This is a genomic window from Bordetella sp. (assembly GCF_057362025.1).
On the sequence record NZ_JBMQQZ010000101.1, the window covers coordinates 1 to 55,765 of the forward strand.

A 55,765-nucleotide genomic window follows, 5' to 3' on the forward strand; every position below is an offset into this window, starting at 1 on the left:
GCAGTGTATGACCTGGGCGGCGGTACTTTCGATATCTCCATTATCGAAATCGCGGACGTCGACGGCGAAAAGCAGTTCGAAGTGCTGTCCACCAACGGCGATACCTTCCTGGGCGGCGAAGACTTCGACCAGCGGATCATCGACTACATCATCGGCGAGTTCAAGAAAGAGCAGGGCGTCGATCTGTCGAAGGACGTGCTGGCGCTGCAACGCCTGAAAGAAGCGGCCGAAAAGGCCAAGATCGAGCTGTCTTCCAGCCAGCAGACCGAAATCAACCTGCCGTACATCACGGCCGATGCTTCCGGTCCCAAGCACCTGAACCTGAAGATCACGCGCGCCAAGCTGGAAGCGCTGGTCGAGGACCTGATCGAGCGCACCATCGAACCGTGCCGCGTCGCGATCAAGGATGCCGGCGTCAAGGTGTCGGAGATCCACGACGTGATCCTGGTCGGCGGCATGACGCGCATGCCCAAGGTGCAGGAGAAGGTCAAGGAATTCTTCGGCCGCGAACCGCGCAAGGACGTGAATCCGGACGAAGCCGTGGCCGCGGGCGCCGCGATCCAGGGCTCCGTGCTGTCGGGCGACCGCAAGGACGTGTTGCTGCTGGACGTGACGCCGCTGTCCCTGGGTATCGAAACCCTGGGCGGCGTGATGACCAAGATGATCCAGAAGAACACGACCATACCCACCCGGTTCTCGCAGACGTTCTCCACGGCCGATGACAATCAGCCGGCGGTGACCATCAAGGTCTTCCAGGGCGAACGCGAGATTGCCGCGGGCAACAAGGCGCTGGGCGAGTTCAACCTGGAAGGCATTCCGCCGTCGCCGCGCGGCGTGCCGCAGATCGAAGTAACGTTCGATATCGACGCCAACGGTATCCTGCACGTGTCCGCCAAGGACAAGGGCACGGGCAAGGAAAACAAGATCACCATCAAGGCGAACTCGGGTCTGTCGGAAGAAGAGATCCAGCGCATGGTGAAGGATGCCGAAGCCAACGCCGACGAGGATCATCGCCTGGCCGAACTGGCGCAGACGCGCAATCAGGCGGACGCGCTGGTGCACGCCACCCGCAAGTCGCTGACCGAGTATGGCGATAAGCTCGAGGCTGCCGAAAAGGAAAGCATCGAGGCCGCGATCAAGGACCTGGAAGCCACCCTGAAGGATGGCGACAAGGAGACGATCGATGCCAAGGTGCAGGCGCTGTCCACGGCGTCGCAGAAGCTGGGCGAGAAAATGTACGCCGATATGCAGGCGCAGCAGGCCGCGCAGCAGCAAACGGCGGCGGACAACGCCAAGCCGGCGGACGACAATGTGGTCGATGCCGACTTCAAGGAAGTGAAGCGCGACCAGTGATGAACCGCCGCGCGGTATGACGGTGAACACGCCCGGGCCCGGATGATTTCCGTGCCCGGGCGCGGTCGTATGTAAACAGGGTTTTGGTCGGCGCGGGCAGGTCCCGGCGTATGCGGCGGCGCCCTCGCAAGAAGAAAAGCCTCTGGAAGATCATGGCAAAACGTGACTATTACGAAATCCTGGGTGTTGCCAAAAACGCCTCGGACGATGACATCAAGAAGGCATATCGCAAGCTGGCGATGAAATACCATCCGGACCGCAATCCGGATAACAAGGATGCCGAGGAAAAGTTCAAGGAAGCCAAGGAGGCCTACGAGGTCCTGACCGACGAGCAGAAGCGCGCCGCGTACGACCGGTACGGCCATGCGGGCGTGGATCCCAACGCTGCCGGCGGTATGGGGGCCGGCATGGGCGGCGGCTTTGCCGATGCCTTCGGGGATATCTTCGGCGAGATCTTCGGCGGCGCGGCGCGCCGTGGCGGCGGTCCGCAGGTGTACCGGGGCGCCGACCTGAAGTACGCGCTGGAGATCACCCTGGAACAGGCGGCCAACGGTTTCGATACCGAAATCCGCGTGCCCAGCTGGGAAAACTGCGAGGTTTGCCACGGCTCCGGCGCCAAACCCGGCACCACGCCCAAGACCTGCCGCACCTGCGGCGGTTCGGGTGCGGTACGCATGCAGCAAGGCTTTTTCAGCGTCCAGCAAACCTGCCCGACCTGCCATGGCAGCGGCAAGGAAATCACCGATCCCTGCACCAACTGCGATGGCGTGGGCCGTATCCGCCGCAACAAGACGCTGCAGGTGAAGATACCTGCCGGGATCGACGACGGCATGCGGATCCGCTCGGCCGGCAACGGCGAGCCGGGATTGAACGGCGGCCCGCCGGGCGATCTTTATGTGGAAATCCACATCAAGCCGCACAAGATATTCCAGCGCGACAACGACGACCTGCACTGCGAGCTGACGATCCCGTTCACCACGGCGGCGCTGGGCGGCGACCTGCAGGTGCCCACGCTGGGGGGCAAGGCTGAGATCACTATCCCGGAAGGCACGCAGTCGGGCAAGACCTTCCGCCTGCGCGGCAAGGGGATACGCGGTGTGCGGGGCAGCTATCCGGGCGACCTTTACTGCCACGTGGTGGTAGAGACGCCGGTACGCCTGAGCGAAGAGCAGAAGAGCATCCTGCGGCAGTTCGAGGCATCGCTGAACGATGGCGGCGACAGGCATTCGCCGCAAAGCAAATCCTGGACGGATCGCGTGAAGGAATTCTTCAGCTGATCATGCGCGCGGTTGCGCCGGTTGCCGACGTGCCGCGTGCGCGGGCCTGAAAAAAAGCCCGGGTTCCTTCAAAGGAGCCCGGGCTTTTGCTTTATGGCGGGGCGGTGTGACCCGGACCTGCTTCAGTCCACCTTGGCGCCGACTTCCTTCACGACCTTGCCGTACTTGGGGATATCGGCACTGATCTGGGCCAGCATTTGTTCCGGTGTAACGTTGACCGGCTCGGCGCCCAGGGTCGCGTAGACCGTCTTCACTTCGTCGCTGTTGGCGGCTTCGTTGAAGGCGGCGTTCAGGCGCTTGACGACGGCCGGCGGCAGGTTGGCCGGGCCGAGCACGCCGTTGTACAGGATCACTTCGGCGGCCGGCACGCCGGCTTCCGCGATGGTGGGCACGTCAGGCGCGGCAGCAATGCGCTTGGGCGTGCTGACCGCCAGTGCGCGCAGCTTGCCGGCTTTCACCTGGGAGATGGCTGGCGGCATGCTACTCCATGCGTAGGCCACGTCGCCCGACAACAGGGCCTGGATGATGGGGGCACTGCCCTTGTAAGGGATATGGACGGCCTGCACATTGGCCGCGCGGTCCATCATTTCACTGGCAAGGTGGATGATGGTTCCGTTGCCCGACGACCCGTAGGCGTAGGTGCCCGGCTTGGATGCCAGCATGGCGATCAGGCCCTTTACGTCTTTGGCGGGCGAGTCCGCCTTGACCACCAGCATCAGCGGGGAGCTCGAAACCAGCGAAATGGGCGTGAAGCTCTTGACGGTGTCGAAGGGCAGCTTGGGATACAGGCTGGCATTGATGGCGTGCGTCGTCGTGTCCTGCAGCAGCAGCGTGTAGCCATCGGGAGCCGAGCGCGCCACGGTGTCGGCCGCGATCGTGGTACCCGCGCCCGGCCGGTTTTCCACGACGATGTTCTGCTTCAGGATCGAGCTGGCCTTGGAGGCGACCGTGCGCGCGATGACATCCGAAATGCCGCCGGGAGGAAAGCCCACGAGGAGGCGAATCGGCCGGTTGGGAAAGTCGTCGGCCTGGGCCCGGGCGCCGGTGCTGGCGGATAGGGCGAAGAGGCAGGCGAAGACGGTCAATAGACTGCGAGTACGCATAGAAACTCCGAACGGATTTGAATAATCAGGGCGGTAACGCGGCTGGCTCGATGTGCCGCGCGATGACTGCGGACGCTTGCGTCCTTTGTTTTCCCCCACCGCCCGAACCCCTTGATTTGTTCGGCCCCGCCCATGCCGCGCGGGCATGGGCCGGTGTCCGGTTGCCACTTATTCTGTCGAGGACCGGTTCAGGCCTGGGCCTGGTACCAGTCCAGTATTTGCGCCCCGGTCATGAACTTCACGCGATCATGGCCCGCGACGTACGCCAATGCTTCCTCGAAATATTTGATCCGGTGCGGCACGCCGCTCAGGAAGGGGTGGACGGCGATGCCCATGACCCGCACCTGGTCCGCGCCTTCCTGGTAAAGGCGGTCGAAGGTGTCCTTGACGCGAATCAGCAATTCGTCGGAAGAGTGGTGCTGCACGGCCACTACGGGAATGTCGTTCAGCTCCAGGGCGTAAGGCATCGCCACCATATCGCCGGTGGCCGTGCGTACCTTGCAGGGCTGGTCGTCCAGGCACCAGTCCCCGATGTAGCGGATGCCCGCTTCGTGCAGGTAGTCGACGGTTTCCAGTGTCTGCGTCAGTCCCGGGCCAAGCCAGCCCACCGGTTTCTTGCCGGTGAACTGTTCGATGGTGTCCACCGTGCGCTTGATCATCGCGCGCTGGTCATCCACCTGGTGCGTCGGCATCTGGATAAAGCCATGGCCCATGAACTCCCAGCCGGACTTGTGGGCTTCCTCCGCGACACGCGGATAGTTCAGGCAGACACTACCGTTGATGGACAGTGTCGGCACGATGCCCAGCTTGTCCAGCGCGGCTTTCAGCCGCCAGAAACCGACACGCATGCCGTATTCATGCCACGCCCAGTTGGCGATATCGGGCAGCGCCGTGACGCCCGTGGGCGGCGGCAGTACCTGCCGGGGCATGTAGCGGTCGATCTGCCAGTCCTCGACGTTGACGATGGGCCAGACGATCACGCGCGCCCCGTCGGGCGGGGTCAGCTTGCGGCGATCGATGATCGCCGAATAATCGATGCGTTCCTTGGGTATCATGAATAGTCCATATAATGGATGTTTGACCCGGGCATTCCGCCTCTGTATTGTTCAGGGCAATGTATTTAGCGGTGAAATGCCTGTCAACGATCCTCAATAAAGTATCCATAATCTGGAAATTACTGTCGTGGTTAACCCTGAGTCCGTTGTCGAACCGGATGCCGGCGATATTCTTGCCCCAGGTGTTGCCGCCGGCCCCGCGCCCGGCGGCACGCAAGCCATCCGCCGTGTCGTCGGTGTCCTGAAAACGCTGGCGCAGCACCAGGAAACCGGCCTGCGCTTCGTCGATGTGGCGCGCCTGTGCGGGCTGGAAGCCCCCACCGCTCACCGCATGCTGAAGGCCCTGGTGGCAGAGGGCATGGTGTCGCGGGATGCCCGCGGGCGCCGCTATCGGCTGGGTACCCTGGTCTTCGAGCTGGGGCTGGTGGCTGCCCCGCAATTCAACTTGCGCGAACTCTGCGCCGCTTCGCTCCAACGCCTGGCCGAGGCGACCGGCGATACCGCCTTCCTGTTTATCCGGCGCGGCAACGATGCCGTATGCATCAGCCGCGTACAGGGTCATTTCCCCATCCAGACGCCTGTGGTTACCGTGGGCAGCCGGCAGCCGCTGGGTGTGAACGCAGGGGGATTGGCCATCCTGCTGGCCCTGGCGCCCGGCGAGGTCGACCGTGTGGTCGAGGCCATCCGGCCGCGCATCGGCGCCTATGGCGAACTGGACGAACGCGACCTGAAAGAGGCGATCGCAGCCGGCCGCGCGCAGGGCTATGCCGCGATCGGCGAAAAGGCCGTGCCCGGCGTAACGGCGATCGGATTGGCGGTACGCAACCCCTTTGGCGCCCCCGTGGCCGCCCTGGCGATCGCGGCGATTTCCAGCCGCATGACGCCGGCGCGGCAGGCTGCCCTCTACCCATTGCTGCGCAACGAAGTGAATGTAATCGGAACCCTCTTGTATCGGTGACTCCATGACAGAAGCAAAAACAGCGCCGGCGCCCGCCGGCGAACGACCGGCGACTTTTGATCCGGCCAATCCCGGCGGTGCCTTCGCGCCGGAAGGCAGGTTCGAGCTGGCGGGCGCGGCCGACGGTCCGCTCGCCCGGTTGCGCGTCGGCGTGAAGGACATGATCGACGTCGAAGGCCGCATCACCGGTGCCGGCAATCCGGATTGGCTCGCCACGCATGACGCCGCGACCCGGCATGCGCCCGTGGTGGCGCAATTGCTGGCCGCCGGTGCGGATGTGGTCGGCAAGACCATGACGGACGAACTGGCCTATAGCCTGAATGGCGAGAACTTCCATTACGGCACGCCGGTGAACCCGGTCAGCCCCACGCGTATTCCCGGCGGCTCGTCCTGCGGGTCGGCGGTGGCGGCGGCCAGCGGCTTGTGCGATATCGGGCTGGGTACGGACACCGCCGGTTCCATCCGCCTGCCGGCGACCTTCTGCGGGGCCTGGGGCCTGCGCCCCACGCATGGGGCCGTGTCGAGCGAGGGTGTGGTACCGCTGGCGCCCAGTTACGACGTGGTCGGCTGGATTGCGCGCGATGCCGCTACGCTGGCGCGCGTCGGGCAAACCGTGCTGCCCGTGGCGGCCGCCGGCCAGGGCGGCCTGCCCGGACGGCTGCTGGTGGCCGACGATGCCTGGGCGCTGGCGTCCGAGGACGTGCGGCAGGGCCTGGCCAAGCCCCGGGAGAGCATGATGGAGAAGTTCGGGGTCGTGGAACACGTCACTCTCGCGGCCGAAGGATTGCTGGCGTGGCAGCAGGTCTTCCGGGTGATACAGGGACGCGAGGTCTGGGCCGCGCACGGCGAATGGATCACACGCCATGCGCCGCGTTTCGGTCCGGATATCGGCGAGCGCTTCCAGTGGGCCTCGACGATCACGGCCGACGAGGCGCATGCCGCCACCGCGCAGCGCCGGCGGATCGCCGCGCATCTGGACGACTTGCTGGGCGACGCGGTGCTTTGCCTGCCGACCGTTTCTTTCGTTGCGCCGGTCAAGGGTTCCCCCACGGCCGCGGAGGACCGTACACGCGCCCTGTGCCTGCTTTGCATCGCCAGCCTGGCGGGCTTGCCGCAACTGACCATGCCCGTGATTGTAGGGAACCAGTATGCCGTGGGTCTGTCATTGATCGGAGCGCGCGGGCGCGACCGTGCGCTGCTCGACTGCGCAATGCGTATCTCATCGTAGATCTGGCGATACACTGCCTGTCGCTGCACGTCCCTGCGCGGTCCTGCCGGCGGCCATCCTGATGCGTCGGCCGGTGCCGCGCCCCGCCATTTACAGGAGCCACCGATGTCCGACACGCTTTCCGCAGCTTCCCACGGTCCGGCCCGGTACAGCCGGCCCGCGATCATTCTGCACTGGCTGATTTTTCTCGTGGTCGCGCTGGCGCTGTTCGCCATCGAAATCAGAGGCCCGCGCGGCAGCGATTCGCGGGCCTTCTGGACCGGTATCCACATGTGGGCTGGCGTGACGGTGCTATGCCTGACGGTGGCGCGGCTGGTGTGGCGACTGGTCCATGGCGCGCCCGCGGCCGAACAAGGCGGCGGCTGGCTGCAAACCTGTGCGCGCTCGCTGCACTGGCTTTTCTATCTCCTGCTGATCGCGCAGCCCTTGCTGGGTATCCTGATGATCAATTCCGATGGCCATCCCGTACAGCTGATGGGCACGGGGATCTCCATTTCGCTCATCGGAGAAAACGGTCTTGCCGATAACCTGGAGGACATCCATGAATTCGTGGGAAACGCGCTGTACTACCTGATCGGACTGCACGCGCTTGCGGCGCTGTGGCATCAGTACGTCCTGAAGGACGGCACCCTGCGCAAGATGCTGTGGCGTTAAGGCTCGAAGGGCTGGACGGCGCTTGCCCGCCGCCCGGCCCCGCGCGTGGCCGTGCCAAGTCCGTCCATGCGATACAACCCATGCCACCCGCAGGTCGTGGCGGCTTCCCGTCGCGTCAGCCTCGCACGTAGTAGATACGCATCGCCTGCTGCTTTTGCGCCGAGTCCATCACTTTGATGGTGACGCCGCGCGCGATGAATCCGTCGGGCAATTGCAGCGTGCCGCTAAGGTTATCGAAGCGGTCCATGTCGACGGGTAAGGCATCCGGCGTGATGGTGCCGCTGCGTCCGTTCGGATAACGGCCTTCGATGGCGAACTCCATGGTGCCCTTGAACGGTACACCGGCGGTGTCCTTGTCGCGCATGACCAGCACCTGGTAAGTAAGTTGCCCGGGCTGGCGCGACAGCGTTGCCGACCGTATGCCGATGGGGCCCCCGCGGGGATCCGGCGGGACGGCGTCCTGGAACAGCGCGAGATCCTTGTTCAAGCCCTGGATCTGCTGGCGCGCCTGCGCCAAATCCGCCGTCAGCTTGTCGTGCGTGGCGCGCGCGGCGTCACGCTGCTGGGTGAGTTCTTCGACCTGGCCTTGCAGGCGCTGGCGGTCGACATTGGCGGCGCTGAGCTCGCCATGCAACTGTTCGGATTGCTCGACCGTAAGCCGCTGCGGGCCGTAGTTGGTTTGCAGGAACAATACGCCGCCGGCGCCCAGCACAATACCGGCCAGCATGAGAACCAGCCAGCGCGGCATGCGCCGCGAACGTTTTCCGGGTTGATAAACCGAAGGTTTGAAAACCGCGCGCTGCGACCGTCCGAACATCCCATCCATCCAAAAAAGAAAACGCCCCTATGCTGCACCGGCAAGTCCGCCGGCTGCTCCACGGGCCTTTTTGCCTTGGAGCGGCCCTGGACGAGAAAACAAGCCTTGCCTGGCGTCCCGCCGCCGGGGCTGGCGGTCTGGTAACGGCGCGGTTCGCATGCGTACCGTGCCTGTCGACCGGGCCGCCCGCAGGGCGTGCCGATCGATGAAAGCCTGAAAGGATAACCCGCCAGGCCATGGCTTAGCTATTTCGACAAGCCTGGTTGCCTACCTTGATATTGTGAAATATCCCGTCAGGCCCTGTCGCCGCTCCGCAAGCTGGCATCCAGGTCGGCCAGGCGCCGCGGTGTGCCGACATCCACCCAGCGACCCGGGTGGCGGCAACCGCGCACCGCGTGCCGCGCGATGGCCTGCGCCAGCAAGGGTCCCAGGCGCGCGGGGGAGCCCGGCGTGATGCCGGCAAACAGGGCCGGGTGGTAAATGCCGATACCCGAGAACGTTAGTCGTTGCCCTTCCGTGGGATGCAGGGTGCCGTCCGGCCTGGCCAGGAAGTCGCCGGCAGGGTGGTGTTCGGGGTTATCGACCATCAGCAACCACGCCAGCGTCGCGACGCCATCGATGTCCCGCCCCAGCGCGGATGCCTGGGCCGGGTCCCAATCGCACCAGACATCGCCGTTGATCACCAGAAAAGGCGACTCGCCGAGCAGCGGCAGGGCCAGGGCGATGCCGCCGGCCGTCTCCAGCGCCGTACCTTCGCGGGAATACGCCAGCCGGGCACCGTAGGCGGAGCCGTCGCCCAGCGCCGCTTCCAGCCGATCCCCCAGCCAGGCGTGGTTGATGACGATGTCTTTCAGGCCGGCCGCGACCAGTCGTTCGATATGCCAGGCGATCAGCGGCTTGCCGCCGGCCTGCAGCAGCGGCTTGGGGAGGGTGTCGGTCAATGGCCGCATGCGCTCGCCACGGCCCGCCGCCAGGATCATGGCGCGCATCAGAAGGTGTATCCCACCGTGGGCTGGCGGTCGTCCAGTTTATCGAGCAGGCGCAGTAGCGGCGCGAACGCGCCATAGCGGCCCGCCACCTGACGGACGTAGGTGTTGACGCGGGGTATATGCGCCAGGTAGCCGGCTTTGCCGTCGCGGTGGTGCAGGCGCGCGAATACGCCCAGAATGCGCAGATTGCGCTGCAGCCCCATCCACTCGTAAGCGCGGTGGAAATCGGCGAAATCCGCCGCTACCGGCAAGCCCGCCGCGCGCGCCATTTCCCAGTATCGGATGGCCCAGTCCAGTTGCTGCGGCTCTTCCCAGGTGGTGCGGGCGTCGGTCACCAGCGAAGCCAGGTCATAGGTGATGGGGCCGGCCAGCGCATCCTGGAAATCGATAATGCCGGGGTTGGGCCCGTAGCGGTCGCCATCGGTTGCCATCAGGTTGGGCGAGTGGAAGTCCCGATGCACCAGCACGGACGGTTGCGTGCCGTTGGCGGTGGATAGCAGCGAGAAGACGTTCTGCAATGCCTCTTGCGATGCGGAGTCCAGCGTGATGCCGTGATGCCGCGCGACGTACCAGGTGGGGAACAGTTCCAGTTCCGTCATGAGCCGGCCGCTGTCGTAATGCGCGAGGCCGCGGACGGATGCCTGCTGCATGCGTACCAGCGCGGCCAGGGCTTGCCGATACAGCGTTTGCAGCGTCGCGTCGTCCAGCCCTTCCTGGATGCGCTGGTAGTACGTGCACGGACCGAGGTCGGACAGCAGCAGGAAGCCCTGTGCCTGGTCCTGGGCCAGGATGGCGGGCACATTCAACCCGGCATCGCGCAGCAGGCCGGCGACGTGCAGGAACGGGCCGGTATCCTCGTGGCCCGGCGGCGCATCCATCGCGATGACGGACCCGGCGCCGGCATCCAGCCGGAAGTAACGGCGAAAACTGGCGTCGCTGGAGGCGGGACGCAAGGTATCGTGTCGCAGGGCCAGGGATGCGGGCAGGCCGCGCAGCCAATGGCGCAGCGCGTCCAGGCGGGAATCGGCGGAGGTGGGCAAGGAAACGACCTGTAGGCGGAAAGTGGCGATTTTCGGGGGGCGGGCGTCCGGTTATACGGCGAGATCGCGCATGCCGGCAAACCCGCGGCTGCGCTGACGCTCAGCTTATCTATAATACCGGCTCTTCGCGGGTTTCACGGGATGGGCGTAGCCCGCCGTTCCAGCCGCATTGCCCTTTTTTCAGGTCTCCTCGTACGTGCGCATCGTCCGGTCGTTGATCCTATTCCTTGCTGGCGCGGTCTCTGTCGCCCAGGCCCAAGTCGCAACGGATACGTCAGCGAATTCGAAGTCGTCGGCGCCGTCTGTTTCCCAAAGCGGATCGCCGGATGTCGAGGTCCTGGGGCTGCGCTCGTCGCCCGGGCTGCGCGTGCACCGGCTGGCCAGCGACCAGGCGCCTGCCTACCTGGAAGCGGACACCATGGACGGCGACCCGGACTCCAATGTGACGCTGACGGGCAGCGCCCAGGTTCGCCGCATCGATTCCGTGCTGAAGGGCGACCAGATCACCTATCGCCGCGCATCCGGTGAAATCGATTCACAGGGCAGCGCGCGGCTGATGCGGGACGGCACGCTGGTGACCGCGCCGGCGATGAAGTACAACATCGACGCCGACAGCGGCCAGTTGAGTTCGCCCGAATTCTGGCTGGGCGCCACGGGTGGCTTCGCCAAGGCAGACCACGCGGACATCTTCAGCCGTTCCACGATGCGCCTGCAGAACACCACTTACACCGGTTGCGCCTGCGCGGAACCCTCGTGGTACATCAAGTCCAAATCGGTCGACCTGGACTTCGACGAGAACGAAGGCGTGGCTCGCGACGGCGTGCTGTATTTCAAGGACGTGCCCATCCTGGCGTCGCCTTATATGACCTTCCCGGTCAAGAAGGAACGCAAATCCGGCTTCCTGCTGCCGACCTACGGCTCCACCAGCCGCAGCGGCTTCGAGATCGAGGCCCCGTATTACTTCAACCTGGCGCCGAACTACGATGCCACCTTGTATCCGCGGCTGCTATCCAAGCGCGGGCTGCAACTGGGTGGGGAGTTCCGTTATCTGGGCTCTTCGTATTCCGGCATGCTGATGGGTACGTACCTGCCCAGCGATAACCTGACCGGCGAAAAGCGGTGGATGTACAGCACCCGGCATGCGCAGAACCTCGGGGATGGTTTCTATACGAGCTGGAATATCACCGGCGTTTCGGATAACGACTACTACCGTGATTTTTCGACCATCGGCTTGAACGATGCCTCGACGACGTATCTGCCGCGGCAGGGCATGGTCGGCTGGAGGAACCAGTACTGGCAGACCTATGCGCAGGTGTACAAGTACCAGACCCTCCAGGATGTGGATGCTCTCATCGTCCCACCCTATGACAAGGTCCCGGAGTTGTACTTGCGAGGCCAGCGCTACAATTTTCACGGCTTCGACGCGGAATTCACCAGTACGGCGACCCGGTTCGAGCGTACCCTGGTGGGGCCCGCCGATAACCTGCAAGGCGCCATCAACGGCCATTACGGCCCCAATGGCGATCGCCTCGAAATGTACCCCACGCTGTCGTTCCCCATTGTGCGCCCCGGCTGGTACATCACGCCCAAGATCGGCTACAACTACACGCAATACCAGAGTACGAACTGGTACGGCGGCGACTGGAACAACCTGGGCACGACCAACTACCCCAGCAGCATGTCGCGCGGCTTGCCGATTTTTTCGGTGGACAGCGGCATGACCTTCGAACGCGATACCACGCTGTTCGGCAAGGATTCCATACAGACCCTGGAGCCGCGCCTCTACTATCTGCGCGTGCCGTATCGCGATCAATCGAAACTGCCGAATTACGATACCGCCCTGGCCGACTTCAGCTTCGCCCAGGCATTCGAGGAAAACATCTACACCGGCGGTTGGGACCGTATCGCCAATGCGAACCAGTTGACGGCCGCGCTGACCACGCGCTGGCTCGATGCCAGCACCGGCTTCGAGCGCCTGTCGGCCTCCGTGGGGCAGCAGCTCTACTTCGAAGACCAACGCGTCACGTTGCCCAACGAGACGCCGCGGACCAATGTCCGGTCCAATTTCCTTGCCGAAACCACCGCCGCGCTGACGGACACCTTGAGCACCACGCTCAGTGCGCAATACGATCCGTACAACAGCCGGTTCCAGCAAGGCCTTGTGTCGGCGCGCTGGGCTCCGCAGCGGTTGACCTCTGTTTCCGTGTCTTACCGCTACCAGCGCGATCCCCCGACGGTCAGCACGGGTGCCCAGCAATCGTACGTCCAAGGGCAAAACCAGATCAGCCTGGCTTTCCAATGGCCGTTCACCGAGCGGATATACGGGTTGGGCCGGGTCGATTATTCCTTGCATACCGGCCCGATCACGGACTCCAATGGCGTGCCGACGCAGGATTCCCGCCGTGTTACCCAAGCCATCGCCGGTGTAGAGTACAAAGGCGACTGCTGCTGGACGGGCCGGGTGGTGTTCCAGCGCTATTCCGTGGCGGCCGACGAGGTCAATACCGCGGTATTTTTCCAGCTGGAGTTGACCGGCCTGGGCGCGCTGGGCACCGACCCCTTGAAACTGATGCGTCGCAGCATACCCGGCTACGAGTCGGTCAACCCGCCGCCGCAGCCTGGAACGACTTTCGAAAGGTATGAATGATGCGTAGTGTGTTTTTGCCGGCCAGCCTTGCGCGCGGCGTCCTGATGCTGGTTGCCTGCGTCGCGCTGCCCATGGCGGCGGTCGCGCAATCGCAAGCCCCGTCCCATGGACGACCCGCCGTGCAAAACCGCAAACCGGCTGCCAAGCCGGCCGCGCCCACGCCCACGCCGGCGGACACCTCCGCTCCGTCGTCGGCCCCGCAAGGCGACCAGTTCGCCGACGGTATCGCGGCGGTTGTGAACAAAGACGTCATCACGATGCGGGAAGTCAACGAGGGTGTGAAGACCGCCACCCAGGAATTGAGCCGCCAGAATATCCAGTTGCCCGATGTGAAGGTCCTGCAGCGCCAGGTGCTCCAGCGCCTGATCATGGAAGATCTGCAGCGCCAGGAAGCCAAGCGCCTGAACATCCGTATCGACGACGCGCAAGTGGATCAGGCGATCGGCACCGTGGCCCAGCGCAACAAGATGTCGACGGACCAACTGCGCCAGGCCATCGAAAAGCAGGGGATTACCTGGCAGGCGTATCGCAAGAACATCCGCGGCGAAGTACTGGCGGATCGCCTGCGCCAGCGTACGGTCGATGCCAGCCTGGTGATTTCCGACGCGGACGTCGATGCCTTCCTCAAGGAGCAGCAGCGCCGCCAGGGCGCACGGGGCGCGGCGCCCGCCGGGCCGGGACCGGCCGCCGCGGCCGCGCCGCAGGCGCAGGTGGCGGCCGGTCCGGAAATCGTCGGTCTGGCGCAGATCCTGGTGCGCGTGCCGGAAAGCGCGTCGCGCGAACAGATGGCCGTGCTGCGCAAGAAAGCAGAGGACATCCTGGCGCGCCTGAAGAGCGGCGGCGACTTCGCCAGCATCGCGGCAGCCAGCTCCGACGGTCCGGAAGCCTTGCAGGGCGGTGCGATGGGCGACCGGCCGCTGGAAGGCTGGCCCGATCTGTTCGTCAATGCCATTGCCAACCTGAAGAAGGGCGACGTATCGGGCATTATCCAGAGCGGTAACGGCTTCCATATCCTGAAGGTACTGGACCGGCGCAGTGCCGGCGCGCCCGCGCCGGCGCGCAATCCGGCGCAGACGCCGGCCTCGGCGCCCGCCGCGCCGCTGCCCAACCCCAGTTCGGACGGCGCCGTCCCGCTGCCGCAAGGGCCCGTGCAGGTCACCCAGACGCATGCGCGGCATATCCTGATCAAGACCTCCGCCGTCATGACCGACGACGAGGCGCGCCAGCGCCTGGAGCTGCTGCGCCAGCGTATCGTCGAAGGCCACGAGGATTTCGCCGCCCTGGCCAGGCAGAATTCGCAGGATGCCACGGCGCCGCAAGGCGGCGATCTGGGCTGGCTCAATCCCGGCGAGACCGTTCCGGAATTCGAACAGGCCATGAATGCCTTGCAGCCCGGCCAGGTCAGCGAGCCCATCCATAGCCGCTTCGGATGGCACCTCATCCAGGTGCTGGAGCGTCGGCAAAAAGACGTCAAGGACGAAGTCGAGCGCCTGCAGGCCCGCCGCGTGTTGTTCGAACGGCGTTCGGAACTGGCCTTCGACGATTACCTGGAACAACTGCGCGACCAGGCTTATATCGATAACCGGCTGGAGAAGCGGGACCTGCAGGCCAGCCAGGACAGCGGTACGCGATAAGCCTGCCTTCGTTTCATCGACACATGCCCCAGCATCAGGCGCGTAAACGGTTCGGACAGCATTTCCTGGTCGACGAGGGCGTCATCGACGCCATCGTCCGCGCCATAGGGCCCGCTCCGGACGATTGCATGATCGAAATCGGCCCCGGCCTGTCGGCGCTGACGCGCCCCCTGCTGGCCCGCGTGCGGCGCTTGAACGTCGTCGAAATCGACCGGGACCTGGCCGAACGCCTGCGTCGCGATCATGCGCCCGACCGTCTGGCGGTCGTCGAGGCGGATGCACTGACGGTGGATTTTTCGCAGTTCGGCAACGACCTGCGTATTGTCGGTAATCTGCCGTACAACATTTCCAGCCCCATTCTGTTCCATCTGATGACGGTCAGCGAGCGGGTACGAGACCAGCATTTCATGCTGCAGCGGGAAGTCATCGATCGCATGGCGGCGCAGCCGTCATCGTCCGACTATGGGCGGCTGTCGGTGATGCTGCAGTCCCGCTATCGCATCGAAAAGCTTTTCGACGTTCCGCCGGACGCCTTCGACCCGCCGCCGCGGGTTGTCTCCGCGGTCGTGCGCATGATGCCGTTGCCGGCGGACCGCATCCGGCCGCGCAGCGAAGCGGCGCTGGAGCAGGTCGTGGCGCGCGCATTCGCGCAGCGGCGCAAAATGCTGCGCCGGGCTCTGGCGGAATGGGCACCGCACGTGCCTTGGGACGACCTGGGCATCGCGCCCACCGCGCGCGCCGAAGAAGTTCCCGTGGAAAAATTCATCGCCCTGGCGGACGTCTTGCTCAGTGCGGGGCTGGTCGGGCCCGACCGGCCGCATAGCGCGGAACTGGACGCCTGACCCAACCTGGGCGCTCAGGCGCCGCGCCAGCGCGCGCTGCGCATCGCCAAGCCGGGGGACAAGGGCAGCCCTTTACCGCTGGCGTCCCGCAAGGAACAAACGCGTGGCGTCGCGTGCGCGGTCGGTCAGCAGTTCCGCGGCCTGCGCGCAAGCCTGCGCCAGCGTCATCGGCCCGGCGGCCAGGCTGTACGCCGCCGTGATGCCCGCTTCGTAGAGCTTGTCGTAACCCGGTCCCAGCGAGCCGGCCAGGGCCACCACCGGCACGCCGGCCTGTTTCGCGATACGCGCCACGCCGGCCGGCGTCTTTCCGTGCAGGGTCTGTTCGTCCATGCGTCCTTCACCGGTAAATGCGAGCGTCGCGCCACGCATGGCCTCGGCCAATCCACCGAGCTCGGCGACCACCTCGACGCCGGGGCGGAATGCCGCGTTCAGGAATGCGTGAGCGGCAAAGCCGAGACCGCCGGCGGCGCCGGCGCCGGGCCGGTCGCGTTCGTCGCGCCCGAGCGTTCGTGCGCACAGGTCAGCGTAGTGACCCAGTGCCAGATCCAGCTGTCGCACCTGTTCCGGCGTCGCGCCCTTCTGCGGGCCGAAGACCGCCGATGCGCCATGCGGTCCGCACAAAGGATTGTCGACGTCCGAAGCCACTTCGATGCGAACGGTCTTCAGCCTGGGATCCAGCGCATCGGTTTCGATGCGCGTCGCCCGCGCCAGGGCCGCACCGCCATCGCCGATGAGTCCGCCCTCGCCATCCCGTATCCGCAAGCCCAGCGCGGATAGCATGCCGGCGCCGCCGTCATTGGTGGCCGAACCGCCCAGGCCGAGAATGATGCGGCGCGCGCCGGCATCCAATGCCGCGCGAATCAATTCGCCCACCCCGCGGCTCGTCGCGCGCAGCGGATCGCGGCGGTCGGCGGGTACCTGTTCGAGGCCGGCGGCTGCCGCCATTTCGATGACCGCCGTATCGTTGCCTAGCCAGCCCCAGGCCGCCGGAGCGATGGCGCCCAGCGCATCCGTAACGTCCGTCGAACGCCACTGGCCGCCTGCCGCGGCCAGGACCGCCGCCACGGTGCCTTCGCCGCCGTCGGCCATGGGAATGGTGACGATCTGCGCATCGGGACACGCGGCACGAACGCCGCGCGCGATGGCGAGCGCGGCGTCGGGAGCGGAAAGGCTTTCCTTGAAGGAGTCGGGCGCGATGACGATTTTCACGGTCGGGTCTCGTTGCTTGCTTGCATCGTTGTGTGGCCGGAAGCGCGGCCGGAAGGCGCTCATGATAACGCTGCGGCCATGTGTGCATGACCGCGGCGCGCTCGCAGGCGTACCATAGGACGCTTGCTCAACTTCCAGAGGAATCCCGTCATGGCAGTGCTGCGTCGCACCAAAATTGTCGCTACCCTCGGTCCCGCGACCACGTCGCCAGAGAAGATCGAGGCCCTCGTACGCGCGGGCATGGACGTGGCGCGACTCAATTTTTCGCACGGCGATCCGAACGATCACCGGCAGCGCGCGCAGATGGTGCGCGAAGCGGCGTCCAGGCAGGGACGCTTCGTGGCTTTAATGGGCGATCTTCAGGGGCCCAAGATACGCATCGCCCGGTTCGCCGACGGCAAGGTGACCCTGAAGGTCGGCGCGACGTTCACCCTGTCCAACAGCTATCCCTATGACGAGGGAACGACGGAGATCGTCGGCATCGACTATCCGGAGCTGGTGCAGGATTGCCGTCCGGGCGACGAATTGCTGCTCGACGATGGGCGCGTGGTGCTGCGCGTCGACAGCATTGCACTCGATGCCGTGCAGACCACCGTGATGGTCGGTGGCACCCTGTCGAACAATAAAGGTATCAACCGTCGCGGCGGTGGCTTGTCGGCTCCCAGCCTGACGGACAAGGATCGTGCCGACATCAAAGTCGCGGCCGAACTGCAGCTGGACTATGTGGCGGTGTCGTTTCCCCGCCATGGTTCGGATATCGATGAAGCCCGCGCACTGGTGCGCGCCGCCGGCAGCCAGGCCTGGATCATCGCGAAGATCGAAAGGGCCGAAGCCGTGGTGGACGACGAGGCGCTCGACGCGCTGATACGGGCCAGCGACGGGGTCATGGTCGCGCGCGGCGACCTGGGGGTGGAGGTCGGCGATGCCGAACTGGCCGGCATCCAGAAACGCATCATTCAGCACGCGCGCACCTTGAACAAGATGGTGATCACCGCGACGCAAATGATGGAGTCGATGATCTCCAGTCCGCTGCCCACGCGGGCCGAGGTATCGGACGTGGCCAACGCGGTGCTGGACTACACCGACGCGGTGATGTTGTCCGCGGAAAGCGCTTCCGGCCAGTATCCCGTCGAAGCGGTGGAGGCCATGGCCCGCGTTTGCCTGGGGGCGGAAAAGCATCCCACGTCCACGCATTCGCATCATCGCCTGGGCGAAACCTTCTCCCGCTGCGACGAAACCATCGCGCTGGCCGCCATGTATGCCGCCAATCACTTCCCGGGTATCAAGGCCGTCATCTCGATGACCGAAAGCGGGCATACCCCACTGATCATGTCGCGCATCCGTTCCGGCGTGCCCATCTATTGCTACAGCCCGCACCCCGTCACGCAGAACCGTGCCGCGCTTTTCCGCGGCGTGTACACGGTGCCCTTCGATCCGTCATCCTTTGATCCGTCGGAATTGAGCAACGCCGCGATTGCCGAACTGAAGCAGCGCGGGCGCGTCGAGCCGGGCGATTGGGTCATCCTTACCAAAGGGGATTTCTATCGGGACAGCGGCGGCACCAATGGCATGAAGCTGCTGCAGGTGGAATAGCCGCCAGGCTCGCTAACCGAAAAACCAGTAGCAGACCCCGATGGAGGCCAGCACGCCCGCCAGGTCGGCCAGCAGCGCGCAGCCCACGGCATGGCGGGCGCGGCGCACGCCTACCGCGCCGAAGTACACCGCCAGCACATAAAAGGTGGTTTCCGTGCTGCCTTGCATGGTCGCGGCCAGCAGGCCGGGAAAGCTGTCCACGCCGAAGTGCGACATAGTCTCGATCATCATCGCGCGCGCCGCGCTGCCGGAAAATGGCTTGACCAGTGCCGTGGGAAGGGCATCGACGAAGCGGGTGTCCCATCCCGCCGCGTGCGACAGCCAGCGGATACCGTCCAGCGCGGCATCCAGTGCGCCGGACGCCCGCAGCACGCCGACGGCACACAGCATCGCCACCAGGTAGGGGAGCAGGTCGCGTGCAATGTCGAAACCCTGGCGCGCGCCCTCGATAAAGCTCTCGTACACGGGTACTTTTTTCCAGGCACCCAGCGCGAGGAAGGCGATGACGATACCGAACAACGCCAGATTGCCCAGCAGCGAAGACAGGGCAGCGAGGGCAGCGGCCGACAGGGTTGCGAGCAGAGCGACAAAGCCGCCAAACAACAGCAGCCCCGAGAACAGCCATGCCAACACGACAGGGTCGGCAAGGCGCAGCCGCTGACACCAGGCAACCGCCAGCAAGCCGGTCAACGACGACACGCAGGTTGCCAGCAGAATCGGCAGGAACACCAGCGTGGGATCGGAGGCGCCTTGCTGGACGCGGTACATGAAGATGGTGATCGGCAGCACGGTCAGCGAAGACGCATTCAGCACCAGGAATAGAATCTGGGCATTGGTGGCGGTGTCTGGCCGGGGATTCAGCGATTGCAGTTCGCGCATGGCGCGCAGGCCGATGGGCGTCGCGGTGTTATCCAGTCCCAACGCGTTCGCCGCGAAATTCAGGGTGATCAGCCCGATCGCGGGATGGCCGCGCGGCACTTCGGGCATGAGCCTGGAAAAAAGCGGCCCCAACAGCCAGCCCAAGGCCCGCACGATTCCGGCCTGTTCGGCAATGCGCAGCAGCCCCAGCCACAAGGTCAGCGTGCCGAACAGCAGCACCATGACTTCGACCGACAGGCGCGCCATGTCGAACAGCGCGGCCACCATGGAGGAAAAGACCTCGGCATGGCCGCCGACCAGCCAACGCAAGACGCCTGTCAGGGCACTAATCAGGAAAAAAGCCAGCCATACGTGATTGAGCATCGCGTGGCGCGCCCCTTGTCGAAGGTGAGTCGGCAAATCGCGGAGCATCGACTTTAACCGACTCCAACCGCGGGATCGCCCTTTCAATCGTCGCTTTTCGGGTCCAAAGCCGGAAACAGCACTTCGATGAAACCAAGCTTGGTCAGGTCGGTCATGCGGGTGGGGTAGAGGCGGCCGATCAGATGATCGCATTCGTGCTGCACGACGCGGGCGTGAAAACCCCTGGCTTCGCGTTCGATCATCTTCCCCGTGGGATCGTAGCCGGTATAGCGGATATGCGTATGGCGCGGCACCAGTCCGCGCAGGCCGGGCACTGACAGGCAGCCTTCCCAGCCATCTTCCTTGTCGTCGGACAGCGGGGTAATGATGGGGTTGCAGAGGACAGTTTGCGGAACCGGTTCCGCATCCGGATAGCGTTCGTTGCGCTCAAAACCGAAGATCACCACCTGCAGGTCCACGCCGATTTGCGGGGCCGCCAGGCCGACGCCCTTGGCGTGTTTCATGGTATCGAACATGTCCTGTACGAGGGCATGCAGTTCCGGGGTGTCGAATTCGCGAACGGCGGCGGCCACGCGCAGCAGGCGCGGGTCTCCCATTTTGAGGATATCGTGGATCATGGCGTGGGCATCGAGAGGTCGAAATGGGCCGGGAAGGATTTCCGGGCGGAGCCCAGTAGGGCTGCGCGCATTCTAGGTCGCGCAGTCCGCCGGCTTTCACCGCCATCGGGAAACTCGGATCGATCTCCCGGGCGGTGCCGCCGCGGCGGGCGCGGAGGTCCTGCCGTGGCCAGCCCGTCCTAGTCGTTCTGCGAACCTTTCTGGATGAACTCTATCTTGTAGCCGTCCGGATCCTCGACGAAAGCGATCACCGTCGTGCCGTGTTTCATCGGTCCGGCCTCGCGCGTGACCTTGCCGCCACGTTCGCGCACGCGGTCACAGGCTTCGTAGGCGTTCGGTACATCGATGGCGATGTGCCCGTAGCCATTGCCCAGGTCATAGTGCTCGGTATCCCAGTTGTGGGTCAGTTCCAGCACCGCGCCATCCTTCTCGTCCTGGTAGCCGACGAAGGCCAGCGTGAACTTGCCTTCAGGATAGTCCTTGCGGCGCAGTAAACGCATGCCGAGCACGTTGGTATAGAAATCGATAGAGCGGTCCAGATTGCCGACACGGAGCATGGTGTGAAGCAGTCGCATGGTGGTTTCCTTTGGACTTGGCGGGAGGGGCCGGGCGCAGACGCCCGTTGAGTCTTCGGCATTGTAGAACTTGTCGGCATGGCGGTCCCCATGGTCCGCCCCCCTGTTGGAACCGTTCCCGCGGCCCCGGCACCCACCCGGCCGCATACGGCTGTATGCCGGCTATCAGCATTCGATAGCGGCTTCCGGTACAGCCTGGACGGAGACAGGAATGAACTTTTGCAAACGCGAGCTGGCGGCGATTGCATTGCTGGGTTGCGCGATGCCATTGAACGCCATGGCCGCCGATATGGAAGCGGTGTATCCGCAGCGCGAAATCACCTTGGTCATCGGGTATCCGCCTGGTGGCGGCGCCGAGGCTCTGGCGCGGTTACTGGCCAAGCATATGGCGGAGGAGTTGGGCAAGGGCGTCATCGTCGATTTCAGGCCTGGAGCAGCCGGAAATATTGGCGCCAGGGCGGTGGCCCGGGCTCCGGCGGATGGTTACACCATTTATCTTGGCGCGCGCCCGAACACGATCCATAAAGCAATGTATCCGAAGCTCGACTACGATTTTTCGCGAGAGTTGGCGCCCATAGGGCTGGCCGCGACGATGCCATACGTCATCGCTGTGGGCAAGGATGTACCTCTGGCCAGCGTCGATGACATTATTGCGCTCGCGAAAGCCTATCCCGGCGCACCGACCTGCGCGTCCACCGGTGTCGGCTCAAGCGACCATCTTCTCTGCGCAATGTTCCAGCAGGAAACCGCGACAGACATTGTGCATGTACCCTACCGAGGTGGACTGCAGGCGTTTACCGATGTCATCGGAGGCCGGGTCGACATGCGTTTTGCGCCGTTGCCGGCCGCCTTGCCCCATATCGTCGCGGGCAATCTACGCGCTATTGCGGTGATGTCACAGGTACGGGTCCCCAATTTGCCGCATACGCCGACCATCGCGGAGGCCGGATTTCCCAATCTCGCACTGGATGCCTGGTACGGCCTGATGGCGCCGACAGGAACGCCAACCCCCGTCATAGAGCGCTTGAACCGCTCCATTAACGCGGTTCTTGCCAGGCAGGACGTGCAGGAGGCGCTCATACAGCTTGCTTACGTCCCTCCGCCGCCCGATACACCGGAGGCCTTCGGTACCCTGATCGCGGAAGAAACCGACAGGTGGATGAAAGTCCTTCGCCAACGCAAGATCGTGGCGGATCCGGCGGCCGGGGCGGCCGTGCCGCCATCGCCCGTGCCCTGATGCAGCCGGACGCGGGGCTGTACGGCATCAGGCGGCCGGCAAGGCTAGGCCGCGATGGGCGCCAACGTCAACGCCTGCCGCATCGCGTCCACGGCACGGGACATATCGGCCGGCGTGATCGCACCTATGCAGCCCACCCGGAAAGTGGGGCGTTCGGTGTTGTGGAAATTGCTGATCACGAAGCCGCGTGCCTTCAGGGCATCGACGAAGCCTTGCAAGGTCCAACCCGGCGTCGTGGGCGCTTCCACATTGACGATGATGGGACCTTGCAGCTCGGGCGGGAGGTAAGGCGTCAGGCCCAGCGCCACCACGCCTTCATAAAGCACCCGCTGGTTCGCGGTGTAGCGCGCCAGCCGCGCGGCGCGGCCTTCCTGGCGGTAAAGATCCATGGCGACCGACAGCGCGGCCAATGTCGGTGCCGGAGGGGTAAAGCGCGCGCCGCCGTTGTTGGTCTTGCCGTGTTCGTGGATGTCGGCCAGATCCAGCGACCAACTGCCGGCGTTGCCGTGCGAAGCCTCCAGGCGATCGATGCGACAGACGGCGAAGGCGGCGCCTGGCGGTCCTTCCAGGCATTTGTTGGATGTCAGGATAACGGCATCTACCGCCGGCAGGGCGGAGACGTCCAGCGGCAGCGCGCCGAAGGCCGATACCGCGTCCACGATGACGCGCCGGCCCAGGTCTCCCGCAACCCGGGCCAGTGTCGGTACATCGTGGCAGATGCCGCTGCCGGTTTCGCTATACACCAATCCTACATGTGTGATGCGAGGATCGTCGCACAATGCCTCGGCGAGGCGGGCCGGCGCCACCCGCTCGCGTGTTCCCACCGGTATGGTGACGACCGCGCGGCCGGCTTCGCTGGCCAGGCGCTGCAAGCGGGCGGCGTAGGCGCCGGTCGCGGGAATCAGTATTTTGCCGGTAGGCGGCACGAAAGTGCGCGCGGCCGCTTCCAGCGCGAAATGGCCGCTGCCCGACAGCGGCAGTGCGACGTGTGTCTCCGGCGCTCCGCCGGCGGCTTCGCGGATATCGACACATAGCTTGCGCAAGATCGCGCGAAAATCGTTGTCCCAGGGCGCATAGTCCTGCGCCAGGGCCTTCTTGACGGCATCTGCCGTGGTAACGGGGCCTGGTATGAGCAGTAGCATGGTTGCCTTGCCGGTCAGAACTGCGGAAGCATGGCCGGGTCGTGGCGTTTCAGGACGTCGCGAGCCTGCTGGTATTCAGGCAGGATCTGCCCGACCTCGGTCCAGAAATTGGGGCTGTGGTTCATTTCGCGCAGGTGCGCCAACTCGTGTGCGATAACGTAATCGATGATGGCCGGCGCGAAATGGATCAATCGCCAGTTCAGCATGATGTTGCCATCGCTGGTGCACGACCCCCAGCGCGTAGCGGCCGAGGACAGACGCCAGCGGCGGATCTGCAGGCCGCTGGCTTGCAGGAAGTGCGCCAGCCGCGCACCGAACCAGATGCCCGCGCGCTGCTGCAGCCAGGCCTGCGCGGCATCGCGGATGCGCGAAGCCGCGGCATCGGCGGGCAATGCCAGGCGCAGCGCGTCGCCGTCACACGGCGCATCGGCGTCGCCCGCCAGCGTGGCGCGGCGCTCCCGCGAGCCGAGCTCCAGGACGATGCGTTTCCCCAGGTAAGGCAATTCGCCGCCGGCGCGCCATTGGGTTTGCGACAGCGCCAGTTGTTCGCGCCGCTTGTGCCAGTCACGCAGCTTGGCGAGTATCCAGCCGGCTTTTTCGACCACGGCCTCGTCGACCTGTCGCAGTGTGACCCAGGTCGGCGCAGTGACGCGCAGCCCGTCGTCGCTGATCACGAAGCCGATCGTGCGGCGCCTTGAACGCAGCAGGACGAAGCCGATTTCCTGCTGCGGCGTCGCGACGACGCGCCAGCGGGCATTCTGCGGCAGGCTGGGCGGGCAAGGCGTGGCCACGATGAAAGGGCTGGCGGAAGAAGGTTTGAGGTCGAAACGGTCGGCCGCCCCGCGCACTGCGGATGGTCCGGCGGCGTTAACCCCGTCAGCGCTTGCGCCACTACCAACGCGATTACCTGGGCCGACACCCGCATCGGGGCCAGCAACAGCATCGGGGTCGACAACAGCATCGTCGCCAGATCCAAGGCCGTTACCAGAGCCCAGCCCAGCATCTGCATAGCCGCCGTTCACATTCGTGCCGGTGCCTGGGGCGTCCTGGAAATCCGCATGGCGGCGCCCCGAAGCATCGGCGGGCTGCCGCAACGGCAGGGGCCTTTCGCTTGACGCAGCGCCAAGATCCAGGAGCAGAGAGTCGGAAGGCGACTCGGCAGCGGCGCCGCCCTTGTCGCCGGGCGGCGCATCGAACAGCAGTTCGAGCTGGTTATTCCGAGACATACCTTTCAGGGTTGAGGCGGCGCATTTCGCCTTCGATCCAGCCCTGGACTTCACGGTTCAGGGCTTCGGGAGACTTGCCTTTGGATTCTATCGCGGGGCCGATCGAAACGGTGATCAGGCCGGGGCGTTTGACGAAAGCGTTGCGCGGCCAACACTCTCCGGCATTGTGCGCGATGGGAATGACGACGCTGTCGGTGCGCGATGCCAACAGGGCGCCGCCCATCTTGAACCGCCCCGTCTTGCCGGGCGCGATGCGCGTGCCTTCCGGAAACAACAGAGGCCAGCGGCCTTCGTTGAGCCGGCGCTGACCCTGGCGCACGACCTGCTCGAAGGCGTCGCGGCCCTTGCTGCGGTCGATGGGGATCATGCGCAACAGCGCCAGTCCCCAGCCGAAGCACGGCACCCAATGCAGTTCGCGCTTGTAGACAAAGCACACTTCGCGCGGCATGTAGGCCGGGAAGTACAGCGTTTCCCAGGCGGACTGGTGCTTGGACAGCAGGATGGCCGGGCCGTCCGGCAGGTTCTCCCAGCCGCGGACTTCCCAACGGATGCCGCAGAAAAACCGCGCCCCCCAGACCGCCAGCCGCGGCCAACCCACCGTGAGGCGGTAGCGCCAATGCAGCGGCAAGGGTGCCCACAGCAGGCAGGCGAGCGCATAAGGGATGACCGTGACGCTGAGGAAGATCAGGTACAGCAGCGAGCGCAAAAAGGAAATGGCCCTCATGCGGTTTTTTCTTCCAGCAGCATGTCCACCACCGCGGCCAGGTCGTCGGCCACCTGTGTGCCCTCCGGCAACTGGCCGGAGGCCAGCGTCTTCAACCCGTTGCCGGTTTTCACCAGCCAGGGCGTGCAGCCCATGGCCGCGCAGGCCTGCAGGTCGCGCAGCGAATCGCCGACCGCCGGGACGCCGCTAAGGTCGACGTCATAGCGTGCCGCGATCTGTTCGTACATGCCGGGCAGCGGCTTGCGGCAGCGGCAGTTGTCTTCCGGCAGGTGCGGACACAGGAAGATGGCATCTATCGCGCCGCCAGCCTGGGCCAGTTCGCGGCGCATCTTTGCGTGGATGGCGGTGAGGGTGCTCATGTCGAACAGCCTGCGCCCCAGACCGGACTGGTTGGACGCCACCACGACGGTCCAGCCGGCCTGGTGCAGGCGTGCGATCGCCTGGATCGCGCCAGGCAGGGCGATCCATTCGTCGGGCGATTTGACGAAGGCGTCGCTGTCCTGATTGATGACGCCATCGCGGTCGAGAATGATGAGTTTCACTGGGCGAGCCGGGAAATGTCTGCGACCTTGTTCATCAAGCCATGGAGTTCGCCAAGCAGGGCCAGGCGGTTCGCGCGCACGGCCGGGTCGTCGGCCATGACCATGACGTCGGCGAAAAACGCGTCCACCGGTTCGCGCGCCTGGGCGAGTGTGCTAAGGCTGCCGGCGAAATCTCCTGCGTCGAACTGCGATTGCGCGCGGGGACTCAGGCGTTCGATCGCCTGGGCCAGCGCGAGTTCCGCGGGTTCCACCAGGCGCGCGGCGTCGATGGCACCGATATCGCTTTCGGCTTTCTTCAGCAGATTGCCCACGCGCTTGTTGGCGGCGGCCAGGCTGGCGGCCTCCGGTAGCGCGCCGAAGGCCGTGACGGCACGCACCCGGGCGGCGACCTGGTGCAGCGGCGGCGTCAGCGCGATCACGGCATCGACCGCGTTGCGGTCGAATTCCGCCGCCAGTTGGTTACGGTAGCGTTCGTAGATGAAGTCGCCGACTTCGCCCAGGACCTCGGCGGCGATCTTCTGGTCCGGCCCGAAGCTGTCCGCCGCCAGGCGCAGCACGCCCTGCACGGACAGCGGGCCGCTGTCGCTGGGCTTGAGCCAGCCGCCCGCGGCCAGTTGTTCGAAAGCGCTGATCAGGCCAAGGGCGGCGCGGCGCAGCCCATACGGGTCGCGTTCGCCCGTGGGAGCAAGTCCGATGCTCCAGATACCCACCAGCGTCTCGGCGCGTTCGGCGATGAACAGGGTCGCCATGGTCAGGCCGTCGCGGTCCACCGGGGCGTCCAGGCGGTTGCGATACTGTTCGCGCAGCGCGCGCACGACGTCCGGCGCCTCGCCGTCGGCTTCGGCATAGTAGGCACCCATTACGCCTTGCAATTCGGGGAATTCGCCGACCATCAGCGTGCCGAGGTCGGCCTTGGCCAGGAGGGCGGCGCGATCCGCCGCCTGCGGCGCCACGCCCAGGGCCTGCGCCACGCCGCGCGCCACTGCGCGCACGCGTTCCACGCGTTGCAGCTGGGTACCCAATTTGTTGTGATAGACGATGCTGCCCAACTGGTCCACGCGCGCGGCCAGCGGCGTCTTGCGGTCCGTTTCGAAGAAGAATTGCGCATCGGCCAGGCGCGGCCGCACCACGCGCTGGTTGCCTTCCACGATATTGACCGGATCGGCCACCTGCATATTGCTGACGATCAGGAAACGATGGGTCAGCTTGCCGGTGTCCGGCGCGAACAGCGGGAAATACTTCTGGTTCAGGCGCATGGTCAGGATCAGGCATTCCTGCGGCACCTGAAGGAAACGCGGTTCGAACTCGCCGACGTAGACCGTGGGGTGTTCGACCAGTGCCGTGACCTCGTCCAGCAGCGCCGGGACCTCCGGATCGTTGCCCAGCGTGGCGCCCAGGCGGCTGGCGTGCGCGTCGAGCTGCCGCGAGATTTCGTCGCGGCGCGCATCGAAACCGGCGATGACACGTCCCGTTTCGGCCAGTTGGCCGGCGTAGGCGTCGGCATCGCGCAGGGCGATCGGCCCTTCGCTCATGAAACGATGGCCCAGCGTGGCGCGGCCGGCGGACAGGCCCAGCGCGGCGATATCGACCACGTCCGGGCCGAACAGCGCCACCAGGCCGTGCGCGGGACGCACGAACTTCACGGTGGTCACGCCGTCCGCCAGCTGGTAACCCATCACCTTGGGAATCGGCAGTCCGGCGATGGCCGCGTCCAGCGCGTGCTGCAGGCCGTCGGCCAGGCGGGCGCCCGGCGCGGTGCCGCGCGCTACCAGGTAGTCCTGTTTGCCGTCGGACTCGCGTGCCAGCGTGGCCGCATCCACCGCATCCAGGCCCTTGGCGGCCAGCTTCTTGAGCAGGGCCGGGGTGGGCCGCCCGTCGGCGTCCAGGCCCACTTTCACGGGCATGAGCTTTTCGGCGTATTCCTGGTCCGGTGCCTGGGCCAGTACAGCCGACAGGTGCACGGCCAGGCGGCGCGGCGTGGCAAAGGGTTGCATGCGGCAATCGGCGGCCAGCAGGCCCCGTTGCGCCAGGCCCTGGCGGATGCCTTCCGCGAAAGCGTCGCCCAGCTTGCGCAGGGCCTTGGGCGGCAGTTCTTCGGTCAGCAGTTCGACCAGCAGCGGGCGGACGTCGCTCATTGCGCGGCCTCCGCGGCGGCGCGGCCGGCCAGCATGGGGAAGCCCAGCCGTTCGCGGGAGTCGTAATAGGCCTGGGCGATGGCTCGCGACAGGTTGCGGATGCGGCCGATGTAGGCGGCGCGCTCGGTCACGCTGATGGCGCCACGCGCGTCCAGCAGGTTGAAGGTATGCGCGGCCTTGAGCACCGCTTCATAGGCGGGCAGGGCCAGCGGGACTTCCATCAGGCGCTTGGCCTCGGATTCGTAATCGTTGAAATGCGCGAACAGCATGTCGGCCGAGGAGTATTCGAAGTTGTAGGTGGATTGCTCCACCTCGTTCTGGTGGAAGACGTCGCCGTACTTGACCGCGCGGCCGTCCGGTCCGACCGTCCATACCAGGTCGTAGACGCTCTGGACGTCCTGCAGGTACATGGCCAGGCGTTCCAGGCCGTAGGTGATCTCGCCGGTGGTGGGCGTGCAGTTCAGGCCCCCGACCTGTTGGAAGTACGTGAACTGGGTGACTTCCATCCCGTTCAGCCACACTTCCCAGCCCAGGCCCCAGGCGCCCAGCGTGGGGTTTTCCCAGTCGTCCTCGACGAAGCGGATATCGTGGCGCGTGGGGTCGATGCCCAGCGCCTTCAGGGAACCGATGTACAGGTCCAGTATTTCGGGGGGAGCCGGCTTCAGCACCACCTGGTACTGGTAATAGTGCTGCAGGCGATTGGGGTTTTCGCCGTAGCGGCCATCCTTGGGACGCCGCGACGGCTGCACGTAGGCCGCGCGCCAGGGTTCCGGCCCGATGGCGCGCAGAAAGGTGGCCGTATGGGAGGTCCCGGCGCCGACTTCCATGTCGTAGGGCTGCAGCAGCGTGCAACCCTGCTTATCCCAGTATTCCTGGAGTTTTAGGATGATTTGCTGAAAAGTGAGCATGGTGCTGGGGAAATCGCCGGGTCGGCCTGCCGATGGGAAACCCGGCATTTTACTGGAGGCGGCCCGCCTGCCGGAAAAACGCTGTCGCCGTTGGTCGTATCATTCCATTTCCGCGGCCAGCCGGCCCAGACCGCCCGCGCCGCCCCTAGGAAGGAGAACTACGCCATGGCCGATCTGATCAAGGTTGAACTGGTCGACGGTATTCAAACCATCACCATCAACCGTCCCGACGCCCGCAATGCCATCAACCTGGAAACCGCGCAGGCCATGGCCGCGGCGCTGGACGAGCTCGACAATAACCCGGCCGCGCGCATCGGCATCCTGACGGGCGCCAACCAGACGTTTTCCTCCGGCATGGATTTGAAGGCCTTCGCGCAGAGCGGCGAACGCCCCCTGATCCCCGGACGCGGCTTCGCCGGACTGAACGAGGCACCGCCGAAGAAGCCGCTGATCGCCGCCGTGGAAGGCTACGCCCTGGCGGGCGGTTTCGAGATCGCGCTGGCCTGCGACCTGATCGTCGCCGCCCGCAACGCAAGTTTCGGGCTGCCCGAAGTCAAGCGGGGGCTGGTGGCGGGGTCCGGCGGCATGCTGCGCCTGCCGCGTCGCCTGCCTTATCACATCGCCATGGAGGTCATCCTTACCGGCGACATGCTGAGTGCCGAGCGCGCCCATTCCTACGGCCTGGTCAATCGCCTGTCGGAGCCCGGCCAGGCGCTGGCCGAGGCCACCGCGCTGGCGCGCGCCATCGTCGAGAACGCCCCGCTGGCGGTGCAGACCGCCAAGAGCATCGTGTCCCAGGCCGTGGATTGGGACCAGGCCGGCATGTTCGACCGCCAGCGGCCCCTGATCGCGCACATCTTCACCTCGGCCGATGCCAAGGAAGGTTCGACCGCCTTCAAGGAAAAGCGCAAGCCCGTCTGGCAGGGAAAGTGAACCCCATCCGGCGTGCCGCGCCGACAAAGGCGGCGCGCCGTCCTATACTTCCGGCCGCGGTCCCGCCGGCCGCCACCGCCCACCCCCTTTACCGCTACCGTACGTCATGACCCTCATCAAGGAAGAAGACTTCATCCAGTCCATCGCGGATGGCATCCAGTTCATCAGCTATTACCACCCTGTGGACTACATCCGCCACCTGGCGCGCGCCTACGAGCGCGAGGAAAGCGCGGCGGCGCGCGACGCCATCGCGCAGATCCTGACCAACTCGCGCATGTGCGCCGAAGGCAAGCGGCCGCTGTGCCAGGACACCGGTATCGTCAACGTTTTCCTGAAAGTCGGCATGAACGTGCGCTTCGAGACGTCGCGCAGCCTGCAGGAGTTGTGCGATGAAGGCGTGCGGCGCGGTTACATGAACGCCGACAATCCCCTGCGCGCCTCCGTGCTGGCCGATCCGTTGTTCGCGCGCCGCAATACCAAGGACAACACGCCCTGTATCGTGAATGTCGAGCTGGTCCCGGGCGACAAGGTCGACGTGCAACTGGCCTCCAAGGGCGGCGGTTCGGAGAACAAATCCAAGTTCGCCATGCTGAACCCGAGCGATTCGCTGGTGGACTGGGTGCTGAAAACGGTGCCCACCATGGGCGCCGGCTGGTGTCCGCCCGGCATGCTGGGCATCGGCGTCGGCGGCACGGCCGAAAAAGCCATGCTGATGGCCAAGCAGTCGCTCATGGACGATATCGACATGTACGAACTGCTGCAGCGCGGCCCGCAGAACAAGCTGGAGGAACTGCGCATCGAGCTCTACGAAAAGGTCAATGCCCTGGGCATCGGCGCCCAGGGCCTGGGCGGGCTGACCACGGTGCTGGATATCAAGATCGCCACCTTCCCCACGCATGCCGCCTCGCTGCCCGTGGCGATGATCCCCAACTGCGCGGCCACCCGCCACGCGCATTTCGAATTGGACGGCAGCGGTCCCGCGCACCTGGCGCCGCCCTCGCTCTCCGAGTGGCCCGAAGTGCGCTGGGCGCCGGACTACAACAAGTCCAAGCAGGTCAACCTGGATACGCTGACCAAGGAAGAAGTGGCCAGCTGGAAGCCGGGGCAGACGCTGCTGCTGTCGGGCAAGATGCTGACCGGCCGGGATGCCGCGCACAAGCGTATCCAGGACATGCTGGCCAAGGGCGAGCAGCTGCCGGTGGACTTCCGCAACCGCGTGATCTACTACGTCGGCCCGGTGGACCCCGTGCGCGACGAGGTGGTGGGGCCGGCAGGCCCGACCACGTCCACGCGCATGGACAAGTTCACCGACATGATGCTGGACAAGACCGGCCTGATCGCGATGATCGGCAAGTCCGAGCGCGGCCCGGTTGCCATCGAGGCCATTCGCAAGCATCAATCCGCTTACCTGATGGCGGTGGGCGGCGCGGCCTACCTGGTTTCCAAGGCCATCCGCGCGGCCAAGGTACTGGCCTTCGAGGACCTGGGCATGGAAGCGATCTACGAGTTCGACGTCAAGGACATGCCTGTCACCGTGGCCGTGGATGCGCAGGGAACGTCCGTGCACACCACCGGCCCGCGCGAATGGCAGGCCAGGATCGGCAAGATCCCGGTCGCCGTGGCCTGATGCGCCCGTAGGCCGCGAGACGGCGCCCGGCCAGGCTGGGCGCCGTGGCCGCCGGTTCCACGATGGCCTCGGCGGGCGTATTGATGGCGGGGCGTCGCCGCGGTGGCGGCGATACGGCCGCCTCGGGCTCTTCCCCGCCGCTGGCCAGGCGCTGAGTCAACGTTCGCCCGTCTGGCCGGGCATGCGATGGATGGCCTGGTCGCCGCACCGGGCCAGCCACGTATCCAGGCTGCTTTTGCCCAGCTTCATCGCCGGCGCGAGATCGCGCAAAGGCAGCAGCACGAAGGCGCGTTCGTGCATGCGCGGATGGGGCAGCATCAGCCGTGGCGTTTCCAGCCGAACGTCGCCGTGGATCAGCAGGTCCAGGTCCAGCGTGCGCGGGGCATTCCGATAGGGGCGTTCGCGCCCATGCCGATGTTCGATATCCTGCAGGACATCCAGCAGGTCCAGCGGCGTCAGGGTGGTCCGCAACCGGGCGACTGCGTTGACGAAGTCGGGGCCGCTTGCGTCGACCGGCGCCGACCGATAGAAAGGCGATGCGATGCAATCCTCGATACCCGGCGTCGCGGCCAGTTCGTCCAGGGCCTGGCGCAGGGCGGCGACGCTGTCCCCCTGGTTGGACCCCAGGCCGACGTAGGCGGTGGCGCCTGGCGCGTGGCCGGCCGATGGCGCGCGTTGTTCGGCGTCGGATCCGGACACCGCCATCGGCTTACTCGTCGTGGCCGTGCGCGGCCACGGCCTGGCCGGCGCCACCGCTGCGCCGGCGCGTGCGCCGGCGGCGCTGCGGGGCGTCCTCGCCCTTGGCGCGCGGCGCGCGCGATGCCTCGTCGATCATTTGGGCGCGCGTGGCGTCATCGCCATTGGCGAGGTCCATCCACCACTGCGCCAGCACGCTGTCGAATTCGCCGGCCGCGGCGCGCAGTTGCAGGAAATCGCAGGCGGCGCGGAAGCGCGGCTGCTCCAGCATGCGGTAGATGGTCTTGCCCACGCGGCGCTCGAAGCGCGGCTGCATGAACCAGATCTCGCGCATATCGGCCGAGAAGCGGCGCTGGATGGCCAGCTTTTCGGTCTGTTCGTCGAGTACGGAATCCGCCGCCTGCAGCAGTGCGGGAATCGGCAGTTCGCCTTGCTTGCACAAGTCGCGCCATCGGGCTTCCACCTGCTGCCAAAGCAGCGCAGCGAAGAGAAAGCTGGGGCTGATGGTCTTGCCGGCGCGCACGCGGGCGTCCGTGCGTTCCAGCGCGAGTTCGACGAACTGCTCGCCTTGCGGCTGTTCCAGCACCACATCCAGCAGGGGCAGCACACCGTGATGCAGCCCCTGGGCGCGCAACTGCCGCAGGCAGTCCATGGCATGGCCGCAGGTCAGCAGCTTCAGCATTTCGTCGAACAGCCGCGATGCCGGAACGTTCTCGATCAGGCTGGACATGGACTGGATGGGCGCGCGCGTCTGGTCGTCGATAACGCCGTTCAGCTTGGCGGCGAAGCGCACCGCGCGCAGCATGCGCACCGGATCTTCCCGGTAGCGCTTGGCGGGATCGCCGATCATCCGCACGACCCGTTTCTTCAGGTCCGCGACACCGTTGTGGTAGTCGATGACGACTTCCGTCAGGGGGTCGTAGTACAGGGCATTCAGCGTGAAGTCGCGTCGTGCCGCGTCTTCCTCCTGGCTGCCGAAGACGTTGTCGCGCAGGATGCGGCCGTGTTCGTCGGTTTCCGTATCTTCCGTGGCCAGCGCGCGGAAGGTCGAGGTCTCGATGATCTCCTGGCCGAAGACCACATGCACCAGCTGGAAGCGGCGCCCGATGATGCGGGCGCGCCGGAACAGCGGGCGGATTTCTTCCGGGGTGGCGTTGGTGGCGACGTCGAAATCCTTGGGCTCGATGCCGACGATCAGGTCGCGTACCGCGCCGCCGACGATATAGGCCTCGTAGCCGGCCTGCCGCAGGACTTCGCACACCTTGATGGCATGCCGCGATACATTGCGGCGGTCAATGCCATGGCGCTCTTTCGGGATGCGCAGCGGGCCACGCCCCGGGAAGAGACGGGCGACGAATTTTTTTATGGTTTCCGTGATCATCGAATTCAGGACTTCGCATCTTCCATGTGGGCAAACAGATCCAGCACCTGCCATCCATGCGCCTGCGCCAGCTCGCGCAGCGCGGGACTGGGATTGGTCGCCACCGGCCGGGTGACCGCTTCGAGCAGCGGCACGTCGTTGATCGAGTCGCTATAAAAAAACGTTTCGGAGAAATCCGCAAGGGTCAGCCCCATGCCGGCCAGCCAATCGTTTACCCGGACTACCTTGCCTTCCTTGAAGCTGGGCGTGCCCGCGATGCGGCCCGTATAGCGGCCGGCGATGTATTCGGGCACGGTGGCGATCAGGTGCGGCACGCCGAAGGCGCGGCTGATCGGCGCGGTGACGAAATGGTTGGTCGCGGTGACCACCGCGCACAGGTCGCCGTTTTCGAGGTGTTGCTGCACCAGCCGCGTGGCCGTGTGCTCGATGGCCGGCCGGATGACCTCGGCCATGTACTGCTCGTGCCACAGGGCCAGATCGAACGGCGTATGCGCGGCCAGCAGGCCCAGCATGAATTCCGCCGATTGCTCCGCCGTCAGCTCGCCGCGGTTGTAGCGCACCATTAGGTCTTCGTTGCGCGCCCGCGCTTCGTCCGGGTCGCCGGCGCGGCCGGTGCGGGCCAGGAAGTCCGCCCACTGGTAATCGCTATCCAGGGGCAGCAGCGTGTGATCGAGATCGAAGAGGGCCAAGCGTACAGCAGTCATGAGGTAGGGGTATCCGGATCCGCCAGCATTGCGCGCAGCAGCGGTATGGTCAGGGGCCGGCGCGTCGCCAGCGAATAGCGGTCCAGGGCGTCCAGCAGCGCGGCCAGGCGGCGCATGTCGCGCTCGTAATGGGTAAGCATCCAGTTGATGACTTCCGGCGCCAGCTGCAGGCCGCGTTCGGCGGCCTGCGCGGACAGCGCCGCCAGTTTGTCGGCATCGGAAAGCGGATCCAGGCGGAATACCAGGTCCCACCCGAGCCGGGTGCGAAGGTCCTCGCGCAGCGGCATGGCCAGCGGCGCCCGGTCGCCCGCGACGGCCAGGGCGAAAGCGTGCTGGGTTGCCGCCGACTCGCGCCAGCGATTGTACAAGGCAAACAGCGCGGCCTGTCCGGCGTCGTCCATGCGATGCAGGTCGTCGACGGCCACGACGGCCGGCAGGGGGTCGCCGGGACCGGCCTGCGCCATCCTGGGCAGTTCCGCCGGAGCGTCCCGGGCGCCGATATAGCGGCCGCCGGGCGCGCCGGCGATGGCACGCAGCAGGTGGCTGCGGCCGCAGCCGGCCGGGCCCCATAGATACAGCGCCCCGCCCGGGGACAGGCGGCGCGCCGCGTCCAGCGCCTGTCCATTCGGACCGGCGATGTAGTTACCGAGCGAAGGCGCCGGCTCGGGAAGGACGTCTAGCAGCAGCTGGCGATTCATTTGGACAAGGCGGCCCCGCCGTCGCGGGCACGGGGCGCGGCGCGTCGGAAGGGCCGTCCCGGCGCCTGCCGGCGAAGAAATGGTGGGCTCATCGTAAAATCCGGAAAGCTGACTCGAAAAAATCCCGCAATTTTTACATACCCCACGGTTTTCCTCATGACAAATCAACCTTCCGCCCCGTTGACCTACCGCGACGCGGGTGTCGATATCGATGCGGGCGACGCCCTGGTCGACCGCATCAAGCCGCTGGCGGCCCGCACCATGCGGCCCGGCGTGCTGGCCGGCATCGGCGGCTTCGGCGCGCTGTTCGAAGTCCCGGGGAAATACCGCGAACCCGTCCTGGTGTCCGGCACGGACGGCGTCGGCACCAAGCTGAAGCTGGCCTTCCAGTGGAACCGGCACGATACCGTGGGTATCGACCTGGTGGCCATGAGCGTCAACGATATCCTGGTCCAGGGCGCCGAACCCCTCTTTTTTCTCGATTACTTCGCCTGCGGCAAGTTGTCGGTGGATACGGCCGCAGCCGTGGTCGGCGGCGTCGCCCGCGGCTGCGAACTGGCCGGCTGCGCGCTGATCGGCGGCGAAACCGCCGAGATGCCGGGGATGTACCCCGATGGCGAGTATGACCTGGCCGGCTTCGCGGTCGGCGCGGTCGAAAAATCGGCCATCATCGACGGCAAATCGATCCGTCCGGGCGACGCCATCCTGGGCCTGGCATCCAGCGGTGCGCATTCCAACGGCTACTCCCTGGTCCGCAAGATCCTGGATCGCGCCGGCGCGCGGCCGGACCAGGACTTCCATGGCCAGCCGCTGGTCGACGCGGTGATGGCGCCTACCCGCATCTACGTCAAGCCGGTGCTGGCCGCCATGGCGCGCCACGGCGCGGTTATCAAGGGCCTGGCCCACATCACCGGCGGCGGCCTGGTGGAAAACGTCCCCCGCATCCTGCAGGACGACGTCGCCGCGACGCTGCATCGCGACGCCTGGCAGATGCCGGCATTGTTCAGCTGGCTGCAGCAGCAAGGCGGCGTGGCAGACGCGGAAATGCACCGCGTGTTCAATTGCGGTATCGGCATGGTCATCGTCGTGGACGCCAGTCAGGCGGATGCCGTCGTGGCAACCCTGCGCGAACACGGCGAAACCGCGACGCGCATCGGCGAGATCGTCGCCCGGCAAGGCGACGCACCGCAGGCCGTGGTGCGATAAGCGGGCGGTACGGGCCGCAATCGGTGTGGGTGGAAGCGACGGCCGGGCGGGTGCCTTTTCAGTCCGGACGATCGATTCGGCCTTCCATCACATCCGCACAGGCGGCCTCGACACGTTCGGGGGCATCCTCGTCCAGGCAGTCGACGATGATGCGTTCCGGCTGCGCGCGCAGCCAGGTCAACTGCCGTTTGGCCAATTGGCGTGTCGCCGCGATGCCGTTGGCGCGCGCTGCGTCCAGATCGACCTCGCCATCCAGGTATGACCATATCTGCCGATAGCCGACGCAGCGCACCGAGGGCAGGCCGCTGTGCAGATCGCCGCGCGCGCGCAGGGCCCGCACTTCGTCCACCAGGCCCCGGTCCAGCATTTGGTCGAAGCGCGCCGCGATGCGAGCATGCAGGGCCGCACGGTCCGAGGGCTCCAGGCTGATGGTGATGTAGCGGTACGTGGCCGCTTCGCCGCCGCTGCCGCCCCCCGGCGCGTTCGCGCGCGAGTCGGACGCGCGCTTCAGCAGTTCGGACATGGGGCGGCCGCTGACGATGCAGACTTCCAGGGCCCGCTGGATGCGTTGGCTGTCATTGGGCGTCAGCCGTGCCGCGGTCGCGGGATCCAGGCGTGCCAGCTCCTCGCGCATGGCCGGCCAGCCGATCTCCCTGGCGCGGGCATCCAGCGAGGCCCGCAGGGCCGGATCCGCGGAGGGTAAATCGTCCAATCCCTCGCGCAAGGCCTTGAAGTAGAGCATGGTGCCGCCGGCCAGCAAGGGGATGCGGCCGCGCGCATGGATGTCGCCGATCAATCGCAGCGCGTCGGCGCGGAACTCCGCGGCGGAATAGGATTGCGCCGGGTCGCGGATATCCAGCAGGTGCTGCGGGACCCGCGCGCGTTCGTGCTCATCGGGTTTCGCTGTGCCGATGTCCATGCCGCGATAGATCGTCGCGGAGTCGACATTGACGATCTCCAGCGGCCAGCGCCGGGCCACCGCCAGCGAGGCGGCGCTTTTCCCGGCCGCGGTCGGTCCGGTCAGGCAAAGAATGGGGTGGGGCGTCATGTCGTAATGCGAAGGTCCGCGGTGCGCGGTGTCGCCGTGCGGCGGTCGATGTTCATGAGCGCGGCTCGACTACTGGCCGCGCAGGAACAGCCGGTCCAGATCGGACAGGGACCATTGCACCCACGTCGGACGGCCGTGATTGCATTGGTCGGCACGTTCGGTGGCTTCCATGCGGCGCAGCAGGGCGTTCATTTCCTCGATGGTCAGGCGCCGGTTGGCGCGCACGGAGCCGTGGCAGGCCATGGTCGCGAGCAGTTCGTTGCGCTGTTCGGTCAGCAAGCGCGAAACGCCGACGGTCGCCAGGTCTCGCAACATCGCGCGTGCCAAGGATTCGACATCGCCCCGCGCCAGCAGCGCGGGCACGGAACGCACCGCAATGGATGCCGGTCCCGCGGGCCGCATGCGGAATCCCAGTTCTTCCAACTGGTCCTCGCATTCCTCGACCAGGGCCACGTCCTTTTCCTGCGCATTGAATACCACCGGTACCAGCAGGTCCTGGCGCGGCATGGTACGCGCGTCGAGCGCGGTCTTCAGCTGCTCGTAAACGACGCGTTCATGGGCGGCGTGCATATCGACCAGCACCAGCCCGCGCTTGTTCTGCGCCAGGATGTAGATGCCGTGCAGCTGGGCCAGTGCCATGCCCAGGGGGTGTTCCTCGTCGGCGGGTAGCGCGGCATTGCCGGAACCCGGTTCGCGCAAGGGCAGGGCAGACGGGGCGGCTGCGCCGTCCGTCATCGCCGAGGCATAGTCCACGACGGCCGTGGACGCCGGGTCTGCCGCGCCTGCCCGCGCGCCATCGCCGGTACTGTCTTCCAGCGGACGATAAAGGCTTTGCCAGTCGGCCGTCCCGGCCGCCGGCGCGCCATGCAGCCGGAAAGGCACCTGGGTATGGGGCCTGGCGCCCGGGAATGCGGGATTGGGGGCGCGATACGCCGTGGACGGCGCGCCGCCGGCCCCCGGCCCGGTGTATGGCCGGTACGGCGCCGCGGCGCCGGAGGGCAGCGCGGTATTCCGCTGCAGGGCCGGATCCGCGCCTGCCGCCATCGTGTCCCGGCCTTCGGCCACACTGCTGCCGCCGGTCTGTGCCAGGGCGTCCGAGACCGCCTGGGACACGAAACGATGCACCGCGCCACTATCGCGGAAACGTACCTCGTGCTTGGCCGGATGCACGTTCACATCCACCGCTGCGGGGTCGATATCCAGGAACAGCACATAGGCCGGCTGGCGGTCGCCGTGCAGGACGTCCGCATATGCGCTGCGCAATGCGTGGCTGACCGTACGATCGCGCACGAAACGTCCGTTCACGTACAGGTACTGGCGATCGGCGCGCGCCCGCGCGGCGGTGGGCCGGGTGACCATGCCGGTAAGCACGACGGGGCCGACCGCCCGATCGATCAGGACCCCCTGGTCGGCGAACTCCGCGCCCAGAACGTCGCGGATGCGCTGCGGCGCGTCCGCGGGCAGCCATTGCCGATGCGCGCGGTCGTGGTGAAAAAGGCGGAAGGCGACGCCCGGATTCGCCAGGGCGATGCGTTCCATGGCATCCAGGCAATGGCCGAATTCCGTTGCCTCGGCCCGCAGGAACTTGCGGCGCGCCGGCACGGCGTCGAACAGTTGCCGCACGTCGACGGTGGTGCCGGGGGGCCCGGATGCCGGCGCGATCTCCCCGCTGGTGGCGTCGATCTGCGACGCATGCGCATCTTCGCGCGTACGCGAAATCAGCGTTAACTGCGCCACCGATGCAATGGACGCCAGCGCTTCGCCGCGAAACCCCATCGACGCCACCGCTTCCAGTTCATCGAGCGTGGCGATCTTGCTGGTCGCATGACGGCGCAGCGCCAGGGGCAGTTCCGCCGGTGGGATGCCGCCGCCGTCATCCGTGACGGCGATGCGGCGGATGCCGCCGCCTTCCAACCTGACTTCGATGGCCCTGGCGCCGGCGTCGATCGCGTTCTCCAGCAGCTCCTTCAGGACGGACGCGGGGCGTTCGATGACCTCGCCAGCGGCGATCTGGCTGATCAAAAGGTCGGGCAGGGCGGCGATGGGGCGGCGATCGGGCATGGGCGGGTATGACTAGGGTTTGCGATTGATTTTAGCCGTGGTCCCGGGTCGGCTATAGTCGCGGGCTACGCCCCCGTCTCCTAACCTGATTCCGCCCGCATGCTCGATTTACTGAATATGGTGTTGCACATCGACCAGACTCTTGGAGTCTGGGTCGCCCAGTACGGCTCCTGGGTCTATCTGGTGCTGTTCCTGATTGTTTTCGGCGAAACGGGCTTCGTAGTCCTTCCTTTCCTTCCAGGCGATTCGCTGCTGTTCATTGCCGGCGCGTTCGGGGCCTCGGGCCATATCGATCCCATGCTGCTGGGCGTACTGCTGATGGTGGCGGCGATTACCGGCAACACGCTGAACTATGCCGTCGGGCGCTACATCGGGCCGCGCGTGTTTTCCATGAACGTGCGCTTCCTGGATCGCACGGCCCTGATGCGCACGCATGCTTTCTACGAGAAACACGGCGGCAAGACCATCATCCTGTCGCGCTTCATCCCGCTGGTGCGCACCTTCGCGCCCTTCGTGGCCGGCGTGGCGGAAATGAGCGTGGCCCGCTTCCAGTTGTTCAATATTACCGGCGCGATCCTGTGGGTGGGCAGCCTGGTGACGGCCGGCTATTTCTTCGGCAACATCCCGATGGTCAAAGAACGCCTGAACCTGATCGTGCTGATCGGCCTGGGGGCGGCCATCCTGCCGCTGGTTCTGGCCGGGCTATGGAAGGTTTTCCGGCGCCGCCATGGCGGGACGTCGCATGGTTGATACCGCGCCGGCGGCGCGGTATCGGTTCAGGTGACGTCGCCCACGCGTGCCAGCGGCGGGTTCGAGGTCAGGTAGCGCTGGATGCCGGTAAACATCGCCATCGCCAGCTTGTCCTGATGCGACGGCGACTTCAACTGCGCTTCCTCGTTGGGATTGCTGATGAAAGCCGTCTCGACCAGGATGGACGGGATGTCGGGCGCCTTCAGCACGGCGAATCCGGCCTGTTCCACATCGTCCTTGTGCAGGCGGTTGATCTTTTTGATCTCTTCCAGCAGCACGCTGCCCAGTTTCAGAGAATCGTGGATTTGCGCTGACGTGGACAGGTCCAGCAACACCTTCGCGACCTGCTCGTCGTGCGAACCCAGGTTGACGCCGCCAATCAGGTCGGCGGCGTTTTCCTTGTTGGCCATCCATCGCGCGGCGGCACTGGATGCACCGCGCTGCGACAGCGCGAACACCGAAGACCCGCTGGCGCTGGGCTTGATCCAGGCGTCGGCGTGGATGGAGACGAACAGGTCGGCGCGCACGCGACGCGCCTTCTGCACGCGCACGTGAAGCGGCACGAAGTAATCGTCGTCGCGCGTCAGGTAGGCGCGCATATTGGGCTGGGCGTCGATCAATGCCTTCAGCCGGTGCGCGATACGCAGGACCACGTCTTTTTCACGCAGGCCGGTCCGCCCGCTGGCGCCGGGATCCTCGCCGCCATGGCCGGGATCCAGCGCGATGGTCAGCATGCGCTTGCGCCCGCCGAGCTTGGGCGAAGGATCGGACGGGCGCGGCAGTGCCACCGACGGCGGCGTATTGGGCAGCGGCGCGGGCGTCGGAATGCTTGCCGTGGCCGGCCCGGGTGGGTTGCGCGAGATGTCTTCCAGGATGCGCGCCAACGGGTCGTCGACATCCGGCCCGGCGGGCTTTTTCAGGATGGCCATCAAGGGGTCCTGGGCCACCTTCGGGTACAAGTCCAGCACCAGGCGGAACTGGTAGTCGGCCACCGGCTTCAGCGTGAAGATCTGCGGCGCCACCGCCTGCTTCAGGTCGAAGACCAGGCGCACGACGTTGGGACGGTTCTGCGCGATGCGCAGCGAACGGATGTATGGATCGTCCTTGCGGATCTTGGCCGCCAGCTCGTTCAGCGACGGGCTCATGGACAGCCCCTGGATATCCACGACCAGGCGGTCGGGATTTTCCAGCGTGAATTGTTCCGCCTTCAGTTCGCTGTCCAGTTCCAGCGTTACGCGGGTGTATTCGTCCGCCGGCCACGTGCGTACCGCCAGGATGGTGGCGGCCTGCGCCAGGCGTGGAATGACGGGAAGGACGAGCAGCGTGGCGGCAGCGCCGATCAGGCGTCGCCGTGAGACGGCGCGCCGGTGGGCCGGGGCGCCTGAGGGGGGACAATCGCGTTCAGCCATAGTTGTCCTCGAACGGTGTGCGCGGTCAATGTGGCATCCCGTCCATGACCGGAATAAGCCAGGTCGATGTGCAGATCGGGCGGGGGTAAAAGCCCCGCTGCCCGCTCCGGCCATTCGATCAGGACGACCACATCATCCCGCAGTAAATCGCGGAATCCTGCGTCCAGCCACTCGCGCGGATCGCTAAATCTATAAAAATCAAAGTGATAGAAGTATAAGTTAGAAACTTTATAGGTTTCAAGCAGGGCGTAGCTGGGGCTTTTGATCCGGCCCTTAATGCCGCTTTCGCGCAACAGGGCCCGGACGAAGGCGGTCTTTCCCGCGCCCAGATCGCCCGAAAGGTGAATGCGGCCCCCGGGTGCCGAGGGGCCCGCACCGCGAAGCAGGGGGGCGAAGCGCCGCGCCAGCTCGTCGGTGGCGCGGTCGTCGGGCAAATGCAGAGTGATGCTGCGGGCAGCGGACATGGCGCGGGTCGAGTGGTAAAAACAGGGGATTATAGGAACCGCCGGCGCGCGAGGCGCGGGCGAACAACGGAGCTGCATCCTCATGAAGACCCGCACCGAGAAAGACACCTTCGGCCCCATCGACGTTCCCGCCGACCACCTCTGGGGCGCGCAGACGCAGCGGTCGCTGCAGTTCTTCGCGATCTCTACCGAGAAGATGCCGGTCCCCCTGGTCGATGCGATGGCGCGGCTGAAGAAGGCGGCGGCGCAGGTCAATGCCCAGTTGGGCGAGCTGGACCGCGGCATCGCGGATGCCATCGCAAAGGCCGCGGACGAAGTCATCGCCGGCAAGTGGCCGGACGAATTCCCGCTATCGGTCTGGCAGACGGGTTCGGGCACGCAAAGCAATATGAACATGAACGAGGTGCTGGCCAACCGCGCTTCGGAAATCCTCGGTGGTGAGCGAGGCGAGGGCCGCAAGGTACATCCGAACGACCACGTCAACCGTGGGCAGTCGTCCAACGACACTTTCCCCACCGCCATGCACGTCGCGGCCGCTGTGCAGGTCGAACAGCACCTGCTGCCGGCGCTGAAGGCGCTGCGCGCCACGATGGCGGAGAAAAGCGCGGCGTTCTACGACATCGTCAAGATCGGACGCACCCATTTGCAGGATGCGACGCCGTTGACGCTGGGCCAGGAGCTGTCCGGCCACGTCGCGCAGCTGGATTTGTCCGAACAGCAAATAAGGGCGGCGTTGCCGGGCCTGCACCAATTGGCCATCGGCGGCACGGCAGTGGGTACCGGCCTGAACGCGCATCCGGAATTCAGTGCGCGGGTCTCGGCGCAACTGGCGCACGACACCGGCGCTGCCTTCGTATCGGCACCCAACAAATTCCAGGCATTGGCCTCGCACGAGGCCTTGCTGTTCATGCATGGCGCGCTCAAGACGCTGGCGGCCGGACTGATCAAGCTGGCCAATGATGTGCGCTGGCTGGCCAGCGGCCCGCGCTCCGGACTGGGCGAAATCAGCATTCCGGAGAACGAGCCGGGCAGCTCCATCATGCCGGGCAAAGTCAATCCCACGCAGTGCGAGGCGATCACCATGCTGGGCGCGCAGGTGTTGGGCAATGACGTGGCGATCAACATCGGTGGCGCCAGCGGGAACTTCGAGCTGAACGTGTTCAAGCCGATGTTGATCCACAACTTCCTGCAATCGGTGCGCCTGTTGTCCGACGGCATGCACAGCTTCAACGAACACTGCGCCAAGGGCATAGAACCGAATCGGGATCGCATCGCCGAGCTGGTCGATCGCTCGCTGATGCTGGTGACGGCATTGAATCCCCACATCGGCTATGACAAGGCCGCCCAGATCGCCAAGAAGGCGCATAAGGAAAACCTGTCGTTGAAAGAAGCCGCGCTGCAGCTTGGCCATGTCACCGACGAGCAGTTCCAGGAGTGGGTCGTGCCCGCGGACATGACCAACGCCAGGCGCAAGCCGTAAAGCGGGCGCGCTCCCAATCGCCCGCTATCCCGCCATCGCCAGCCACATCGGGATGCTGGCGGCCGAGGCCAGCGTGCCCAGCGAAATCACCACGGCGACAAGGCGGCCGTCGCCGCCCATGCGCATCGCCAGCACGTAGCTGGCCGATGCCGTGGGCAGGGCGGCGAATACCAGCAGCATGCGGGCGTCCAGCGGCGGCAGCGCCAGTGCGCGTGCCACCGCGATGGCCGTCAACGGCAGCACCAGCAGCTTCACCGCCAGCATCCAGGCGATAAGCTTGCCGTGGCGGCGTCCTCCTTCCCAGGACAGGTTGGCGCCCACGCACAGAATGCCGACGGCGATCGCCGCGGCGCCCAGCCGCGCCAGGAAAATATCGACGGGCCCGGGCAGTTGCAGGCCGGCGAAGTTGCAGCCCAGGCCCGCCAACGTGGAAACCACGAGCGGGTTGCGCATCAGCTCGCGACCCAGGTTGCCGCCGTTGTGGCGCGCCAGCGCATGCACGGCCATGACATTCGCGATGGGCACGGCCAGGCCCACCAGTACCGCCATGATGGTCTGGCCGCGCTGGCCGCCCAGATTGGCGGCCAGCGCCAGGCCGATATAGGTGTTGAAGCGGTAGGCGCATTGCGCGACGGACGCGTAGGCCATGCGCTCCGGCTTCAGGACCGGCATTGCCAGCCATGCCGCGATATAGCCTACCACCAGCACCAGTGCGACAGCCTGCAGCAGCATCAGCGCGCTGGCCGCCGTCAATGGCGTGCGCACGATGGCCTGGAAGAGCAGGGCGGGGAACAGGACGAAGTACACGAGCCGTTCCAGGCCCGTGAAGAAGTCGCGTTCGAAGCGAAGTTTGTGATGAAGCGCCCAGCCCAGGGCGACAAGCAGAAAATCGGGCAGAACCAGCAGTGCGACGGACATGGATGTGGGCGACAGAGCGGGTACCTCGGGGTTGCCCCGGTACCTCATGTAAACATTTGCTGCTATTCTGCGTGATTGTGCAGGAGTGTGCACGTCGCCCATGAGGCGAAAGAAATGCACAGCCGCTACCAAATCAGCCCGCAAAGGGCGGGTTGAAGAACACACAGGAGATCGATCGATGATGAAAATCCGCACGCTGGCGTGGGCCATTGCGCTGGGCGCGGGCAGCCTGGCCACGTCCGCGCAGGCCGCCGACAACTATCCCAGCCACGCCATACGCGTGATCGTGCCTTTCGCCCCGGGCGGTTCCACCGACATCATTGCGCGCCTGGTCACCCAGCGCATGAGTCAGGAACTGGGCCAGCCCATGGTCATCGAGAACAAGGGCGGTGCCGGTGGCGCGATCGGCGCGGCCGAAGGCGCCAAGGCCGCGCCCGATGGCTACACGCTTTCCATCGCCACCGTGTCGACGATGGCGGTCAATCCCGCCTGCCGGCCCAACGATCTTCCCTACAATCCGATCAAGGATTTCCAGCCGATCACCAACTTCGCCAATACCGCGAACGTGGTATCGGTGAATCCCAAGAAGATGCCGGTCAAGGACTTCAAGGAATTCCTGGAGGTCCTGAAGAAGAACCCGGGCAAGTACTCCTACGGCAGCTCGGGCACCTGCGGCGTGCTGCACCTGATGGGCGAATCGTTCAAGCTGGCCACGGGCACGGACATCGTGCACGTTCCCTACAAGGGATCCGGCCCGGCGCTGGCCGACGTGGTGGGTGGGCAGGTCGAAATCCTGTTCGATAACCTGCCGTCTTCCATGCCGCAGATCCAGGCCAAGGCCATCCATGCGCTGGCGGTGGCGTGGCCCAAGCGCATCAAGTCCCTGCCGGATGTGCCGACCTTCGCCGAAGTAGGATATCCCGCGGTGAACCAGCCGGTGTGGTATGGCCTGCTGGCGCCCGCCAATACCCCGATGGCCATCGTGAACAAGCTGCGCGATGCCGCCGTGGTGGCCCTGAAGGATCCCAAGGTGATCAAGGCGCTGGACGAGCAAGGTTCCGAACCGTCCGGCAATACGCCCGAGGAGTTCGCCAAAGAGATCAAGGCGCAATACGACTGGGCCAAGGAAATCGTGAAGAAGCAGAACATCAAGCTCGAATAAGCGATACGAGCGCGATGGCAAAAAGCCAGGCGCAAGCCTGGCTTTTTCCATTTGCAGCCGGCCGTCCCCCCGGTGCCGGCCCCCCTACAATGACGCCATGAGCAAGACCCGACACGTATCCGAAACCCCGGCGACGCAATTCCTGAAGCAGCACAAGATCGCCTATAGCGAGCACACCTACGACTACGTCGAGCACGGCGGCGCGGGAGAGGCCGCGCGCCAGCTGGGCCTGGACCCGCATGCGGTCGTGAAAACGCTGGTCATGGAGGACGAATCCGCCCGGCCCCTGATCGTGCTGATGCATGGGGACCGCGAGGTCTCCACCAAGAACCTGGCGCGGCAGGCCGGCCTGAAAAAAGTCGCGCCCTGCCAACCGGAGGCGGCGCAGCGCCATTCCGGCTACCAGGTGGGGGGCACCTCGCCTTTCGGGACGCGCAAGCGCATGCCCGTCTGGGTAGAGGCCAGCGTGCTGGACTATCCCACGATCTATATCAACGGCGGCCGGCGCGGCTACCTCGTCGGTATCGCGCCCACGGTACTGGTCGACCTGCTGGGCGCGCGTCCCGTTTCCGTCGGCCTCGAATAGGCGAAATAGTCGGACGGGAGTTATGCCGGATCGGGGCGGACGCGCGACGGATCGATAAGGCTGCCACGGCGCCGCCGGGACTGCGCCACCGCCGCGCGGTCGCCGTCATGCGTCCTGCGGGTGCGCGTGGCGGCGGCGGTATTCCGCCGGAGTCACGCCGACATGCTTGTAGAAGGTGCGCCGCAGCGTATCCGCATTGGCGAAGCCGCATTCCGCCGCGACCTGCTTGGGGCTGCGGGCGCCGCTTTCCAGCATGGAACGAGCGGCCGACACGCGCGCCACTTCCACCCATGCGGCTGGGGTGATGCCGGTTTCCGTGCGGAACAGGCGCGCGAAGTGGCGCGGGCTGAGTCCGGCGTGCTGCGCGAGGCTGGGCACATCATGCCGCAGGCCCGGGTTGGCGACGACCCAGCGCTGTACCTCTTGCAGGACGGAGCGGCCAGCGGGATGGGTTTCGCCCTTGCGGCTGAACTGCAATTGCCCGCCGGGGCGCTTGAAGAACATGACCAACTGGCTGGCCACGCGGCGGGCGATCTCGCGGCCCAGGTCTTCCTCGACCAGCGCCAGGGCGAGGTCCAGCCCGGCCGTTACGCCGGCGGCGGTGCGCAGCTTGCCGTCGCGCACGTATAGCGCATCTTCGTCCACCGTGATCGACGGGTAGGCCTGCGTCAGGGTCTGCACGGCTGCCCAGTGGGTGGTGATTCGGCGGCCGTCCAGCAGGCCCGCGGCGGCAAGTACGAACGCCCCCGTGCAGACTGAGCCGTAACGCCGCGATCGCGGCGCGCATTCGCGCAGCCACTGGCGCAGCTGCGCGGGCAAGCGCACTTCATGGGCGTGCGGCGCGCCGGCGACCAGCAGGGTATCGAAGCGGACGTCCGCCTGGCCGGCCACGAGGTCCGGCAATATCCGCGTACCGGATGAACTGCGTATCGGCCCGGGTTCGCAGCCGACGACCTGCAGCGTGTAGTACTGCCGGCCGGCCTCCTGGTTGGCCTGGGCGAAGACATCCAGGGGGCCCGAGACATCCAGCAGTTGGACGCCGGGCAGGGCCAGGACGGCAATGGATTTCGGCATTTTTCGACAGCTGCGGACGCCATGTCCCGATGCGACGGAAAATGGCAGTATACGGCGGGTTACGCCAATTGATGCCATGGACGGGCGGTTTCACAATGGCTATACCAACCTTTTCCAGGAGCAGCGATCATGGCCCCGACCATAAACGGCATCACCGTCCCCGATAGCCAACTCGCCCGCGAGATTACCGAGCTGGTCCGCGATACCGAGTCCCCCCTGCTTTTCCACCATTCCAGCCGCGTGTATTACTTTGCCTCGCTGGCCGGCAAGCGGCGCGGCCTGAAGTTCGATCCGGAGCTGCTCTACGCGGGTGCGATGTTCCATGACATGGGGTTGACGCACCGTCATGCCAGCGATCATCTGCGGTTCGAAGTCGACGGTGCCAATGTGGCGCGCGATTTCCTGAAGGCACGGGGCATCCCGCCGCAGGACGTCGATCTGGTGTGGACGGCAATCGCGCTGCACACGACGCCCGGTATTCCGGAACACATGCACCCCGTCATCGCGCTGGTGACCGCGGGGGTGGAGATGGATGTGCTGGGCATCGATTATTCCGGGTTCAGCGACGCCGACCGCGAGGCCGTCGTGCATGCGCATCCGCGCGGCGACAGCTTCAAGGAAAACATCATCCAGACCTTCTACGACGGCATCAAACACAAGCCGGATACCACCTTCGGCAATGTCAAGGCCGATGTCATCGCGGACAAGGAGCCGCATTTCCATCGCGGCAATTTCTGCAGCGTCATTCGCGGATCGGCCTGGCGTTCCTGATGCGATACACCGCGGCGCGGCGTCGCCCTACGCGGTGTGTCGCCGCGCGGCCATCCGGGCGCGCGGCCGGGGCCGTGTCCGTCCACCCCGGGCGGCGTCCCGTGGGACGCATCACATCATCGCTACTTCGTTCTGTACGAACTTGCGGATGCGCACCGCGTCGGCGATGCGCGAGTATTTGCCTTGGGAGTCCAGCAGCACGATGGCCAGGTCGCGGCCGCCGATGTGGGCCAGCATGACCAGGCATTCGCCGGCTTCGTTGATGAAGCCCGTCTTGGAGATTTTGATGTCCCAGTCGGCGTTGCGTACCAGCGCGTTGGTGTTGCGGAAGGTGCGCATGTGCCCCTTGCCCATGTCGACGTCGTATTCCGTGTCGGTGGTATAGCGGTGGATCAGCGGGCGCTGCGACGCCGCGCGTAACAGGCGCACCAGATCGCGTGGAGAGGAAACGTTCTCGCTGGACAAGCCGGTGGGCTCGACGAAGTGCGTGTCCATCATGCCCAGTTCGCGTGCCTTGGCGTTCATCGCTTTGACGAAGGCGGGCATGCCGCCGGGGTAGTAGCGGCCCAGCGCGTGCGCGGCGCGGTTCTCCGACGACATCAGCGCAACGTGCAGCATGTCCGCGCGGGTCAGGCGCGAACCCACGGGCAGGCGCGACGCGGCATGGCGCAGTCGATCGATGTCGTCGTCGGTCACTTCCAGCACGTCGTCCATCGGCTGGTTGGCGTCGACCACCACCAGCGCTGTCATCAGCTTGGAGATCGACGCGATGGGGCGGATGGTGTCTTCCTTCTTCGAAAACAGTACGGTGGAGGTCGCCAGATCCTGCACGTAGGCCACGCTGGAGCGCAGGGCCGCGGCCTGCGCCGACGTCGATGCGGGCGCGGCGGCCGCGGATACCTTGCTGTGCGTGGCGGCGGTGGTGTGGCGGACGACCGTCTTGCCGGATTTGGTGGTCGTATCGGCGACCACATCCTTGCGCATCGTGGTGTTCGTCTTGCCGCCGGCGGTCTTTTTCGCCACCGTGGTGGTCTTGCTCTGCGTTTTCGCCACCGTGGTCTTGTTGCCGGACTTCGCGGTGGTCGTCGACTTGGTTACCGTGGTCGTGGTGGTTTTCTTCGGCGCGGTCTTGGCCTGGGCGGCTTTGCAAGCGGCGGACTTCGCATTGACCTTGCAGGGGTCGGAGGCGGCACGCGCGCCGGGCGAGACCAGAAGCGATGCCGCAACCAGCAGCGGGGCGGCCACAGTCAGGACCAAACGTGTCGGAAATTGCGCCATAGGTAGGACGGATCCGGAAGGCAAAACGGCGCGCCGGCGGGCGGCGCGTCAGAAAATTGAATCGAATTATAGGGTTAGCCTGACAATTTAAACAATCTTTTTAAGCTGCCTGGGTGCACTCTTCTGGGGCATCCATAGGACAAGTCTTAGGGCGTGCGGATTCGTGACCGAATATTACATGCCGGTCAGCGCAGGCCAATGGGGGATTTCGAGTAGGGGCGGGCGGTGGATAGCGCGTGAGGCGAGGGGGCCGGTGGCTGGACGCGAATGGCCAGCAAACAGGCCCCGCAAACAGGCCCAGCAATCCGCTGCAGCGAATAGGCCAGGCCGTAGGCGGCTCGCCTTCAATATCGACCGCGGGTGCAAAAGCGGGTGGCCTCGCCGGGTGGAATCGAACCACCAATTGACCCTTAGGAGGGGCCGGTTATATCCATTTAACTACGGCGAGACGTGCTTTTTGCGGGGATCGCGTAACCCCTGAAAAACACTGAATTTTTTGGCTAAGACTTTGATTTATCAGGGGAAGCGCTAGCCAAAACTATATCACGATTTATCACGCAATCTCATCTGATCTAATATCCAGCTACTACAGAAACTACTACAGCAGGGACGGGATCATGGCCGCGATTGTGAAGATCGGCGCCAAGTGGCGCGCTCAGGTACGCAAAGCCGGACGCAAGTCTATCAGCAGGACGTTCGACACCAAAATCGAGGCGCAACGCTGGGCGATGGAAATCGAGTGCAGCCCTGGCCAGGCGACCGACCTTACCGTGGCCGCTCTGATCCAGAAATACCGCGACCTGCGTCGGGACTCCGGCCGGCCGGTCAAAGATCAGTCCAACGAGGACTACATGCTCCGGCACCTGGCGGACGCGGACCTCGGCCTGGGGCCGATCAAGATGGAGCGGCTGGGCACGTCCGACCTGGTGGCCTGGTGTCAGCGACGCAAGAAAGAGAACGTTGGGCCTTATACGATCAACATGCACATGTCGAAGCTTGGAACCGCCATCAAGCATACGAAAAGTGTGCTCGGCCTGCGCCTGGGCGATCCCGTCGGCGATGCCCGTCCGACTCTTCATCATTTCGGCCTCATCGGGCCGGGGAAGAAGCGCGACCGCCGGCCGACGGCCAAAGAGCTGGAGGCGCTCTTCACGTATTTCGCCGCTCATTTCCCTTACATGGTGGACGTGCTGACCGTCGCGCTGCATACGGGGCTGCGGCAGGGCGAGATATTTCGTATCCGATGGGCCGACCTCGATTCCAAGCGCCGCATCATCGTGGTGCGGGACCGCAAGCACCCAAAGCAGAAGATCGGCAACGACCAGGAGGTGCCGCTGCTGGGCGAGGCCTGGCCAGCCGTGGACCGTCAACCGAGGGATACGGTCGACGGCCGCATATTTCCCTATCGGGCGCCGACTGTGAGCCAGCTATTCACAAGGACTTGCCGAGACCTGGGCATCCAGGACCTGCACTTTCACGACATGCGCCACGAGGCAGTGAGCAGCTTGTTCGAGGCAGGGTGGCAGATCCCGGAGGTCGCCGCCGTGTCCGGACATAAGGACTGGCGGCAATTGAAGCGATATACGCAGATCGACCCGGCAGGGCTGCACAGCAAGGTGCTGCCGCTGCGCAAGGCTGCTGCCTAATTGGCCTGTCGGGCGGCGTGGTACCGCTGGTCGAGGTACTCGCCCACGGCGCGGACATCGGCGAAGCGGTTGCGGCCTTCCTTGTACGTCGGGACTGGGCACTTGTCGTCGGATATTTGGTTGCGCAGCGTTCCCTCGGCGATTCCAAGTTCTATTGCCAGCTCTCCGAGAGTCAGGCGCATGCGGCCGTACCGCATGTATAGAAGCATCGAGGTAGACGCGCCCCCTGCATTTCCGGTCTGAGACGTCATGCGGCCTTTCATATGAGATCCATCGCTGTGCGCATTTTTAATCGTCCACGTCTCCCGCGCAGGCCCGTTTGAAATCGAGCGCTGCCTGCGGGTTGTGGTTGGTACGGGTTGACCCAGGTGGGTCGAGAACGGGCGCCTCGGCTGGTGGCGGGCGGAATTCGTTGGGATGGGCGCGACCGGCAAGAGCCTCGGCCGTGATTTCGAGGCAACGGGCGAGCAGCGGGTTGCGCAGCGCCTCAGGAAGGGGCACGTGCAGGTTAGAAGCCGCGTAGGCGCGCTCGATCTGCTGGGGCGTGGGCTTAGGCATCACGCTCCCTTCCGGAAGACCCAGCAATGCACGGTGCTCGCGCCGCTGGCGTTCGTTCGGATTCGGCTCTTAACCGTCTTGACGCCGATGAACTTGTGCCGGCGGCTGGTGCGCAGGACCTTTTTCAGATCCCGCAGGTTGGGAACTTGCTGGCGCCGGTTGACTGCTTCCTCGACGTATTGGTTCAAGTTGACAGCTATCTCGTCGTCATTGCAGCTGTGATTCAGCTTGGGCGGCAGCTCGTCGCCGTTGAGGTATTCGAACGAATCCCAGAATTCCTGCACGATGGGATGGTCGGCATTGATGATGTGCTGTCGTTCCGCCGCCATATCGCCCAGCAGCGCGATGGCTGCGGCGTGCTGCTCGTCAGTCAGTTTGACGACAATGCGCAGGGCGTCGATGGTCGCCATCATTTGCGCGTGGCATTTCACGATGCGGACCATTTTCACGTCGGGCCGCGCCTTGATTACGTCGTGGTAGTGCGGCGTGCGCGCTTCGATGACCTGGAGCACCTGGGCCTCGCGCTTCGTCGCCGCGAGAATGAATCCGGACACGTCGGCCGTTGGCGTCGATTCCAGCGCTACCGCGGCGGCATAGGTCTGTGCGTTCTGGCCGGCGCGGTCGATGTTCAGGTGAACGATACGGGAAAGAATCGCTTCCGACGCGCTCACGTCGTTGTTCTGCGCGATGACGATGGATCCCCGGAACGGGGGTTCGTAGGTTTCGTTGCCACCGTTGGCGACCCCGCGAGCGCGGATGCTTCGGCCGTTGTACGCGGTTTTCAGCTCGTCCCAATCGAAGGACTTCACATGGGTTTTCTCGTCTCCCATTCGTTCGCGATCGGACTCGATCAGCACGACAGGCAGGCCGGACACCTGGGAGAAGTTGCGCGCGCGGGCTGCAAGCGACGCCTTGGACGGATCGAAGCCTTCATAGTCGCTTCGCCCGACCAGTTTCCATAGGAACTCGATGAGTGTCGATTTTCCGGAACCGGCTTCGCCGACGATCTCCAGGAATGGATAGCTCTTGTGGATCGCGCGTATCTGCTCGGCAAAGAGGGACCCGAACCAAAAGGCCAGGGCAACAAGGCCTTTTGCCCCGAAGGCCGTCCAGACCTGGTTAACCCATCCCGACGTGTACGCGTGTGGATCGTTATTGACCGACAGCGCGACCGATTGGTTTAGGGATTTGACCGACAGTTTGCCGATGTCGAAGAAATCTTCTTCGTTGATTCGATAGATGGTGCCGTCCTTGACGGCGATGTCGCCGAGGACATAGCAGCCGTGGTTTCGGCTGTATCCGATGAAATCGACCGTCTCCACCCGTTTGATGTTGTACAGGCGGCGCTCCATCATGCGGTCAAGATGCTGGGCTGTGCCGCTGAACATCGCGCCTGGCGCCACGGCAAGAAGCCGCTTCTTGAATTCGCTGGCCGTGGATACCTGGGACGCCGTGAAGGTGTTTTTCACCGGGGCGCCATCGTGCGGGAATTCCACGCGGAAGTAGTACCAGCTTTCGTCGGTGAGCTTGTTTTCCTGGAAATACAGGGGTTGCGGGTAGCAGTTGGAGATAGGGCGGATGCCGCCCGACTCGCGTAGCGCTTTCTCGCGCAGCTCGTCGTGCGTCATAGGTTCGGCGCCGGGCTCCTCGGCTATCCGGTCCATGGCCTTGTGGTATGCATTGAGGTCGATGCTGAACCAGTACAGGCGTTTGCCGAATTCAAAGTCGAACTCGGTACGGCTGTTGTCGTGCTCGTAGATCAGCAGGGCCTTTTCCGTGGCGTTCGACGCCAGCAGCAACGCACCGTGGTGGAAATAGGCCTTCAGGCCATCCGGTGTAAGGTGCTTCTTCGCGGTGTCGTCGCCTGCATTGCGGTCCAGCAAATACAGGTCGTTCCAGTCGCGTTTGACCTTGCCCTGGGGAATGAGGGCGGCACGACATGTCCAGCCGTCGGCCCGGGCGCGGCGCACGTGCTTGACCGTGTAGGACCTTCCCGCCTTGTCGCCGTCCAGTGCCCATACCAGCTTAGGCAGGCAATCGCGGCTGTCACGCAAAGCGCGTAGCGCGCCGCTGGGGTAGTTGTTGCATGAAAGCAGTGCGACGGCCGGAATACCGACATGCAGCAAGGCGATGGCGTCGAAAATGCCTTCCACAAGCCACAGTTCGTCGACAGTATTCAGGTCCACGTGAGGCGGTGTCCACCATTCGCCCATGTAGCTGCCGCCGAACTTGAACCGCGCCTTCTGCTTGCCAAAGCGCGACGGTTCGTCGATCAGGCGTTCCCACCAGGTGTTCGCCACCGGAAACCGCACCGTGGCGGAGCCGATGTTTCTGTCCCGGTCGAAATAATGCTCCTGCGAATAGGTGCCGGCGATCTTTGACAGGTCGAAGCCGCGCGCGTGGACCAGGTACGCGTCGGCGGCGGCGTTCGGGTTGGTCTTTTGCTGCTCGGCGTACCGCTTCGACCAGTGGTCGAAGATATCCGGGAACAGTTCCTTGACGTGTCCCTCCCACCCGCAGTTATTCAGCCTGCCACAACGGAGCACCCAGGGGTGTTCCGCGTTGGTATACAGCTCTTTCTTATGGCAAGCGGGGCACAGCCCTTGCCGGAGCCATCCCGCGCGTTCCTTGAAGCCGTAGGGCTCCAGGCGCGCCAGCACTTCGCGGTGAATGTCCGGTTTCATGCTGGTCTACCGATATCGTTGCAGGACGGCGGCGCCGTGTTCGTCCAGGCGGTAGAGCCAAGCGCGCATGCCCAGGGATGTGGCGATGGTGCATTCGAGCTTCGCGCCGCGCGAGGCATCCCAATCGGGCAGCAGAACAATGGCTTCGCAGCCGACCAATTCGGGAATGTCGCGCCGCATGCAATCGGCCCACGGCGTGCCGTGGTCCTTGACGATTTCGGCCGGGTTGATGACTTCGATCCCGTGGGCGCGCAACCTGGCTGCGGCGTCATGGAACGCGGGGTGGTTCAGGTGAGGATGGCCCGTCATCGGGCCGGCAAGATAGACCTTCATGCCTGTCCCCCGGTGGCCTTGACGATGGCGGCGCGGCGCTCGTGGTATCGCGTCATGCCGTCGGGACTGATGCCAGCGTGCGTCAGCTTTTCGTCGGCACGCGCCTTCTGTGCGGGCGTCATGACGTTCAGCATCACCAGGATGATGTCTTCGGCCGCCTGCAGCTCCGCCAACAGATCCGGCGCAGCGGCTATCAGACGGGCGTTGGCCCGCCCGATGCCCGCGCAATGCGTGGCGACATCCGCGATTACCTTGTCGCCAGCGACGATTCGTAGCGATATCGAGTCATCGAGGTGCCACGATTCGGGTGTGGGTTTGCCGATGAGCATCATGCGGCCTCCGGCATGTTGCGTTCAAGCATTGCGTGGCGCGCGGCGACGTGAACCAGGCACACCGCGTTGAGCATGTCGGTGGCGAGGTCCTTCTCGCCCTGGGCCGCGTCGAGGAACAAGGTGCTTGCGTTCTCGTAGTGCGCGACGATCAGACGCTCCATGAGGCCGTTGAAGGCCACCAGTTGGGCGTCACTCAAATGGGCCTCTACGCGGGCCATGACGGGGATTGCGGGCATATTTGCATTCCTTTGGGCAACAGTTCCCCTCAATGGGCGCGGACGCCCACTGGCGGATCGGATGAAAAAAGGGGGCTTTAGGCGGCGGTGGTGGGCTCGGCCGGCGTGACGTGGTGCTGGTGGAGCAGGCGCAGCAGCTCGGCGGCGGACACCACGCGCGTGGTGTTCGTCACTCGGTCAACGACAAAGAGCGCGTAACTCGTGCTGCGGTCCATATCGAAGCTGACGCGGCTTTCGCGGCTGCACAGTTCGGCGATGGCCCGGGCCGCATGCGTTTCGGCGGTGTGTTTCGAGCAACTGCACAGCGCCATCAAATGCGACACGCAGCGCTCCAGCATGAGGTTGTCCTGCAAGCCAGGTTTGGGCGTGCCGTTCTCCAGTTCCAGCCGGACGAATTGATAGGCCTGGTCGGAGATAAAGTCGCGGCTCCTGTCCACGGCGGCGATCTGGTTGCGGTAGTGGAGGCGGTGCGGGTTAGTCGTGCTCATGGAGAAAGCTCCCTTGGCGAGGGTCTGTCTTCGATTCGGCCAGCTTGCGCAGGATGTCGGCGCGGCTGGCGAGAGGCAGGTCAATTGCCGGGTTGGCGATGGCCGGCGGTGAAACGGTGCGCACTGCTTCTAGATGAGACACCCAGGTATGGCCGCAAAACAGGCTGCGGCATTGGAAGTAGAGGACGCGCAGCGTCGGCGACATGGTTTCGCTGGTACGCACCGTGGCGAAGTGTCCGCAATGGGGGCAGTGCTGGCCGATGGTGTTCACGGCTATCCCTATCGCCCGCGCTTTTTCTGCTCGGCTTCAAACTCCTTGAGGCCGCGTAGATACATGAGCAAAGCAAACTGGGCCGTCGAGCGGTTTTCAGCGGCCGCATGTTGTCGGCATTCCTCATGTTGGTCGGCCGTCAGGCGTAGGCCAACGAGCTGACGACGGGCGCAGGAATTTGCACCTTTGTTGGGTGTTTGTGTATGTCTCATGGCGTTACACTG

53 protein-coding genes and 1 tRNA gene are annotated in these 55,765 nt (G+C 65.2%); 19 read left to right on the plus strand and 35 right to left on the minus strand.

The window, feature by feature from the left end; all coding sequences use genetic code 11:
- Window positions 1–1,353, plus strand: a 1,353-nt coding sequence (gene dnaK, locus ACO1P8_RS22980) for a molecular chaperone DnaK (RefSeq protein WP_486298160.1), incomplete at its 5' end; no start/stop codon positions are given.
- A gap of 152 nt (window positions 1,354–1,505) precedes the next feature.
- Window positions 1,506–2,630, plus strand: a complete 1,125-nt coding sequence (dnaJ, locus tag ACO1P8_RS22985) for a molecular chaperone DnaJ (protein ID WP_486298161.1) — start codon at window positions 1,506–1,508, stop codon at window positions 2,628–2,630.
- Between the two features lie 122 nt (window positions 2,631–2,752).
- Here dnaJ and ACO1P8_RS22990 read toward each other — a convergent pair whose 3' ends face one another.
- Both ACO1P8_RS22990 and ACO1P8_RS22995 read right to left on the minus strand, forming a co-directional pair.
- Window positions 2,753–3,733: a Bug family tripartite tricarboxylate transporter substrate binding protein gene (locus tag ACO1P8_RS22990; RefSeq protein WP_486298162.1), complete on the minus strand. Its 981-nt coding sequence runs from the start codon at window positions 3,731–3,733 to the stop codon at window positions 2,753–2,755.
- A gap of 188 nt (window positions 3,734–3,921) precedes the next feature.
- Window positions 3,922–4,788: a polysaccharide deacetylase family protein gene (locus ACO1P8_RS22995; RefSeq protein ID WP_486298163.1), complete on the minus strand. Its 867-nt coding sequence runs from the start codon at window positions 4,786–4,788 to the stop codon at window positions 3,922–3,924.
- A 127-nt stretch (window positions 4,789–4,915) separates the two neighbouring features.
- Between ACO1P8_RS22995 and ACO1P8_RS23000 the strand changes: the two genes are divergently transcribed.
- The 3 genes from ACO1P8_RS23000 to ACO1P8_RS23010 all read left to right on the plus strand — a co-directional run bounded on the left by ACO1P8_RS23000 (window position 4,916) and on the right by ACO1P8_RS23010 (window position 7,628).
- Entirely contained in the window at window positions 4,916–5,746 is an 831-nt protein-coding gene (locus ACO1P8_RS23000; protein ID WP_486298164.1) for an IclR family transcriptional regulator, read from the plus strand.
- Between the two features lie 4 nt (window positions 5,747–5,750).
- Complete coding sequence (locus tag ACO1P8_RS23005) at window positions 5,751–6,974, plus strand: amidase (protein WP_486298165.1); 1,224 nt, start codon at window positions 5,751–5,753, stop codon at window positions 6,972–6,974.
- Window positions 6,975–7,079: 105 nt separating this feature from the next.
- Window positions 7,080–7,628, plus strand: coding sequence for a cytochrome b (locus ACO1P8_RS23010; RefSeq protein ID WP_486298166.1), 549 nt, complete (start codon window positions 7,080–7,082; stop codon window positions 7,626–7,628).
- A 115-nt stretch (window positions 7,629–7,743) separates the two neighbouring features.
- Here the strand turns inward: ACO1P8_RS23010 and ACO1P8_RS23015 are convergent, their stop codons facing one another.
- The 3 genes from ACO1P8_RS23015 to ACO1P8_RS23025 all read right to left on the minus strand — a co-directional run bounded on the left by ACO1P8_RS23015 (window position 7,744) and on the right by ACO1P8_RS23025 (window position 10,474).
- Window positions 7,744–8,445, minus strand: coding sequence for a DUF6776 family protein (locus tag ACO1P8_RS23015; protein WP_486298167.1), 702 nt, complete (start codon window positions 8,443–8,445; stop codon window positions 7,744–7,746).
- 293 nt (window positions 8,446–8,738) lie between these two features.
- Window positions 8,739–9,434 carry an N-acetylmuramate alpha-1-phosphate uridylyltransferase MurU gene (gene murU, locus ACO1P8_RS23020; protein WP_486298168.1) on the minus strand — a complete coding sequence of 232 codons (696 nt, stop codon included), beginning with the start codon at window positions 9,432–9,434 and terminating at the stop codon, window positions 8,739–8,741.
- A complete protein-coding gene (locus tag ACO1P8_RS23025) occupies window positions 9,434–10,474 on the minus strand; it encodes an aminoglycoside phosphotransferase family protein (protein WP_486298169.1) in 1,041 nt (346 codons plus the stop codon). The genes murU and ACO1P8_RS23025 overlap by 1 nt, the downstream gene beginning before the upstream one ends.
- 196 nt (window positions 10,475–10,670) lie before the next feature.
- On the opposite strand from ACO1P8_RS23025, the gene ACO1P8_RS23030 reads away from it, so the two are divergent.
- Genes ACO1P8_RS23030 through rsmA form a run of 3 tightly spaced genes read left to right on the plus strand, consistent with a single transcriptional unit; the run spans window position 10,671 to window position 15,597 of the window.
- On the plus strand, window positions 10,671–13,121 hold the full coding sequence (locus tag ACO1P8_RS23030) for an LPS-assembly protein LptD (protein ID WP_486298219.1): 2,451 nt from the start codon (window positions 10,671–10,673) through the stop codon (window positions 13,119–13,121).
- Window positions 13,118–14,755, plus strand: coding sequence for a peptidylprolyl isomerase (locus ACO1P8_RS23035; RefSeq protein WP_486298170.1), 1,638 nt, complete (start codon window positions 13,118–13,120; stop codon window positions 14,753–14,755). Before ACO1P8_RS23030 ends, ACO1P8_RS23035 begins: the two co-directional genes overlap by 4 nt.
- Before the next feature lie 23 nt (window positions 14,756–14,778).
- The gene (gene rsmA, locus ACO1P8_RS23040; RefSeq protein ID WP_486298171.1) at window positions 14,779–15,597 is read left to right on the plus strand and encodes a 16S rRNA (adenine(1518)-N(6)/adenine(1519)-N(6))-dimethyltransferase RsmA; all 819 of its coding nucleotides are present in this window, start codon (window positions 14,779–14,781) and stop codon (window positions 15,595–15,597) included.
- Between the two features lie 72 nt (window positions 15,598–15,669).
- Here the strand turns inward: rsmA and ACO1P8_RS23045 are convergent, their stop codons facing one another.
- Complete coding sequence (locus ACO1P8_RS23045; protein WP_486298172.1) at window positions 15,670–16,806, minus strand: glycerate kinase; 1,137 nt, start codon at window positions 16,804–16,806, stop codon at window positions 15,670–15,672.
- 150 nt (window positions 16,807–16,956) lie between these two features.
- Between ACO1P8_RS23045 and pyk the strand changes: the two genes are divergently transcribed.
- A complete protein-coding gene (gene pyk, locus ACO1P8_RS23050; protein WP_486298173.1) occupies window positions 16,957–18,399 on the plus strand; it encodes a pyruvate kinase in 1,443 nt (480 codons plus the stop codon).
- 12 nt (window positions 18,400–18,411) lie between these two features.
- On the opposite strand, the gene ACO1P8_RS23055 is transcribed toward pyk, so the two are convergent.
- From ACO1P8_RS23055 to gloA, 3 genes are all read right to left on the minus strand, one after another.
- Window positions 18,412–19,641: a nucleoside recognition domain-containing protein gene (locus ACO1P8_RS23055; RefSeq protein ID WP_486298174.1), complete on the minus strand. Its 1,230-nt coding sequence runs from the start codon at window positions 19,639–19,641 to the stop codon at window positions 18,412–18,414.
- A gap of 83 nt (window positions 19,642–19,724) precedes the next feature.
- Window positions 19,725–20,258 carry a peptide deformylase gene (gene def / locus ACO1P8_RS23060; RefSeq protein ID WP_486298175.1) on the minus strand — a complete coding sequence of 178 codons (534 nt, stop codon included), beginning with the start codon at window positions 20,256–20,258 and terminating at the stop codon, window positions 19,725–19,727.
- Window positions 20,259–20,437: 179 nt separating this feature from the next.
- Window positions 20,438–20,833, minus strand: a complete 396-nt coding sequence (gloA, locus tag ACO1P8_RS23065) for a lactoylglutathione lyase (protein ID WP_486298176.1) — start codon at window positions 20,831–20,833, stop codon at window positions 20,438–20,440.
- Window positions 20,834–21,044: 211 nt separating this feature from the next.
- Here gloA and ACO1P8_RS23070 point away from each other — a divergent pair, with 211 nt between their 5' ends.
- Entirely contained in the window at window positions 21,045–22,070 is a 1,026-nt protein-coding gene (locus ACO1P8_RS23070) for a Bug family tripartite tricarboxylate transporter substrate binding protein (RefSeq protein ID WP_486298177.1), read from the plus strand.
- A 44-nt stretch (window positions 22,071–22,114) separates the two neighbouring features.
- Here ACO1P8_RS23070 and ACO1P8_RS23075 read toward each other — a convergent pair whose 3' ends face one another.
- The 6 genes from ACO1P8_RS23075 to glyQ all read right to left on the minus strand — a co-directional run bounded on the left by ACO1P8_RS23075 (window position 22,115) and on the right by glyQ (window position 28,747).
- The gene (locus ACO1P8_RS23075; protein WP_486298178.1) at window positions 22,115–23,212 is read right to left on the minus strand and encodes a 2-aminoethylphosphonate--pyruvate transaminase; all 1,098 of its coding nucleotides are present in this window, start codon (window positions 23,210–23,212) and stop codon (window positions 22,115–22,117) included.
- Between the two features lie 14 nt (window positions 23,213–23,226).
- Complete coding sequence (locus tag ACO1P8_RS23080) at window positions 23,227–24,060, minus strand: M48 family metallopeptidase (protein ID WP_486298220.1); 834 nt, start codon at window positions 24,058–24,060, stop codon at window positions 23,227–23,229.
- 364 nt (window positions 24,061–24,424) lie between these two features.
- Window positions 24,425–25,153, minus strand: a complete 729-nt coding sequence (locus tag ACO1P8_RS23085; RefSeq protein WP_486298221.1) for a lysophospholipid acyltransferase family protein — start codon at window positions 25,151–25,153, stop codon at window positions 24,425–24,427.
- A 5-nt stretch (window positions 25,154–25,158) separates the two neighbouring features.
- Complete coding sequence (gene gmhB / locus ACO1P8_RS23090) at window positions 25,159–25,704, minus strand: D-glycero-beta-D-manno-heptose 1,7-bisphosphate 7-phosphatase (RefSeq protein WP_486298179.1); 546 nt, start codon at window positions 25,702–25,704, stop codon at window positions 25,159–25,161.
- On the minus strand, window positions 25,701–27,839 hold the full coding sequence (gene glyS, locus ACO1P8_RS23095) for a glycine--tRNA ligase subunit beta (RefSeq protein WP_486298180.1): 2,139 nt from the start codon (window positions 27,837–27,839) through the stop codon (window positions 25,701–25,703). Before glyS ends, gmhB begins: the two co-directional genes overlap by 4 nt.
- Entirely contained in the window at window positions 27,836–28,747 is a 912-nt protein-coding gene (gene glyQ / locus ACO1P8_RS23100) for a glycine--tRNA ligase subunit alpha (RefSeq protein ID WP_486298181.1), read from the minus strand. Before glyQ ends, glyS begins: the two co-directional genes overlap by 4 nt.
- A 165-nt stretch (window positions 28,748–28,912) precedes the next feature.
- Here glyQ and ACO1P8_RS23105 point away from each other — a divergent pair, with 165 nt between their 5' ends.
- Together ACO1P8_RS23105 and ACO1P8_RS23110 are read left to right on the plus strand one after the other, a co-directional pair.
- The gene (locus tag ACO1P8_RS23105; RefSeq protein ID WP_094840713.1) at window positions 28,913–29,680 is read left to right on the plus strand and encodes a crotonase/enoyl-CoA hydratase family protein; all 768 of its coding nucleotides are present in this window, start codon (window positions 28,913–28,915) and stop codon (window positions 29,678–29,680) included.
- Between the two features lie 106 nt (window positions 29,681–29,786).
- A complete protein-coding gene (locus tag ACO1P8_RS23110; protein ID WP_486298182.1) occupies window positions 29,787–31,307 on the plus strand; it encodes a fumarate hydratase in 1,521 nt (506 codons plus the stop codon).
- Window positions 31,308–31,463: 156 nt separating this feature from the next.
- On the opposite strand, the gene ACO1P8_RS23115 is transcribed toward ACO1P8_RS23110, so the two are convergent.
- From ACO1P8_RS23115 to hda, 4 genes are read right to left on the minus strand one after another with little or no spacing between them, the layout of a single operon-like run.
- The gene (locus ACO1P8_RS23115; protein WP_486298183.1) at window positions 31,464–32,012 is read right to left on the minus strand and encodes a 2-amino-4-hydroxy-6-hydroxymethyldihydropteridine diphosphokinase; all 549 of its coding nucleotides are present in this window, start codon (window positions 32,010–32,012) and stop codon (window positions 31,464–31,466) included.
- A gap of 4 nt (window positions 32,013–32,016) precedes the next feature.
- Window positions 32,017–33,384, minus strand: a complete 1,368-nt coding sequence (gene pcnB, locus ACO1P8_RS23120; RefSeq protein WP_486298184.1) for a polynucleotide adenylyltransferase PcnB — start codon at window positions 33,382–33,384, stop codon at window positions 32,017–32,019.
- A gap of 5 nt (window positions 33,385–33,389) precedes the next feature.
- Window positions 33,390–34,088: an HAD family hydrolase gene (locus ACO1P8_RS23125; protein ID WP_486298185.1), complete on the minus strand. Its 699-nt coding sequence runs from the start codon at window positions 34,086–34,088 to the stop codon at window positions 33,390–33,392.
- Entirely contained in the window at window positions 34,085–34,786 is a 702-nt protein-coding gene (hda, locus tag ACO1P8_RS23130) for a DnaA regulatory inactivator Hda (RefSeq protein WP_486298186.1), read from the minus strand. The genes ACO1P8_RS23125 and hda overlap by 4 nt, the downstream gene beginning before the upstream one ends.
- A gap of 156 nt (window positions 34,787–34,942) precedes the next feature.
- Here hda and purM point away from each other — a divergent pair, with 156 nt between their 5' ends.
- Complete coding sequence (purM, locus tag ACO1P8_RS23135) at window positions 34,943–35,992, plus strand: phosphoribosylformylglycinamidine cyclo-ligase (protein ID WP_486298187.1); 1,050 nt, start codon at window positions 34,943–34,945, stop codon at window positions 35,990–35,992.
- 58 nt (window positions 35,993–36,050) lie between these two features.
- Here purM and miaA read toward each other — a convergent pair whose 3' ends face one another.
- Both miaA and mutL read right to left on the minus strand, forming a co-directional pair.
- Window positions 36,051–37,040, minus strand: coding sequence for a tRNA (adenosine(37)-N6)-dimethylallyltransferase MiaA (gene miaA / locus ACO1P8_RS23140; protein WP_486298188.1), 990 nt, complete (start codon window positions 37,038–37,040; stop codon window positions 36,051–36,053).
- A 69-nt stretch (window positions 37,041–37,109) separates the two neighbouring features.
- Complete coding sequence (mutL, locus tag ACO1P8_RS23145) at window positions 37,110–39,101, minus strand: DNA mismatch repair endonuclease MutL (RefSeq protein ID WP_486298189.1); 1,992 nt, start codon at window positions 39,099–39,101, stop codon at window positions 37,110–37,112.
- Between the two features lie 99 nt (window positions 39,102–39,200).
- Here mutL and ACO1P8_RS23150 point away from each other — a divergent pair, with 99 nt between their 5' ends.
- Window positions 39,201–39,851 carry a VTT domain-containing protein gene (locus ACO1P8_RS23150; protein WP_486298190.1) on the plus strand — a complete coding sequence of 217 codons (651 nt, stop codon included), beginning with the start codon at window positions 39,201–39,203 and terminating at the stop codon, window positions 39,849–39,851.
- 26 nt (window positions 39,852–39,877) lie between these two features.
- Here ACO1P8_RS23150 and ACO1P8_RS23155 read toward each other — a convergent pair whose 3' ends face one another.
- Both ACO1P8_RS23155 and tsaE read right to left on the minus strand, forming a co-directional pair.
- Entirely contained in the window at window positions 39,878–41,260 is a 1,383-nt protein-coding gene (locus ACO1P8_RS23155) for an N-acetylmuramoyl-L-alanine amidase (protein ID WP_486298191.1), read from the minus strand.
- Entirely contained in the window at window positions 41,191–41,724 is a 534-nt protein-coding gene (gene tsaE, locus ACO1P8_RS23160) for a tRNA (adenosine(37)-N6)-threonylcarbamoyltransferase complex ATPase subunit type 1 TsaE (RefSeq protein ID WP_486298192.1), read from the minus strand. Before tsaE ends, ACO1P8_RS23155 begins: the two co-directional genes overlap by 70 nt.
- Window positions 41,725–41,806: 82 nt before the next feature.
- Between tsaE and fumC the strand changes: the two genes are divergently transcribed.
- A complete protein-coding gene (gene fumC / locus ACO1P8_RS23165) occupies window positions 41,807–43,204 on the plus strand; it encodes a class II fumarate hydratase (protein WP_486298193.1) in 1,398 nt (465 codons plus the stop codon).
- A gap of 24 nt (window positions 43,205–43,228) precedes the next feature.
- On the opposite strand, the gene ACO1P8_RS23170 is transcribed toward fumC, so the two are convergent.
- Window positions 43,229–44,122 carry an AEC family transporter gene (locus tag ACO1P8_RS23170; protein ID WP_486298222.1) on the minus strand — a complete coding sequence of 298 codons (894 nt, stop codon included), beginning with the start codon at window positions 44,120–44,122 and terminating at the stop codon, window positions 43,229–43,231.
- 178 nt (window positions 44,123–44,300) lie between these two features.
- Here ACO1P8_RS23170 and ACO1P8_RS23175 point away from each other — a divergent pair, with 178 nt between their 5' ends.
- Window positions 44,301–45,284: a tripartite tricarboxylate transporter substrate binding protein BugE gene (locus tag ACO1P8_RS23175; protein ID WP_486298194.1), complete on the plus strand. Its 984-nt coding sequence runs from the start codon at window positions 44,301–44,303 to the stop codon at window positions 45,282–45,284.
- 97 nt (window positions 45,285–45,381) lie between these two features.
- The gene (ybaK, locus tag ACO1P8_RS23180) at window positions 45,382–45,870 is read left to right on the plus strand and encodes a Cys-tRNA(Pro) deacylase (protein ID WP_486298195.1); all 489 of its coding nucleotides are present in this window, start codon (window positions 45,382–45,384) and stop codon (window positions 45,868–45,870) included.
- Window positions 45,871–45,975: 105 nt separating this feature from the next.
- On the opposite strand, the gene ACO1P8_RS23185 is transcribed toward ybaK, so the two are convergent.
- Window positions 45,976–46,944 (minus strand): GlxA family transcriptional regulator, encoded by a 969-nt coding sequence (locus tag ACO1P8_RS23185; RefSeq protein ID WP_486298196.1) that lies wholly within the window; start codon window positions 46,942–46,944, stop codon window positions 45,976–45,978.
- A gap of 129 nt (window positions 46,945–47,073) precedes the next feature.
- On the opposite strand from ACO1P8_RS23185, the gene ACO1P8_RS23190 reads away from it, so the two are divergent.
- Complete coding sequence (locus ACO1P8_RS23190) at window positions 47,074–47,715, plus strand: HD domain-containing protein (protein WP_486298197.1); 642 nt, start codon at window positions 47,074–47,076, stop codon at window positions 47,713–47,715.
- 111 nt (window positions 47,716–47,826) lie between these two features.
- Here the strand turns inward: ACO1P8_RS23190 and pbpG are convergent, their stop codons facing one another.
- Together pbpG and ACO1P8_RS23200 are read right to left on the minus strand one after the other, a co-directional pair.
- Complete coding sequence (gene pbpG / locus ACO1P8_RS23195) at window positions 47,827–48,993, minus strand: D-alanyl-D-alanine endopeptidase (protein ID WP_486298198.1); 1,167 nt, start codon at window positions 48,991–48,993, stop codon at window positions 47,827–47,829.
- A gap of 373 nt (window positions 48,994–49,366) precedes the next feature.
- Window positions 49,367–49,441, minus strand: a tRNA-Arg gene (locus ACO1P8_RS23200).
- Window positions 49,442–49,610: 169 nt separating this feature from the next.
- Between ACO1P8_RS23200 and ACO1P8_RS23205 the strand changes: the two genes are divergently transcribed.
- Window positions 49,611–50,639, plus strand: coding sequence for a site-specific integrase (locus ACO1P8_RS23205; protein ID WP_486298199.1), 1,029 nt, complete (start codon window positions 49,611–49,613; stop codon window positions 50,637–50,639).
- On the opposite strand, the gene ACO1P8_RS23210 is transcribed toward ACO1P8_RS23205, so the two are convergent.
- From ACO1P8_RS23210 to ACO1P8_RS23245, 8 genes are all read right to left on the minus strand, one after another.
- Complete coding sequence (locus ACO1P8_RS23210; protein WP_486298200.1) at window positions 50,636–50,821, minus strand: hypothetical protein; 186 nt, start codon at window positions 50,819–50,821, stop codon at window positions 50,636–50,638. The two genes, ACO1P8_RS23205 and ACO1P8_RS23210, sit on opposite strands and share 4 nt — an antisense overlap.
- Window positions 50,822–50,927: 106 nt before the next feature.
- Complete coding sequence (locus tag ACO1P8_RS23215) at window positions 50,928–51,197, minus strand: hypothetical protein (protein WP_486298201.1); 270 nt, start codon at window positions 51,195–51,197, stop codon at window positions 50,928–50,930.
- Window positions 51,197–53,881, minus strand: coding sequence for a toprim domain-containing protein (locus ACO1P8_RS23220; RefSeq protein ID WP_486298202.1), 2,685 nt, complete (start codon window positions 53,879–53,881; stop codon window positions 51,197–51,199). The genes ACO1P8_RS23215 and ACO1P8_RS23220 overlap by 1 nt, the downstream gene beginning before the upstream one ends.
- Window positions 53,882–53,887: 6 nt before the next feature.
- Complete coding sequence (locus tag ACO1P8_RS23225; protein WP_486298203.1) at window positions 53,888–54,214, minus strand: DUF4406 domain-containing protein; 327 nt, start codon at window positions 54,212–54,214, stop codon at window positions 53,888–53,890.
- Entirely contained in the window at window positions 54,211–54,546 is a 336-nt protein-coding gene (locus ACO1P8_RS23230; RefSeq protein ID WP_486298204.1) for a hypothetical protein, read from the minus strand. Before ACO1P8_RS23230 ends, ACO1P8_RS23225 begins: the two co-directional genes overlap by 4 nt.
- Entirely contained in the window at window positions 54,543–54,782 is a 240-nt protein-coding gene (locus ACO1P8_RS23235) for a hypothetical protein (RefSeq protein ID WP_486298205.1), read from the minus strand. Before ACO1P8_RS23235 ends, ACO1P8_RS23230 begins: the two co-directional genes overlap by 4 nt.
- A 77-nt stretch (window positions 54,783–54,859) precedes the next feature.
- Window positions 54,860–55,270, minus strand: a complete 411-nt coding sequence (locus tag ACO1P8_RS23240; protein ID WP_486298206.1) for a hypothetical protein — start codon at window positions 55,268–55,270, stop codon at window positions 54,860–54,862.
- Window positions 55,257–55,541, minus strand: coding sequence for an Ogr/Delta-like zinc finger protein (locus tag ACO1P8_RS23245; protein WP_256988001.1), 285 nt, complete (start codon window positions 55,539–55,541; stop codon window positions 55,257–55,259). Before ACO1P8_RS23245 ends, ACO1P8_RS23240 begins: the two co-directional genes overlap by 14 nt.
- Window positions 55,542–55,765: the final 224 nt, after the last annotated feature.

Bases quoted from the DNA above. Each gene is read 5' to 3' on its own strand.
- dnaJ (WP_486298161.1), top strand. From the start codon at position 1,506: ATGGCAAAACGTGACTATTACGAAATCCTGGGTGTTGCCAAAAACGCC.
- ACO1P8_RS22990 (WP_486298162.1), bottom strand. From the start codon at position 3,733: ATGCGTACTCGCAGTCTATTGACCGTCTTCGCCTGCCTCTTCGCCCTA.
- ACO1P8_RS22995 (WP_486298163.1), bottom strand. From the start codon at position 4,788: ATGATACCCAAGGAACGCATCGATTATTCGGCGATCATCGATCGCCGC.
- ACO1P8_RS23005 (WP_486298165.1), top strand. From the start codon at position 5,751: ATGACAGAAGCAAAAACAGCGCCGGCGCCCGCCGGCGAACGACCGGCG.
- ACO1P8_RS23010 (WP_486298166.1), top strand. From the start codon at position 7,080: ATGTCCGACACGCTTTCCGCAGCTTCCCACGGTCCGGCCCGGTACAGC.
- ACO1P8_RS23015 (WP_486298167.1), bottom strand. From the start codon at position 8,445: ATGTTCGGACGGTCGCAGCGCGCGGTTTTCAAACCTTCGGTTTATCAA.
- murU (WP_486298168.1), bottom strand. From the start codon at position 9,434: ATGCGCGCCATGATCCTGGCGGCGGGCCGTGGCGAGCGCATGCGGCCA.
- ACO1P8_RS23035 (WP_486298170.1), top strand. From the start codon at position 13,118: ATGATGCGTAGTGTGTTTTTGCCGGCCAGCCTTGCGCGCGGCGTCCTG.
- rsmA (WP_486298171.1), top strand. From the start codon at position 14,779: ATGCCCCAGCATCAGGCGCGTAAACGGTTCGGACAGCATTTCCTGGTC.
- pyk (WP_486298173.1), top strand. From the start codon at position 16,957: ATGGCAGTGCTGCGTCGCACCAAAATTGTCGCTACCCTCGGTCCCGCG.
- ACO1P8_RS23055 (WP_486298174.1), bottom strand. From the start codon at position 19,641: ATGCTCAATCACGTATGGCTGGCTTTTTTCCTGATTAGTGCCCTGACA.
- def (WP_486298175.1), bottom strand. From the start codon at position 20,258: ATGATCCACGATATCCTCAAAATGGGAGACCCGCGCCTGCTGCGCGTG.
- gloA (WP_486298176.1), bottom strand. From the start codon at position 20,833: ATGCGACTGCTTCACACCATGCTCCGTGTCGGCAATCTGGACCGCTCT.
- ACO1P8_RS23070 (WP_486298177.1), top strand. From the start codon at position 21,045: ATGAACTTTTGCAAACGCGAGCTGGCGGCGATTGCATTGCTGGGTTGC.
- ACO1P8_RS23075 (WP_486298178.1), bottom strand. From the start codon at position 23,212: ATGCTACTGCTCATACCAGGCCCCGTTACCACGGCAGATGCCGTCAAG.
- glyS (WP_486298180.1), bottom strand. From the start codon at position 27,839: ATGAGCGACGTCCGCCCGCTGCTGGTCGAACTGCTGACCGAAGAACTG.
- glyQ (WP_486298181.1), bottom strand. From the start codon at position 28,747: ATGCTCACTTTTCAGCAAATCATCCTAAAACTCCAGGAATACTGGGAT.
- ACO1P8_RS23105 (WP_094840713.1), top strand. From the start codon at position 28,913: ATGGCCGATCTGATCAAGGTTGAACTGGTCGACGGTATTCAAACCATC.
- ACO1P8_RS23110 (WP_486298182.1), top strand. From the start codon at position 29,787: ATGACCCTCATCAAGGAAGAAGACTTCATCCAGTCCATCGCGGATGGC.
- ACO1P8_RS23115 (WP_486298183.1), bottom strand. From the start codon at position 32,012: ATGGCGGTGTCCGGATCCGACGCCGAACAACGCGCGCCATCGGCCGGC.
- pcnB (WP_486298184.1), bottom strand. From the start codon at position 33,384: ATGATCACGGAAACCATAAAAAAATTCGTCGCCCGTCTCTTCCCGGGG.
- ACO1P8_RS23125 (WP_486298185.1), bottom strand. From the start codon at position 34,088: ATGACTGCTGTACGCTTGGCCCTCTTCGATCTCGATCACACGCTGCTG.
- hda (WP_486298186.1), bottom strand. From the start codon at position 34,786: ATGAATCGCCAGCTGCTGCTAGACGTCCTTCCCGAGCCGGCGCCTTCG.
- purM (WP_486298187.1), top strand. From the start codon at position 34,943: ATGACAAATCAACCTTCCGCCCCGTTGACCTACCGCGACGCGGGTGTC.
- miaA (WP_486298188.1), bottom strand. From the start codon at position 37,040: ATGACGCCCCACCCCATTCTTTGCCTGACCGGACCGACCGCGGCCGGG.
- mutL (WP_486298189.1), bottom strand. From the start codon at position 39,101: ATGCCCGATCGCCGCCCCATCGCCGCCCTGCCCGACCTTTTGATCAGC.
- ACO1P8_RS23150 (WP_486298190.1), top strand. From the start codon at position 39,201: ATGCTCGATTTACTGAATATGGTGTTGCACATCGACCAGACTCTTGGA.
- ACO1P8_RS23155 (WP_486298191.1), bottom strand. From the start codon at position 41,260: ATGGCTGAACGCGATTGTCCCCCCTCAGGCGCCCCGGCCCACCGGCGC.
- tsaE (WP_486298192.1), bottom strand. From the start codon at position 41,724: ATGTCCGCTGCCCGCAGCATCACTCTGCATTTGCCCGACGACCGCGCC.
- fumC (WP_486298193.1), top strand. From the start codon at position 41,807: ATGAAGACCCGCACCGAGAAAGACACCTTCGGCCCCATCGACGTTCCC.
- ACO1P8_RS23170 (WP_486298222.1), bottom strand. From the start codon at position 44,122: ATGTCCGTCGCACTGCTGGTTCTGCCCGATTTTCTGCTTGTCGCCCTG.
- ACO1P8_RS23175 (WP_486298194.1), top strand. From the start codon at position 44,301: ATGATGAAAATCCGCACGCTGGCGTGGGCCATTGCGCTGGGCGCGGGC.
- ybaK (WP_486298195.1), top strand. From the start codon at position 45,382: ATGAGCAAGACCCGACACGTATCCGAAACCCCGGCGACGCAATTCCTG.
- ACO1P8_RS23185 (WP_486298196.1), bottom strand. From the start codon at position 46,944: ATGCCGAAATCCATTGCCGTCCTGGCCCTGCCCGGCGTCCAACTGCTG.
- ACO1P8_RS23190 (WP_486298197.1), top strand. From the start codon at position 47,074: ATGGCCCCGACCATAAACGGCATCACCGTCCCCGATAGCCAACTCGCC.
- pbpG (WP_486298198.1), bottom strand. From the start codon at position 48,993: ATGGCGCAATTTCCGACACGTTTGGTCCTGACTGTGGCCGCCCCGCTG.
- ACO1P8_RS23205 (WP_486298199.1), top strand. From the start codon at position 49,611: ATGGCCGCGATTGTGAAGATCGGCGCCAAGTGGCGCGCTCAGGTACGC.
- ACO1P8_RS23210 (WP_486298200.1), bottom strand. From the start codon at position 50,821: ATGCGCCTGACTCTCGGAGAGCTGGCAATAGAACTTGGAATCGCCGAG.
- ACO1P8_RS23215 (WP_486298201.1), bottom strand. From the start codon at position 51,197: ATGCCTAAGCCCACGCCCCAGCAGATCGAGCGCGCCTACGCGGCTTCT.
- ACO1P8_RS23220 (WP_486298202.1), bottom strand. From the start codon at position 53,881: ATGAAACCGGACATTCACCGCGAAGTGCTGGCGCGCCTGGAGCCCTAC.
- ACO1P8_RS23225 (WP_486298203.1), bottom strand. From the start codon at position 54,214: ATGAAGGTCTATCTTGCCGGCCCGATGACGGGCCATCCTCACCTGAAC.
- ACO1P8_RS23230 (WP_486298204.1), bottom strand. From the start codon at position 54,546: ATGATGCTCATCGGCAAACCCACACCCGAATCGTGGCACCTCGATGAC.
- ACO1P8_RS23235 (WP_486298205.1), bottom strand. From the start codon at position 54,782: ATGCCCGCAATCCCCGTCATGGCCCGCGTAGAGGCCCATTTGAGTGAC.
- ACO1P8_RS23240 (WP_486298206.1), bottom strand. From the start codon at position 55,270: ATGAGCACGACTAACCCGCACCGCCTCCACTACCGCAACCAGATCGCC.